A 54353-nucleotide genomic window follows, 5' to 3' on the forward strand; every position below is an offset into this window, starting at 1 on the left:
CATGAGCGCCGTTCTGGACGCCCTGTCGCGTCGCGCCCGCACCACGCCCGATGATGTGGTGATCGAGTGGGCCGAAGGTTCGCTGACGGCGGCCGACTTGCTGGCGCAGGTCGGTCAGCTGGCGACCGCCCTGGCCGACGACCGATCTCCGGTCGGGGTCCTGCTCGACAACGGGCCAGCCTGGGTCGTCGTCGATCTGGCGCTGATCCTCGCCCAGCGGCCGAGCGTGCCGATCCCGCCCTTCTTCACGGCCGCTCAACGCGATCATGCCCTGACCGACGCCGGCGCGGGGGTGCTGATCACGCCGGGCGCTCCGGGCGAGCTGACCGTGGGCGGCGCGCCCATCCGGCTGACGCCGACGGGGCTGCCGGTGCGGGATCTGCATCGCGGCACGGCCAAGATCACCTACACCTCCGGCTCGACCGGTGCGCCCAAAGGCGTCTGCCTGTCTCAGGATCAGATGGAGGCGGTCGCCGCCTCTCTGGTTGAGGTCCTGGGCCGCGACCGCGCCGGGCTGCATCTGCCGGTGCTGCCGCTGGCGGTGCTGCTTGAGAATGTCGCCGGCCTCTATGCGACGCTTCTGGCCGGCGGCCGCTATCACGCCGCGAGCCTGGCCGAGGCCGGGATGGGCGAGGCCTTCCGCCCCGATTTTGCGCGCCTGCTGTCCACCGTCGTCCAGACCGGCGCCACGACCCTGATCCTGGTTCCCGAACTGCTGCGCGGCCTGATCGCCGCCCAAGGCGCGATGCGGCTGGATCATCGGCTGGAGATGATCGCGGTCGGCGGCGCACGGGTGTCCCCGGCCCTGCTGGAGGCCGCCGCCAACGCCGGCCTGCCCGTGGTCGAGGGCTATGGCCTCAGCGAATGCGCCTCGGTCGTGGCGCTCAACAGCCCGGACGACGCCCGCCCCGGCACGGTCGGCCGGCCTCTGCCTCACCTTGCGGTCCATCTGGCTGACGACGGCGAAATCCTGGTCTCGCCCCATCCTTTCCTCGGCTACGTCGGCCAGGCGCCCGCGCCGGAGCGTCTGCACACAGGCGACATCGGCCGCTTCGACACCGACGGACGGCTCAGCATCGAAGGCCGCAAGGCCAACACCCTGATCACCGCCTTCGGGCGCAACGTCGCGCCCGAATGGGTCGAGAGCGAGCTTCTGGCCGAACCCCAGATCCTTCAGGCCATGGCGATGGGCGAGGCGCAGGCGGCGTTGTCGGCCCTGATCGTGGCGATGCCCGGCGCCGAACCGGCCCAGGTCGAAGCCGCCGTCGGGCGCGCCAACGCCCGCCTGCCCGACTACGCCCGCATCGGCGACTGGCGTCTGGTCCCGCCCTTCGATCCCGCCGCCGGTCAGGTCACGGCCAACGGTCGTCCGCGTCGCGAGACCCTGCTGCGCACCTACGCCCCCTCCCCCTCGCAAGCCGCCTGAGAGTTCGCATGTCGTTTTTTGAAACCCTGGTCGCCGCGACCGCAACCGAGCGGGCCGCCTTCGCCGCCATCCCCCAGATCAGGGACGGTCTGGCCGGCCGTATCAGCCGCGAAACCTACGTCGCCTATCTGGCCCAGGCCTATCACCACGTCCGCCACACCGTGCCGTTGATGCAGGCCGCCCGCGCGCGGCTGAACGATGATCACGCAGTGTTCAAGGCCGCGCTCGACGACTACATCGCCGAGGAAACCGGCCACGAGCAGTGGATCCTGAACGACATCCGCGCCGCCGGCGGCGACCCCGATCAGACCGTGCAGCACGGCCCGAACGTCGCGACCGAACTGATGGTGGCCTATGCCTATGACACCATCCAGCGCATCAACCCGATGGCCTTCTTCGGCATGGTCTATGTGCTGGAGGGCACCAGCATTCAGCTGGCCAGCGTCGGCGCCGAGGCCGTGCAGCAGAGCCTCGGCCTCCCGCCCGCCGCCTTCACCTATCTGATTTCCCACGGGGCTCTGGATCAGGATCACATCCTGTTCCTCAAGCAACTGCTGGACGGAGTGTCGGACGCCGACGACCGCGCCGCCATCGTCCACATGGCCAAGGTGATGTTCGGCCTGTTCGGCGGAGTCTTCGCCTCCATCCCCCACATCGCAGCGCGGGAGACGGCCGATGCAGTTTGAGGATCGCAACATCCTGATCACCGGCGGCTCCGGGGCCTTGGGACGTCGTGTGGTCGAGCGGATCGAGCGCGAGGGCGGTCGGGTCACGATCGTCGCCCGCGCGCCGGTGGCGGGCCATCACACCCTGGTTGGCGACCTGTCCACTCCGCAGGGCCTCGACAGCGTCGCCGAACAGGCCGGCGGCCGCGCCTGGGATACTCTGATCAATATCGCCGGAATCCAGCATTTCGGCCCGCTGGAGCAGCAGACGCCCGAGCACCTGCTGGCGACCTATATGGTCAATCTGGTCGCGCCGGCGCGTCTGGCCCAGGCCGTCCTGCCCGGCATGAAGGCGCGCAAGCATGGCCAGATCGCCAATGTCGGCTCCATTTTCGGCTCGATCAACTTCGCCCACTTCGCCAGCTATTCCAGCGCCAAGGCCGGGATGCGGGCGCTCAGCCAATCGCTGCGCCGCGAACTGGCCGGCACTGGCGTCGGCGTCACCTATGTCGCGCCCCGCGCAGTGGCCACGCCGTTCAACTCCGCCAAGGTCGACGAATATGCGCGTCTGACCGGCATGGCCGTGGACGATCCGGACCCGATCGCCGACCGCATCGTCGCCGCCATCCGCTCAGATCGCCGCGACGTCTATCTCGGCTTCCCCGAAAGCCTGTTCGTCCGCCTCAACGCCCTGGCGCCCGGCCTAATCGACGGCGCCCTGAAATCCAACGACCTGAAGGCCCGCGCCCTGTTCGCCGGCTGAACCACAGAACAAAAGGAGAGACACGCCATGAAGACCGCCCTGTTCGCCCTGGCCCTGATGGCCGCCCCCCTGACGGGTGCCTCCGTCGCCCACGCCGACGCCTGCGACGACCGCGCGCGCGGTCTCCAGCAGTCGTGGGACCACGTGAATTTCGAGGTCCCGCAAGGCGTTCGAATGGCGGAAATGGCGCGGCTGAACACCCAGGCCGACGCTGTCGTCGCCCAATGCCCCAACCGCGCCGAACCTCTGGTCTGGGACGCCATCATCACCGCTTCGGAAGCGGGATTGAAGGGCGGGATCGGCGCCCTGGGCCTCGTGCGTGAGGCGCGCACCGAACTGGAACAGGCCGAGCGGATCAACCCGCGCGCGCTGAACGGCTCGGTCTATGTCAGCCTCGGTTCGCTCTACGCCCAGGTGCCGGGCGCCCCGATCGGTTTCGGCAACCGCCAGCGCGCCCGCGACTACCTCCAGCGCGGTCTGGCCATGGCGCCCAACGACGTCGACGCCAACTTCTTCATGGGCGATCTGCTGGTGCGCGAACACGACTGGAACGGCGCCGCCCGTTATCTGCAAAAGGCCATCGACGCCCCTGCCCGCCCAGGCCGCGCCGTCGCCGACCGTGGTCGCAAGGCTGAGGCCCGCGCCCTGCTTGTTCGCGCCCAGCAGCATCACTGAACAGATCCATCATGAGCCCTGTTCCCCCTGCCCTGTCGCTAGACGTCGTTCAGCGCCGTCGCAAATGGTTCGCCGGCCTGGTTCTGCTGGTCCTCATCGTCCTGACCGCCAGCGTGCGCTCGGTCGCCGCCCTCGACGGCGAATGGCATGAAGGCGTCGAAGGCCTGGGCCTGGCCGCCATCATCGTCGCCATCGTCGGCCGCGCCTGGTGCTCGCTCTATATCGGCGGACGCAAGAAGGCAGAGATCGTCGATCGCGGCCCCTTTTCCATCACGCGCAACCCGCTCTATGTCTTCAGCTTCATCGGCGCCTTCGGCGGCGGCGCCCAGACCGGCAGCGTGACGATCGGCGCGATCTTCGCCGTGGCGACCTTTCTGGTCTTCCTACGCACGGTCGGTCGCGAAGAGGCCTGGCTGGCCGAACATTTCGGCGCGCCCTATGCCGCCTACTGTGCCCGCACGCCGCGCTTCCTGCCCAATCCTGCCCGCTGGCGCGACGCCGAGGAACTGATTGTCCGTCCCGCCTTCTTCGTCCGCACCCTGCGCGACGGCCTGGTCTTCCTCGCCGCCATCCCCGTCATGGAAGGCATCGAGCACCTGCAGTCGTCAGGGTTGATCGGCTTCCCGGTCAGTCTGTTCTAGACCTAACCGTCGCGCCATTCGCTGAGCATCTGGCCGTCGGCGTCTTCGAAGGCGACGCGGTCGAGTTGCACCGCGCCGATACAAACCGGCCTTTGATCGGCGGCTGCCGCCCGACAGTGGATGGCGCGGCCGTCGGCGAAGGCGGTCATCCGGCCTTCGAGGACGAGACGGTATCCTTGCGCCGACGGCACGGGGGGTTGGCCGTCCTCGCCCCGCAGGGTGAACTCATAGGCGCGGCCGTTTCGGCGCCCTGTCCGCGCGCCGTTCGCCTTGAACACGGCGGCCAGCCCCGCCGTCTGAGGCGAGGCCTGGCTTGAAGCCGAAGCTGTGGGCGCCATCGCCGGGCAGGCCTCGGTGAGCAGCCACGGCCGGGCAAGCCAGAATCCCTCGACAGCTTCCAGCCCGCTGTCGTCGCGTCCGACCACACCGGACTGCAGCCAATCCGCCGGCGCCAAACTGAACTTCAGCCTTTGGCGATCCTTCGCCCAGGCGACCGTCGCCAGCCCATCAGCCGCAGCCTCGACAGCGTCGCTCGGCGCCCCGCAGCCAAAGGCCTGACGGACGACGAAGCGTCGCCCGGCCAGAGACGCGCCCCCGACCTCTCGCCCTGCGGCGAAGGCCGAGGCGGCGATGTCCATCGCTTCAAGCAGGCCGGCGCGATCCAGCACCGGCGCAGGCGCGACGGTCACTACCGGCGGCGTTTCGGTTTTCTCAGCCGGAGCGGGTGCGGGCTGCGGCTCACGCTGGCAGGCGGCGAGCACCAGCAGGGACGCTGCAAGCGCGACTATCGAAGACCGAGGCGACGCAATCTTTTCGAGCATGGAACCACCCTAACACGCGAACCGCTGATGGGGATGCGCTCATCCGAAAAAGGTTGACGCGAACGATGGGGGACGGTCTGCACAGCATCATGACTTTCGACCAGATCGCCGCCCTCGCTGTGCTCGTCGCCGTCGTGGGCGTCCTGATCCATGGCAAGATGCGGGCCGATGTCGTCGCCTTGACGGGCGCCGCCGTCCTCCTGCTGCTGGGCGTGGTGCGGCCGATCGAGGTGCAGGGTGCCTTCGCCAGTCCCGCCGTCATCGCTTTGGCCGGCCTGTTCGTCATCGCCTACGCCATCGAACTGTCCGGTCTCTTGGGCTGGTTGATCCGACAGGCGACGCAGCTTTCCGCCCGGATCGGCGCCCGAGGCATCTGGATCGTCATCGGCCTGTGCGGTTCGGTCGGCGGCTTCCTGAACAACACCCCTGTGGTGGTTCTGGCCGCGCCGGTGATCCGCGACGTGGCCCAGTCGCTGCGCCTGTCGCCCAAACGCTTTCTGATGCCGCTCAGCCACGTCACGGTCATGGGCGGTCTGCTGACGCTGATCGGGACATCGACCAATCTGCTGGTCAACGACATGGCCCGCAACGCAGGCCAGCCGGTCTTCGGCCTGTTCGAGATCACGCCCGTGGGTTTGGCCATCGCGGTCGTTGGCGGCCTGTGGCTCTATTTCGTGGGCGCGCGCCAACTGGGTCGATCGGTCGCCATGGACGAGGCGGAAGCCGCACGTCTGGCGGAACTGGAAGAGGCGCGTCGTCGCGCAGAGGCCGAAGCCATCAATCGCCGCAAGCGCCTGCTGCCGTTCGGCCTGCCGCGCTTGGGCGGATCGCGAAATCAGGTCGATGGGTCGGGCGATGCGCATCTCGGCGACGTTGAACTGTATGGCGCCGCTGATCGTCCGCTACGGCTGAAGCCGGCTGCGATCTCGCTGGGCGTGTTTGTGCTGGTGATCCTGTCGGCGGCGCTGGGGTGGGCGCCGATCGCCGCCTCGGCCTTCGCCGGCGCCGTCGGACTGATCCTGCTGCGCGTCATCACGCCCGAGGAGGCCTATGCCGGACTGCGCCCCGAAATCCTGCTGCTGATCGCCGGCATGGTCGTGGTCGGCACGGCCATCGAGGTGACGGGGCTGGCGTCCGCCGGCGCAGATCGTCTGATCGGCGTGATCCGGCCGCTGGGGCCGCTGGGCGCCTTGATCGTGCTTTACGGCGTGACGCTTTTCGCCACCGAACTGCTGTCCAATGCCACCGTTGCGGTGCTGATCACCCCCATCGCCGTAGCCCTGGCCGAAAGCTTGGGCGTCGATCCCCGACCCTTCCTGGTGTGCGTCATGATGGCGGCCTCTGCCGCCTTCGCCACCCCGTTCGGCTATCAGACCAATGTGCTGGTCTTCAACATGGGCGGCTACAGCTACATGGACTTCGTCCGCGTCGGCCTGCCCCTGAATCTGATCACCTGGATCGCCGCCATGGTCGCCATCCCGATCTTCTTCCCGTTCTGATCGCTGGGTTGTCGAAGTGGTGCGGGCGGCCGGGATCGAACCGGCAAGGACTTTCGTCCGGCAGATTTTAAGTCTGCTGCGTCTACCAGTTTCGCCACGCCCGCAGCCCGGTCTGGCCCGGTCCGGCTCCTATAGACGGAACCAGGCCGGGTCTCCAAGTCGTCAGCGTGCCGGGGTCGACGGCGTGGTCGCGGGCCTCATCGCCCGGAAGTCCACGTCCGAATCGGCGATCAGCCACAGGAGGCCCGCCCAGGCGGCGACGTTCTGGTTCAGTTGCGCCGGGTCGATCTTGTCCAGGGTGTCGTTGGCGGTGTGGTGCAGATCGAAATAGCGGGTTCCGTCCTGGGCCAGGCCGAAGAAGGGTACGCCCAGCGGGCCCATCGGTCCGACATCGACGCCGCCTTCGGTCTCGACGCGATCGGAGGCCAGGACGCCGATCGGATAGAGGACACGGGTCGCGGCCTTCTGGAAGTCCGAGCCTTGCGCGCCGGCGGGCAGGCGCAGGGCATAGACGCGGTCGGCGCCGAAATCGCTCTCGCCGGCGATGATGTGCTTGTCCAGCGCCGCGCCCTGGCCGCGCGCATAGACGCCGCCGCCGTTGCCGGTCTGGGCGGTCGGCTGGGCCACTTCTTCCGAACCGTAGAAGATGACGCGCAGGGTGCGGGCCGGGCGGCGGCCGCTGTCGGCGATGGCTTTGGCGGCGGCGACGGTGATGGCGCCCCCTGCCCCGTCATCGATGGCGCCGGTGCCCAGGTCCCAGCTGTCCATGTGGGAGCCCAGGACGATGATCTCGTCGGGGCGCGTGGCGCCGGGCAGATCGCCGATCACGTTCTGGCTGGTGGTGCGATAGGTGCGGGCGGTCGAGGTCAGGCGCATGCGCACCGGCTGGCCCAGGGCGACCAGGCGGCTGACCTGATCGGCGTCGGGCGCAGCCAGGGCGAAGGCGGGAATGGTCGGCTTGCCGTCGACATAGCGGGTCGTGCCGGTGTGCGGCATCCGGTCTTCGTCAGAGCCCACCGAACGCATGACGAAGGCCGCCGCGCCCTTGGCCGCCGCCACGCCGGGGCCGGCGCCGCGCACGCGGGTCTGGGGACCATAGCCGGAGCCGTCCTGCATCGGGTGCATCTGGCCCAGGTCGACATAGACGATCTTGCCGCGGACGGCGGCCTCGGGCGCGGCCTGCAGGTCCTCGAAGGTGGAGAAGCGCACGACCTCCGCCTCGACGCCGCCCCTCGGCGTGGCCGGCGAGTGGCCCAGGGCGGCGGCGACCAAGGCCTGGGCGTTGTCGCCGACGATGGCGGCCGAGCTTTCGCCCCGCTCCCAGCCGACCAGCGGGAACTCTTCGATGCGGACGTTCTGGAAGCCGTTGGCGCGCAGATAGTCGGCGGCCCAGTCGGCGGCCTGCTGTTCGGAACGCGAACCCGCCGGGCGCGCGCCGAACCGCGTCGTCAGCTGGGTTACATAGTCCATGGCGATATTCGAGCGCATCGCGGCGTCGCGCACGACGATCGCCTGCTGCACCGTCGCCGCATCCTGAGCATGGGCCGCCGGTATAAACGCGACAAGACCCAGGGCGACGGCGCTGGCGGTCAGCAGACGGATGGACATAGGCAGGCTCCGGACTCAGATGAGAGCCGGACCCTAGGTAGGTTCAGTCGTTCTGGAAATAGGGTTCGACCGGACCCTGCAGTTTCACGGTCAGGGCCTTGCCCTTGCGATCCACGCGGTTGCCGAGCGCCAGACGGACCCAACCTTCGGAGACGCAATATTCCTCGACATTGGTCTTCTCTTCGCCCTTGAAGCGAATGCCGACGCCGCGTTGCAGGACTTCGGCGTCGTGATGCGGGCTGGACGGGTCGACCGAAAGGCGATCGGGGGGCGTGTCGGACATGGCGTTGGTCGGGCTCAGATCTCGGGAAGGCGCGGTGATAGACGCGCTGGCGCGCCCTGCCAATCCGAAACCGGGTTCGAAGATATTAGGGCAGCAGGTGATAGTGCTGGGCGACGGCGGCCATCATCACGGTTCCGACCGCCGGAACGGCGAGTATGATGGCCCGGCGCATGCGGTGCGCGACGTAAAGCAGCTCGCCGATCATGGCGTGGATCCTCGATGTCATCGCTCTCTGACGGAGCGTTCGAAGATCATTGGTCGAACAGCGCGCGCTGTCGAGACGAAACGTCAGCGCCGAGATCACACTTAAGGTTACTGCACAGTTTGACGCGGCTGGGCGTTGGGGGCGGCTGACGGCTGATAGGCCTGCGGGCCGGCCGCAGCGGGAGCCGCCGCAGGCGTGGCGGCGGGACGGCGCGCCGGGGTCGCGGTCGGGCGAGCCGCCGGTCGCGCAGCGGGACGGTTCGCGGCCGGGCGCGGCGTCGGACGGGTCGTCGGGGCGGCGGCGGGCTGAGCCGTCGGTGTCGCGGGCGGGGTCGTGGCGGCGGGCGCAGCAGCTGTGGGCGGGGCTGCCGGAGGCGTCGCAGCCTCGGCGGCGGCGGCGCGGGCGGCCATCTGCTGGGCCTGGAAGCGGGCGGCCAGCTTCTCGGTCAGCTCCTTGGCCTGCGGCGCACTCATCTGGGCCATGATGGCGGCTAGGGTGCGCGGACGCATGGCGGCGGCGACCGGCAGGCGCACTCGGTCCTCCAGCGCAGCCATGACCGGGGCGGCCTCCTTGGGACGCATGGCGGAATAGACCTGAACCAGACGATCGATCTCGGCCTTCTCGCGCTCGTCGACCTGGCCGAGCATCTGCTTCATCTCGGCCTTCAGGGCTTCCAGCGCCTTGACCTTGGCGTCCAGCTTCTGCTCGGCGGCGACCATCAGCGGCAGGGTGGTGGCGAAGTCCTGATCCCGCGCATCCAGCGCCGCGCGACGCTGCGACAACGACTGGATGATCTTCAGCTCGGCCGGCGAAATCCCCGCCTGCTGGGCCAGTTGTTCGGGAGACAGGGCGGAACAGGTTCCGGGCAGAGCCGGCTTGGGCGGCGCGCCGGCCGCAGAGGGAACCGCCTCCTCGGCCCAGGCCTTGGCCCCGTCGAACAGGCCAGGCGCGACGCCGACGGCGCGCACGGCGACGACCCCGCCGATGGCGATGGCGATCAGGGGCAGGATGCGGGGAAGGCGGGCCATGAAATGGGGTTCCGAACTCAGGCGGCGAACAGGTCGTCGTCGAGATTACGACGCGCGGCGTTGAGGCTTTGTTTGGCGGAATGGTTAGCGGAGCGTCCGGCCGTCAGGGCCTGAACGATAGCGGCGACATTGTCGCGCCCGGCGGGGGCGACGGCTTCATTGCGACGGCTCGAAGCGGGACTGGCCAGTCCCTGGATTCGTTGCGCCAGGGCCGCCATACGCTCGGCCCGCGCCTCGTCTTCGGTCGCGGCCGGCGCCGGAGCCAGGGCGGCCGGCGTCGCGCGATGAACGGGCTCGTCCTCGACGATCCGCGCCGGCGCCATGGCCGGCGCGCGGGCGATGAGGGTCTCCAACTGGGCCTTGACCTCTCGCGCCTTGATGATCCGATCATGAAGCAGGTCCGTTTCCTGACCCGAGGCGCGAAGGGTGGCCAGGGCGTTTTCGGCGCGGCCTGCGGCGGCGTTCAGTTCGGTGACGGCCTGGGCGAAGGCCAGCTGTCCGGCGCGCAGGGTGGCTAGCTTGCGTTCCAGCTTGATGCCGTAACCGACCGCCGCGATCAGCAGCACCATCAGCACGCCGTCCATGATCATTCCGGCCATCAGACGTTCACTCCCAGGCGGGCGGCGACTTCCGGATTGACCGGCCCTTCGACGCGTATGGCGATGTGCTGGCCCTTGCGCCCCATGCGGCCGGTGGTCAGCGGAATGGAGCCGGCGCGGATCGAGACCTCGGAATCCGGCGTGGCGTTCAGCATCATCGTGTCGCCGACCTTGAGGTTCAGCACGCTGGACAGAGGCATCTGCTGTTCGTCCAGGACCGCGCGGACTTCGGTTTCGGTCGTCCAGATCTCGGTGGCCAAGTGGCCTTCCCAAATGTTGTCGCGGCCGAACTTCTCGCCCATGAACTGCTGCAGCAGCATCTTCCGGATCGGCTCCAGCGTCGCATAGGGCAGCAGCAGTTCGATGCGGCCGCCGCGATCCTCCATGTCGATCCGCAGCTTGATCAGGATGGCGGCGTTGGCGGGACGCGCGATGGCGGCGAAGCGCGGGTTGGTCTCCAGCCGGTCCAGGTTGAAGTGAACCGGGGTCAGCGGCTCGAACGCCTGGCGCGCGTCGTTCAACACGACCTCGACCATCCGCTGCACCAGCACCCGCTCGATGGTGGTGTAGGGCCGGCCTTCGATGCGCAGCGCCGCCGTGCCGCGACGACCGCCCAACAGCACGTCGACGATCGAATAGATCAGGTTGGAATCGACGGTCAGCAGACCGTAGTTGTCCAGCTCCTCGGCGCGAAACACCGCCAGGATGGCCGGCAGCGGGATCGAGTTCAGATAGTCGCCGAACCGGATCGACGAGATGTTGTCCAGGCTGACTTCGACGTTGTCGGAGGTGAAGTTGCGCAACGATGTCGTCATCAACCGCACCAGGCGGTCGAACACGATCTCCAGCATCGGCAGACGCTCGTAACTGACGAGCGCGGAGTTGATGATGGCGCGGATGCCCGAGCGTTCCGAGCCGTCGTCGTCGCCCAGATCGAAGCCCAGCAGGCTGTCGATCTCATCCTGGTTCAGGACGCGTTCGGACAGGGCGTCGCCAGGATCGCCCAGACCGCCGAACGGATCGAGTTGCGCCGCGTCCGTCATGCCTATTGCACCAGCATTTCTTCGATCAGTACGGCGTCGACCTTGCCCGGAGCGGCGATCAGATTGACGCGGCGCAGAATCTCAGCGCGCAGCTGATAGGTGCCGGCCGAGCCGCTGAGGTCCTCAGGGCGCAGTTCGCGCACGAAGCCGGTGAACATGTCCTGCAGACGCGGCATCTCTTCCTGCAGATGGGTCGCCACCTCGGCGTCCTGCATTTCCAGCGTCAGCTTCAGCTTCAAGAAGGTCGGACGGCCGTCGGGCGACTGAATGTTCATGACCATGTCGGGCAGGGTGTAGAAGGTGACGCCATCCGGCCCTTCAGAAATAACGCCCAGCGCAGGATCGGCCTCGCCTTCCTTGCCGCCGCCGTGACCGCCGCCTTCCTTCTTCTCTTCCTTTTTTTCGGCCTTATCAGCCTTCTCTTCTCCGTGGCCGGCTTCGGCCTCGGCGCCGTGCGCTTCGGCGGGCTTGGGCTTCAGCATGAAGAAGGCGGCCGCCCCCCCGCCGCCCAGCACCAACAGGGCGACCGGCGCGATGATGAACAACAGCGGGATTTTCTTCTTCTTGGGCGCGGCGGCGTCGCCCTCGGCGGCCTCGCCTTCGGTCACAGCCGGCAGATCGGCGTCGGCGTCGGCCGCAGGCGCACCCTTCTTCTTGCCGAACTTGAACATGCGCGCGCCCCAGAGACTCTCTCATGACGAGGATCGTCCGGTTTGGTTAACGCGACGTTTACAATGGGCAGGATTTGCCGGGTCAAAAGCGGCCCGATCCCGCTCAAACCCGCACTCCGCCTGAATTAACACTGTTGGCACGGCCGTTGCGAGAGGCTGAGGCGAAGGAGCACGCCTCTCGTGGAAAACGCCGCCTATATCGGACTGTCACGCCAGATGACGCTGCGTCGCGAACTGGACATCGTGGCCAACAACGTCGCCAACGCCAACACCACCGGCTTCAAGGTCGAGCAGCTGATGCTGAGCGCCGAGATCGGCCAGCGGGCGCGCAACGACTCGATCCGCCCGTCTGCCAGCTTCGTGCTGGACAATGGCGTCGGTCGCGACTTCGGCCAGGGCTCGATGCAGCAGACGGGCCGCTCGCTGGACTTCGCCATTTCCGGCGAGGGCGCCTTCTTCACCGTGCGGGACGGCGCCAACGGCGAGGCCTACACCCGCGACGGCGCCTTCACCCTGGACCCGGAGGGGCGTTTGACCACCAAACAGGGTCAGGCCGTCCTTGGCGGCGGCGCGGAGATCGTGCTGGACCCGGCGCTCGGCGCGCCCAGCGTCGGCGCCGACGGCACGATCACCCAGAACGGACAGGTCACCGGCCGGCTGTCGGTCGTGCGTTTCGATACGCTGGGCGTGCTCGAAAAGGGCGGCGACAGCCTCTACCGCAATAAGTCCAACGCCCAGCCGATCGAGGCCGCCGACGCCCAGGTTCATCAGGGCTCGCTGGAATCCTCCAACGTCAATCCGTTGATCGAAATCACCAATCTCGTCGAGATCAGCCGCGCCTACGAGAGCGTATCGCGCATGATCGACAACACCAACGACCTGAGCCGTCGCGCCGTCGAGCGCCTCGGCAAGGCCGCTTAAGGGAGCCCCTCAAGATGCGCGCACTTCGCACTGCAGCCTCGGGCATGGCCGCCCAACAGCTGAACGTGGAGGTCATCTCCAACAACATCGCCAACATGAACACGGTGGGCTTCAAGAAGCAGCGCGCCGAGTTCCAGGACCTGCTGTACCAGAACGTTGAACGCATGGGGGCTCAGTCCTCGGCCGCCGGCACCGTGGTTCCAACCGGCATCCAGATCGGCGCAGGCGTCAAGGCGGGGGCCGTCTACCGCGTCACCGAACAGGGCACGCCGCAGATGACCGGCAACCCCTATGACATGGCCATCGACGGCAAGGGCTATTTCCAGATCAGCCTGCCGTCTGGCGAAAAGGCCTACACCCGCGCCGGCAATCTGCAGGTCAATCCGGAAGGCCAGATGGTGACCGACGACGGCTATCCGCTGGAGCCGGCGATCACCATCCCGCAGGACGCGACCAAGGTGTCCATCTCCAAGACCGGCCTGGTGCAGGTGACCCAGGCCGGACAGCCCGCCCCGACCACGGTCGGGCAGATCGAACTGGCCAGCTTCTTCAACGAGGCCGGACTGGAAGCCATCGGCGACAACCTGCTGCTGGAGACCGCCGCGTCCGGCCCGGCGATCGTCGGCACGCCCGGCGACGCCGGTTATGGCCAGATCATGCAGAACTACACCGAGGCGTCGAACGTCGATGCGGTGGCGGAAATCAGCGCCCTGATCGTGGCCCAGCGCGCCTATGAAATGAACTCCAAGGTCATCAGCACCGCCGACCAGATGCTGTCCGTCGCCTCGCAAGTGAAGGGCTAGGGCCATGACCATGATCCGTTCACTGCTGCTCGCCGCCGCCGTCAGCGCCTTCGCCGGCGCCGCCCTCGCAAACCCGGTCGTGTTGCGCGCCAACCCCGTGGACGACGACGGCCGCGTCACCCTGGGCGACATTTTCGAGGGCGCGGGCGCTGCGGCCAATGTCGCCGTCGCCGAACGCGTCGGTCCCTCGGTCGTGCTGGACGCCGGTCAACTTCAGGCCCAAGCGCGTCAGGCGGGCTTGGACTGGAGCAATCCGAACGGGCTGCGCCGCGTCGCCGTGCGCCGTTCGGCCGGACCCGTTCAGACCGTGGCCGAAGCCGCGCCAACAGACGCCATCCAGACTGCACAACCTATCGCCCGCGCCGCCTATCGCCCCGGCGCCGCGCCGCAGGTCATCGCCCGCAACGATATGGTGCGCGTCACCTATCAGGTCGGCGGCGTGAACCTGGCCGTCATGGGCAAGGCCATGCGCAGCGCCGGTCTGGGCGAGCCGGTCGCCATCATGAACACCGCCTCCAACCGCGTCATCGATGCGGTCGCCTCCGGTCCCGGCCAGGCCATCGCCGGCCCCGGCGCCGACATGGCCCGCGCCAATCCCCAACAGTTCGCCGCCCGCTAGGGAATCCCAGTCATGCGTAAAGCCGTCCTGATCCTCGCCGCCCTCGCCCCGCTCGCTGCCTGCTCGACCGTCGCCGAAACGGTGCGCGGCCCGGAACTGGCCCCCATCGGCTATCCCGCCGCCCTGATCCCGGCGCAGCAAGCCTATCTGCCCGCGCGCGAGACCACGCCGGCCAGCGCCAACAGCCTGTGGCGCACGGGCGCCCGCACCTTTTTCGGCGACCAGCGCGCGCGTCATATCGGCGACATCCTGACGGTCAAGATCGACATTGACGATCGCGCCCAGACCCAGAACTCGACCCAGCGCTCCCGCTCCAACGAGATCAACGCCGGCGTCAGCAACCTGTTCGGCCTGGAAAGCAGCCTGGGCCGCGCCTTCCCCGGCGGCTTCGATCCGTCGAAGATGGTCGGCATGGAAGGCGATCTGAAGTCGTCAGGCAATGGTTCGGTCACCCGCGCCGAGAAGGTGTCGCTGACCATCGCCGCCGTCGTCACCGACGTCCTGGCCAACGGCAACCTGGTGATCCAGGGTCGGCAGGAAGTGCGCACCAACCGCGAGGTCCGCGAACTGACCGTCGCCGGCATCGTCCGCCCCGAGGACATCTCGTCCGCCAACGCCATCAACCACACCCAGATCGCCGAGGCGCGCATCTCCTACGGCGGTCGTGGCGACGTCAGCCGCGTCCAGGCCCCGCCCGTCGGTCAGGCGCTGGCTGAACGCTTCAGCCCGTTCTGACGCGCGCTGACCCTGCGAGTTGAACTGCTGACGAATAACCGCGTTCAAGGGAAATGCGGTCGTCCGATCTCTTGCGGTCACAGCCGCGTCTGACGACATTGAAGGCGACGCGACGCTGCGCGTCGTCGGCGGGGGCTGACACATGATGCTGATACTCTCCGCCCTGATGGCGGCCGCGATACAGACTGCGCCCGCCGCAGGCTGGACCTGGAGCCTGTACGAAGGCGAAGGACCGATGGTGCTGGCCAACGACATCCCCGACACCGCCAGCCTGCGCGCCACGCTGCAATGCCTGCCGGGTTCGGGCGCGGTCTCGGTCGCGGTCTATGGCGAGGATGCGTCCGCCGGCTTTGCCCGCATCACCTCGGGCGGGTCGACGGCCACCAGCGAGGCCCGCGTCGGGCGTGGCGGCAAGCTGGAGACGGCGATCCCCGTCGAACACCCCGCCTTTTCCGCCTTCGTGGCGAACGGCCGGATGACGATCGCCGTCGGCGACGACGCCAGCACGATCACCGTCGAACGTCCGCACATGGCCAAGCTGCGTCGCTTCGCCGATCGCTGCGCCGGTTGAGGAACCCACGCATGCGTCTTCGATTGATATCAGCCTTGATCGCCGTCTCGGCCCTTGCGGCTTGCGCGACCCAGGCCCCGACGCCCGCAGCCGGCTCTGCGGCGACTGCATCGGCGCCGGCTCCGACGCCAGGTTACGACTGGTTCCTGAACACCGATGGACAGGAGGCCATGCTGGCCTACGGCGTCGCCAACAGCGACGAGGTCAAACTGCGGCTCGCCTGCCAGATGGGGTCGAGCGCCCTGGAACTAACGGCCTCCAGCGACAAGCCGGGCCGCGAAATCTACCTGGAATCCGGCGGCGACACCGAGCGCTATCGCGCCGCATCTGAGCCGGCCGTCGTGCATGATGGCGAACTGCTGACGGCGCAGGCCAAGACCAAGGATCCGGTCTTCCAGCGCTTCCGCCGTCTGGGCTGGATCGCCGCCTGGGCTGAAGACGAACGTCACGTCTACGCCGCCCATCCCGCCGCAAAGGTGCAAATCGAGCGGTTCTTCACCGTCTGCGGTTGACGCATCGGCTCTGCTCGGCTTGCGTGCCTCTCCTGACAGGAGGGGGCGTCATGAAGATTTCTTATCTGGCCATCGCGGCCATGCTTGCGGCCGGATCGCAGATCGCGGCCGTTGCGCAAACCCCGCCCGTCGCCGTCGCCGCCTCGCCGGCCGACGCCGCGCTGAACGCCGTCATCGCCGACTACGAGACCTATCTGAAGTCCGTCGATCCGATCTCGGCCGGCGGAGAGGGCGATTTGGAGGCGATGGGCCGCGTGCCTGACCTGTCGCGCGAGTTCGAACTGGCCCAGCGCGCGTCGCTGGAAGGGTTCGTGCGGCGATTGACGGCCATCGACCCGGCAAGTCTTTCCCACGCCGGCGGCATCAACCACGCCTTCCTGCTCTATACGCTCAGCCGCAGTCTCGAAGGGTTGGACTACGACACCAGCCGCCTGGCGTTCGACTCCGAAGGCGGCCCCGGAACCTGGGCGCTCTACGTCGGCGGCAGCACGCGACTGAACTCGGTCGCGGAGGCCGAGGCCTATATCAAGCGTGTGCGGGGCTTCGGCCAAATCTACGCCCAGACGACCGCCAACGCCCGGCGCGGCCTGGACACCGGCCTGGTCCAGGCCCGATCGGTGACAGAAAGCGCCCTGACGCTGGCGCAAAACGATGTGGCGATCAAGCCGGACGCCGAGCCGCTGCTGAAGCCCCTGTCGACCCTGCCCTCGACCGTGTCTCAAGCGGACAAGGATCGCCTGACTGCAGAGGCGACGGCGGCGGTTTCGGAAACGATCGTTCCGGCGCGCCGGGCCTGGCTGACCTTCCTGGAAACCGAATACCTGCCCAAGGCGCCGGTCCAGCCCGGCATCGGCAATCGGCCCGGCGGCAAGGAACTGTACGCCTATCTGATGCGCGGCCACACCACGACCGACCTGACGCCGGACCAGATCCACCAGATCGGGCTGGACGAGGTCGCGCGCATCCGCGCCCGCATGGATGTGGAGATGAAGGCGTCGGGCTGGACCGGCGACTTCGCCGGCTTCCTGAACTTCCTGCGCACCGACCCTCAGTTCTACGCGACCAGCCGCGAGGCCCTGTTGCAGCAGGCGTCGGAGATGGCCAAGCGCGCGGACGGCGGCCTGCCGCCCCTGTTCGCCACCCTGCCCCGCCTGACCTACGACGTGCAGCCGGTGCCGCCGCAGATCGAGGAAAACTACACCACCGGCCGCTACAATGGCGGTTCGATGCAGAACGGCGTTTCGGCCCATTACATCGTCAACACGTCCAAGCTGGATCAGCGGCCGCTGTACGAACTGCCCGCCCTGACCCTGCATGAGGCCGTTCCGGGCCATCACCTCCAGATCGCCTTGCAGCAGGAGGCGCCCGGCCAACCCTATTTCCGCCGCCAGGCCAACGTCAGCGCCTACACCGAGGGCTGGGGCCTGTATGCCGAATATCTGGGCGAGGAGATGGGCTTCTACCGCACGCCTTACGAACGCTTCGGCCGCCTATCCTATGAGATGTGGCGCGCCTGCCGACTGGTCGCGGACACCGGCCTGCACTGGATGGGCTGGACCGAAGAACAGGCCCGCGCCTGTTTCCGCGATAACTCGGCGCTCGCGTCCCACAACATCGAAACCGAACTTCAGCGCTATATCGGCTGGCCCGGCCAGGCCACGGCCTACAAGATCGGCGAAATCCGCCTGCGCGAGATTCGCGCGCGGGCCGAGCGAGAGTTGGGGCCGAAATTCAACGTCCGCACCTTCCACGACGCCCTGCTGGTCGAAGGCCCGCTGCCGCTGGCGCTGCTGGACCAGCGGATAGACGCCTGGATCGCGGAGCAGAAGGCGAAGTGACTTAACCGTGGTCTCCTCCCCGCTTTGCGGGGAGGTGGCGCGGCGCTTCTTCGGCGCCGTGACGGAGGAGTTCTTGACAGCATCACGTGTGTCTTTGGGTCTTGAAGAGCCCCTCCACCGCTTCGCGGTCCCCCTCCCCACAAGTGGGGAGGAGACGTGCGTTTACGCCCAGTCCGGCTCCGGCAAGCCTTTCGACCGCAGGAATTCCGGGTTGAACAGCTTGGACGCATAGCGCGAGCCGGGATCGCACAGGCAGGTGACGATGGTCTTGCCCGGCCCAAGCTCGCGCGCCAACCGCACCGCGCCGGCGATGTTCACCCCCGCCGATCCCCCCAGCGACAGACCTTCGTACTTCACCAGGTCGAACAGGATCGGCAGGAACTCCGCGTCCTCGATCCGATAGGCGTAATCGGACTTGAAGCCCTCCAGATTGCCGGTGATGCGGGCCACGCCGATCCCCTCGGTGATCGACGATCCCTCGCCCGTCATCTCGCCCTTGGTGAACCAGTTAAACATGGCCGCGCCCGCTGGATCGGCCAGGGCGATGGTCACATCTGGCTTTAGTTCGCGCAGATAGGCGCCGACGCCGGCGATGGTCCCGCCTGAGCCGACGGCCGAGACGAAGGCGTCGACCTGACCGTTCGTCTGCGTCCAGATTTCGGGGCCGGTCGTGTTGTAGTGGGCTTCGCGGTTGGCGGTGTTGTCGAACTGATTGGCCCAGATGGCGCCGGCCTCTTCGCTGTCGTTCAACTCGGCGGCCAGACGCCCGGAATAGTGGACGAAATGGTTCGGGCTGGAAAAGGGCGCGGCGTCTACCTCGACCAGCCGCGCGCCCAGCGAACGGATGGCGGATTTCTTCTCTTCCGACTGGGTGCGGGGAATTACGATGACGACCGGATGACCCAAGGCGGCCCCGACCAGGGCCAGGCCGATGCCGGTGTTGCCGGCCGTGCCCTCGACGATCGTCCCGCCGGGTTTCAGCGCGCCGGACGCCCGTGCGGCCTGCACGATCGACAGGGCCGCGCGATCCTTGATCGAGCCGCCGGGATTCAGAAACTCGGCCTTGCCCAGGATTTCGCAGCCCGTCGCGTCGGACAGGCGGTTCAGGCGCACCAGCGGCGTATTGCCGATCAGGTCGATGACGGATGACGTAGCGGACAAGGTTAGGCTTTCAGGCGAAGGTCAAAACAAGGCGGATCAGGCGGCGGCCTGGCGTTGCCCTAAGTGGATGCCGCACTCGACCTTGTCCATGCCCGACCAACGTCCGGCGCGGGCGTCTTCGCCGTCTTGGACCGCGCGGGTGCAGGGCCAGCAGCCGATGGAGGCATAGCCCTGCTCGACCAGCGGATGGCGCGGCAGTTCGTTCTCCTCCAGCCAGGCCTCCACGTCGTCGGCGTCCCAGTTCGCCAGGGGATTGATCCGCAGCACCCCGTCCAGCACCTCGAACGGCTTCAGCTTCGCCCGTGTGGCGGATTGATAGCGTTTCCGCCCGGTGATCAGGGCGTTGAACTCCGCTGTCGCCCGCGCCAGCGGCCCCACTTTTCGCAGGTCGCAGCAGGCGTCGGCGTCGGTCTTCCACAGGTCGTCGCGCGCATCCAACGTCGCCTTCTCGCCCGCATCCGGCGTGACCAGCCGCACGTCGGTCAGGCCCAGCGCCTTGGTCAGCTGGGTGCGATAGGACAGGGTCTGGAGGAAATGCTGCCCCGTCTCCAGAAAGACCACCGGCACGGTCTTGTCCTCACCGGCGATGATGTCCAGCAAGGCGGCGGACTCGGCCCCGAACGACGAGATGGCGCCGACCCGCAAACCCAGCGCCGGGTCCAACGCCGCCTTCACGATCTCGGACGCGTCCTTGCCCGCCGTCTCGCGGTTCAGCCGATCGGCCAGGGCGTCCAGATCGCGGTCGTTGGACACCGCACGCCGACGCTGCCAGATCGTCGGCGCAGGATCGGCCGCCGGCTGATAGGCGCCGCTGAACGCCCGGTCCATCCGGTCCCAGGCCGCCTTGTCCGCGCCCTCGGCCAGTTCCACCGCATCGAAGCCCGAACGCCGCAGGTGTCGCGCCTGATCCGGCAGGACCTTGCCCGCCGCGATCAGCCGCCCGGCGTAACCCCGCTCTCGCAACACCGCCGCCAGCGAGAAGCCGCGCCCGTCGCGGAAGGCGCCGAACTCCAGCACCAGCGTGTCTTCGCTCGCGGCGGCCGTCTCAACCTCCTCCAGCGGGGTCGTCACCGACAGGCGCAACCCGTTTTGTATGCCCTCAAACCGTTGCATCGAGCGTCTCATAGATGGCGTCGCGGAAGGGATCGGGTCCGACGCGGCGCACCGTGTCGATGAACCGCTCGCCGTCCGTGCGGATTTGCAGATAGCGGTCCAGAGTCCGCTGGATGGCGGGCGCGACCTCGTCTGCCGGCAGGCTCTTGCCGACAATATCGCCCAGCGCCGCCTGTTCGTCGGGCGAACCGCCAACGGTGATCTGATAGTATTCCTCGCCCTTTCGATCGACGCCCAGGACGCCGATGTGGCCGACGTGGTGGTGGCCGCAGGCGTTGATGCAGCCGCTCATGTTGATGCGGACCGGCCCCAGCGTCTCCTGATAGTCCATGTCCGCCACACGCTTGGACAGAGCCTGCGCCACCGGGATCGAGCGGGCGTTGGCCAGGCTGCAATAATCCAGGCCCGGGCAGGCGATCACGTCGGTCGCCAGATCGGCGTTGGCCGTCGCCAGCCCCGCCTCTCGCAGAGCTCGCCACAGAGTCGGCACGTCGTCCAGCTTCACATGGGGCAGGACCAGGTTTTGCTCATAGGCGGCGCGCAGTTCGTCGAACGAATAACGCAAGGCCAGATCCGCCACCGCGTCCATCTGGTCCGCCGTGATGTCGCCGGGCACGCCGCCGACCGGCTTTAGCGACACCACCACCGAGGCATAGCCCGGCTGACGGTGGCGGCGGACGTTGTTACGCGCGAACTGGGCGAAATCGGGATCGGCCAGCAGGGCGCGCTCGAACGGGGCGCTGGTCTTGGGCAGGGCTTCGAACGGCGGCGGGGCGAAATAGGCCTGGATGCGTGCGGCCTCGTCCTGCGGGATCTGCAAATCCTCGCGGCGCAGGGTGGCGTAGTGTTTGTCCACCTCCTCGCGGAAGGCGTCGATGCCCAGCGAGGCCACCAGGATCTTGATCCGCGCCTTGTGGATGTTGTCTCGCCGCCCCAGCAGGTTCCAGGCCCGCAGAATGGCGGTCAGATAGGCCAGCAGGTCCGCCGCCGGGACCGCCGCCGCGATCTCCTGACCGATATGGGGCAGACGCCCCTGCCCGCCGCCGACGAAGACGCGGAAAGCCGTGCCGCCGTCCTCGCCCTTCACGATCCGCAGGCCGACATCGTGGGTGCGGATCGCCGCCCGGTCCTTCTCGGCGCCGCTCACCGCGATCTTGAACTTGCGCGGCAGGAAACTGAACTCCGGGTGGATGGTCGACCACTGACGGATGATCTCGCACCAGGGACGCGGGTCCTCGATCTCGTCCTCGGCCGCGCCGGCCAAGACGTCGGTCGTGGTGTTGCGGATGCAGTTGCCCGAGGTCTGGATGGCGTGCATCTCGACATCGGCCAGATCGCTCAGGATCGCCGGCAAGTCGGTCAGGGCCGGCCAGTTGTACTGGATGTTGCACCGCGTGGTGAAGTGACCGTAACCCTTGTCGTAGGTCCGCGCGATATGGCCCAGCCGGCGCATCTGACGACTGCTCATCACGCCATAGGGAATGGCGACGCGCAGCATATAGGCGTGAAGTTGCAGATAGACGCCGTTCATCAGCCGCAGCGGCTTGAACTCATCTTCGGTCAGGGCGCCGGATGCGCGGCGCGTCACCTGGTCCGAAAATTCCTCAACCCGTTCGCGCACCAGGGCATGGTCGAATTCGTCATAGCGATACATCAGCCCACGCCTCCGACGACGTTGTGACCCACGGTCGGCCCGGCCGAGCGGATGCGTTCCTTCAGTCGATCGCGGCCTGACGGCGCGTGGTCCTGAACCTCGAACAGATAGGGGTTCACGAAGACGTCCGGCCGCCCAGCGACATCAGCCAGCACGACCTCGGCCGCCGTATCGTCCAGCACCGAAGCCTTATCGATGTGCTCGACCGGCTGGTTGTCGACGCCTGCATAGATGACGCGGCCGTCCGACAGGCGGTTTGCAGTGACGATCTTCACGCCGCGACCTCCGCTCGAACATCCAGTCGGGCCGCCGAGAAGGCCGCCGTCTCGCCGACGAACAACAGAGCCGGGCCGATCAGGTCGGCGCCGCGCACCAGGGCGCCCAGCCCGTCCAGTCGCCCGGTCAGAACCCGTTCGTCCGGTCGGCTGCCATTCTCGACGACGGCCACGGGGGTCGAGGGTGAGCGACCCGCCGCAATCAGGCGCGCAGCCGTCTCCTCGGCTCGGTCCGTGCCCATATAGATGGCCAGGGTGTGGTTCGTTCCGGCCAGCCGCGTCCAGTCGGCCTCGACGCCGCCCGGCTTGGCCTGGGCCGTCACAAAGGTCACCGCCTGGGCGTGGTCTCGGTGGGTCAGAGGGATGCCCGCCGAGGCCGCGCAGGCCAAGGCCGCCGTCACACCGGGCACCACGAAGACCGGCACGCCGGCCGCCCGCATGGCCTCCATCTCCTCGCCGCCGCGACCGAAGACGAAGGGATCGCCACCCTTCAGTCGCACGACCCGATGACCGGCGCGGGCCTCTTCGATCATCAGGGCCTCGATCTGGTCCTGAGGCACCGAATGCTCGCCACGCGCCTTGCCCACATACAGCCGCTTGGCGTCGCGCCGCGCCCGCTCCAGCACCGCATCCGGCACCAGTCGGTCGTGGATGATGACGTCGGCGTCTTGCAACACGCGCAACGCCTTCAGCGTCAGCAGTTCCGGGTCGCCCGGCCCGGCGCCGACGATATGGACGACGCCCTGTTCCGGCGCGGTGACGTTCAGCAGGCGCAGCATCTCGCGCCGCGCCTCGGCCGTCCGACCTTCCGCCGCCAGGGTCGCGGCCGGACCCCGGAACGCCTTTTCCCAGAACCTGCGGCGCGCCATGAAGTCCGGCACGCTGGCCTTGACCGTATCACGCAACTCGCGCGCCAGCCGCGCCACATTGGCCAGTCCGGCGGGCAGCACGCCCTCGATGGCCGTGCGGATATCCCGCGCCAGAATGGGCGCCGATCCGCCGGTCGCCACGCCGATCACGACCTCGTCGCGGTCGATCAGGGCCGGGGTCTGGAAATCGCTCAGATGCGGCTTGTCCACCACATTGACCTGAGCACCCGCCGCCCGTGCGAGATGGCCCAGCCGCGTCAGCTCGTCGGCATCGTCCAGCGCCATGAACACCAGCCGTGCGCCGGCGAGTTCGTCAGCCTCTGGCGCACGCAGCACCGGTTCCGGCGCCGTCAACGGCGTCTCGATCTTGGGGGGCGCGCCGTCGGGCGCGAACCATATCACCTCAGCGGGCGTATTCAGAAACAGTCGCAGCTTCGCCAGCGCCGGCTCGCCGCCGCCGATGATCACGATCTTTGCGGCCTCCAGCGGAATGGAGGCGAGGAATACACGCATCGTCTTGCTTTCAGGGCCGTCGGGAGAGGAAACAGGGACGACGGCAGGGCGCGAACCTTCGTCTTCCCCGCCCAGAGCCGCAAACCAGATTGCCTTTGTCTCGCTGATAGGATTTCTATCCGCGATGGCCCGTCCCCTGCTCCCGCTCAACGCCCTGCGCGCCTTCGAGGCCGCCGCGCGGCATCTGAACTTCTCGCGCGCCGCCGACGAACTGTCGGTGACGCCCGGCGCCGTCAGCCAGCAGATCCGCCTCTTGGAAGACATTGTCGGCGGACCGCTGTTCGTGCGCGAGGCGCGGGGCCTGCAACTGACCGATCTGGGCCGCTCGTCCGTGCCGCTGCTGCGCGAAGGGTTCGAGCGGCTGATGGACGCCTCGGCCCTGTTGCGCGAACCGCCGCGTCGCAAACAGGTGTCGATCAGCGTGGCGCCCGGCTTCGCCTCCAAATGGCTGATGCCGCGCATGGACGACTTTCACACCGCCCATCCCGAGATCGAACTGTGGATCTCGGCAGACATGGAGCCGGCGGACCTGAGCGAGGGCAAGGTCGATCTGGCCGTCCGTTACGGTCCCGGTGACTATCCCGGCCTGACGGTCGATCGGCTGATGACCGAGACGGTTCTGCCGGTCTGCGCCCCATCGCTGATGGATGGCGACAAGCCGATCCGCAAACCCGCCGACCTGATCGGACACACGCTGCTGCATGACATGTCCAACGACGGCGACCCCAGCCGCCCGGACTGGGCCATGTGGCTGAAGGCGCGCGGTATTCGTCACCCCGACCCGCGTCGCGGCTCGCGTTTCAACCAGTCGGGTCTGTTGATCGAGGCCGCCATATCGGGGCGCGGCGTAGCCCTGGCCAAACGCACCCTGGCCCAGGCGGACCTGGCGTCAGGGCGACTGGTCGCGCCCTTCCCTGACGGATCAGAAGCGGTCGGCTTCGCCTACTACGTCGTTCAGCCCCGCGACCGGCCGCCCTCGCCCAGCGCGACCGCCTTCGTCGGCTGGTTGAAGAAACAGGCCGTGGATCACGACAATACGATGGGCCAGCTCTAGGCCCGAAATTTAGGCTCTGACGGCCTGACTGGCGGACACGCCCAAGGCCTGAAGCGCGGCGGCGGTGATGTGTTCGGCATTCAGGCCGGCCTGGGCGTACATGGCCATCGGCGCATCCTGGTCCTGGAAGACGTCGGGCAGGTTCAGGGTGCGGATCTTCAGCCCGCCGTCCAATGCGCCCTTCTCGGCCAGCAGTTGGAGCACGAAGGCGCCGAAACCGCCCATGGCGCCCTCTTCAACCGTGATCAGAGCTTCATGCTCGCGCGCCAGACGCAGGATCAGATCGGCGTCCAGCGGCTTGGCGAAGCGGGCGTCGGCGACGGTGGCCGACACGCCCTTGGCGGCCAGCATATCCGCCGCCTTCAGCGATTCCTGCAGACGCGTGCCCAGGCTGAGGATGGCGACCGAAGTCCCCTCGCGCACGATCCGGCCCTTGCCGATCTCAAGCGGCGCGGCCAGTTCCGGGATCTCCACGCCCACGCCGTCGCCGCGCGGATAGCGGAAGGCGCTGGGCCGATCGTCGATGGCCAGGCTGGTCGAGATCATCGCCGCCAGTTCGGCCTCGTCGGCGGCGGCCATCAGCACCATGCCGGGCAGCGCGCCCATGAAGCCGATGTCGAACGATCCGGCGTGCGTCGCGCCGTCCGATCCGACAAGACCCGCCCGGTCCATGGCGAAGCGCACCGGCAGCGACTGGATCGCCACGTCGTGGACCACCTGGTCGTAACCGCGCTGAAGGAAGGTCGAATAGATGGCGCAGACTGGCTTCATGCCGTCCGCCGCCAGACCGGCCGCGAAGGTCACCGCGTGCTGCTCGGCGATGCCCACGTCATAGGTCCGCTCAGGGAAGGCCTGACCGAACAGGTCCAGCCCCGTGCCCGACGGCATGGCCGCCGTGATCGCCACGATCGACGGATCGACCTTGGCGTGTTTGATCAGCTCGGTGCCGAACACCTTGGTGTAGCTGGGGGCGTTGGAGATGGCCTTGGCCTGCTTGCCCGAAACCACGTCGAACTTGACGACCGCATGCAGTTTGTCGGCGCTGCTTTCGGCGGGGGCGTAGCCCTTGCCCTTCTGCGTCACGACGTGAACCAACACCGGACGGTCCTCGATGGCGGCCGCCTTCTTCAGGATCGGCACCAGATTGTCCATGTCGTGGCCGTCGATCGGACCGACGTAATAGAAGCCCAACTCTTCGAAGAAGGTGCCGCCGGTGACCATGCCGCGAGCGTATTCCTCGGCCTTCTTGGCCGCCTTGCGGAACGGGCGCGGCAGGTGCTGAGCCACAGTCTTGCCCAGGCGGCGGACGTTCTGATAGGCGCCGCCCGACACCAGGCCGGCGAGATAGGCGCTCATCCCGCCGACCGGCGGCGCGATCGACATATCGTTGTCGTTCAGGATGACCATCAGCTGGCCGCTGGTCGCCTCGGCGGCGTTGTTCATCGCTTCATAGGCCATGCCCGCAGACATGGAGCCGTCGCCGATGACGGCCACCACGCGGTTCTTCTCGCCCTTCTGGTCACGCGCGGCGGCGAAGCCCAGGGCGGCGCTGATGGAGGTCGAAGCGTGCGCCGCGCCAAACGGATCGTATTCGCTCTCGCTGCGCTTGGTGAAGCCCGACAGGCCGCCGCCCTGGCGCAGTGTACGGATGCGGTCGCGCCGCCCGGTCAGGATCTTATGCGGATAGCACTGATGACCGACGTCCCAGATCAGTATGTCCTTGGGCGTCTCAAACACATGGTGCAGCGCAGTGGTCAGCTCGACCACACCCAGACCCGCGCCAAGGTGGCCGCCGGTGACGGACACGGCGTCGATCGTTTCGGCCCGTACCTCCTGTGCCAGCTGTTTCAGCTGGGCGATATCGAAGTCCCGCGTGTCGGCGGGCGTCTTGACGGTGTCGAGTAGCGGGGTGTCGGGCATCAGCCGTAAAACCTTGGAAAGTCTGGTCGATCAACCCGCAGGTCGGTTCAACGTTTCGTATCAGGACCGGCGCTTTAGCACAAAGTCCACGCTGGCCCTGAGGATTTCGGCCTCGTCGCCGAACGGCTCCAGGTGCGACCGGGCCTGGTTTGCGAGATGCGCGACCCTTTGCCGCGCCGCCTCCAGACCCAGCAGGGTGACGAAGTTGGTTTTGCCAAGAGCCGCGTCCTTGCCCCCGGCGGCCTTGCCCATTTCTTCGGCCGAGCCTTCGGCGTCCAGCAGGTCGTCGACGATCTGATAGGCCAGACCGACATCGTGGGCGAAGCTGATCAGGGCGTGCTGCTGCGATGTCGAGGCGTCGGCGATGATCAGGGGAATTTCGAAGGCGTAGGCGAACAGGGCGCCGGTCTTCAGTCGCTGCATCCGCGCGACGCCGCCCAGGTCGTCGCGCACGCCCAGCAGATCGATCATCTGACCGCCCGCCATGCCGCGCGCGCCGGACGCCAGCGACAGCCGCGCCGCCAGTTCGCAGCGCACGGCCGCATCTTCGTGGGTGTCTTCGTGCAGGATGATGTCGAAGGCGGCCGTCTGCAGCGCATCGCCGGCCAGTACCGCCGTCGCCTCGTCATAGGCCCGGTGAACGGTCGGCCGCCCCCGGCGCACGTCGTCGTCGTCCATGCACGGCAGGTCGTCGTGAACCAGGCTGTAGGCGTGCACGCATTCCAGCGCGCAGGCGGCGCGCAATACCGACCGCTCATCGATGTCGAACAGGCGTGCGGCCTCCAACGCGAAGAACGGCCGCAAGCGTTTGCCAGGGCCCAGCGCCGCATAACGCATCGCCTCGGTCAGACGGGATTCGGGGCCCTCGGCGCGTGGCAGCAGTTCATCCAGCGCGACCGTGACCAGATCGGCGACCTCGGCCACGCGATCGATCACCGCCTGTTCCGGCGAGTTCGCGGCGATGACGCGGTTCACGAGAACCGGCTCCAGACCAGGATCGAAAACGATGCAGGGATCATTCGAAGGACGCCGCCTCGACGCCTTTGGCCTGACCGTCAGGGCCGACCACGATCTTTTCAACACGCAGTTGAGCCGCCTTCAGCCGCGCCTCGCAGTGGGCCTTCAGCTTGGCGCCCTCTTCATAGAGGGCGATCGATTCCTCCAGCGGCGCTTGGCCGGATTCCAGGCGAGACACGATGGTCTCCAGGCGCTTCAGGGCGTCTTCGAAGCTGAGATCGGCGGGGATGGCGGCGGCGGTATCGGTCATGGCGCGGACCCTAGAGGCGCGCGCGGGGCGCATCAACGTCAGAAGCGGCTATCGCTTCTCGTAGCGACGCTGCGACCAGTATTTGAAGCCCTGGTTCTGGACCAGTTTCCAGCCGTCGGCCTTCAGCGCGCGGCCGACCATGTGGTTGAAATAGCCGTGGGCGAAAACCAGCACGTCCTGCCCGCTTTCGGCGCGCGCAATCAACTTTTGCGCCGCCTGATCGGCTCGCGCCTCGGCCTGGGCGCGGGTTTCCTGGCCGCCGTGGTGATCGAAAGCGTGCCACCAGAAGCGCGACACCACGCCCCACCATTTGGGCGACAGCTTGATCCATTCCGGAATCGGCGGCGGCGGCAGGGGCGCCTCGATGAACATGACGTCAGCCATGACCTCGCGCCCGGCGGCGACCGCAGCGGCGGTTTCCTGAGCGCGCTGACGGGTCGAGGCGTAAATGGCCCCAGCGCCCTGCGCCGCCGCAACCAGTTCGGGCGGCGGCGTCTGACCGGCCAGCAGGCCGCCGATCTCATACTTCGCCCACCAGTCGCCGTACTGGCGCGCCGAAATCAGGCATTTGCGCGACAGGGCCGGCTCGCCGTGACGCGTCAGGATGATGGCGCCGGGACGAACAGCGACAAGCGCGCCGACAGATGGCGCGGCGTCAGGCGGGGACACGGACAGTTCGGTCGAATCGAGGGACAGGGCGGGGGCTGACATGACAAGCGGACGGGCCTTTGGTTTCAAGGCGTTAAGCGTCCTCAGTCCTCCCCGAGCGCAGCGACGTGGGCGACCGCAGAGCGGCCTAGCCCTTCAAGGTCGTAACCGCCCTCAAGCGCGGACACAACCTTGCCCGAACAGGTCCGACGCGCGACCTCCAGAATCGCGCGCGTCGCCCAGGCGAAATCCTCGGCTTCCAGCGACTGATGCGCCAGTGGATCGCGCCGGTGGGCGTCGAAACCGGCCGAGATCAGGATCAGGTCCGGCCGGAACGATTCCAGCGCCGGCATCAACCCGCCGGCGAAAGTCGCGCGCCAGTTCTCGCGCGCCGCATGGGGCGCCACCGGGGCGTTGACGATATTGCCGACGCCCGTCTCGGACGCCGCGCCCGTGCCGGGATAGAGCGGCATCTGGTGGATGGAGGCCAGGAACAGGCTGTCGTCGTCTTCGAACGCCGCCTGGGTGCCATTACCGTGGTGAACGTCGAAATCGACGACCGCCACCCGCGCCAACCCTTCGGCCTGAGCTGCTCGCGCCGCAACGGCGACGGAGGAGAAGAGGCAAAACCCCATCGCGCGGTCCGGCTCGGCGTGGTGGCCAGGCGGGCGCACGGCGGCGAAGGCGCGATCCATCTCGCCACGCGCCACGGCTCGCACCGCATCGATCGCCGCCCCCGCCGCCAGCCGCGCCGCCGGCACGCTGCCGGGTGACAGGACGGTGTCGGCATCCAGCTGGACCATGCCGGCGACCGGCGAGGCGTCCAGCAGGCGTGCGACATAGGCGGCGGGATGCACTCGCTCCAGATCCGCAACCTCGGCCTGGGTCGCGGCGCGCCGGTCGCGGGCCAAGCCTGCATCTTCCAGCGCGTCCAGCACAGCCTTCAGTCGCTCGGGACTTTCGGGATGGCCCGCGCCCGGGGTGTGGGACAACATGGACGGATGGGTGAAGATCGGCAGAGACATTGAAGCGACGATACGCCGGGCTTTCGGACTTGTCGCCCGTGACGCGCACCAAGGCGCGCGCTAGAGCCAAGGCATGACCGAGACCGTGATCCGCCCTGCCCGCCCCGAAGACGCCGCCGCCCTGGGCGCCCTGGGGCGCCAGACCTTCATCGACACCTTCGTCGAGGGGTTCGGCATCCCCTATCCCGAGGCGGACCTGAACGCGTTTCTGGACGCCAGTTTCGATCTGGAGCCGACGCTGAAGAAGTTGGCAGAGCCCGACTGCGCCTGGTGGGTGGCTGACCGGGACGGCGAACTGCTGGCCTTCGCCAACGCCGGCCCCAACGGCCTGCCCCACCCCGAGGCCCGACCATCGCACATGGAACTGCGCCGGCTCTATGTGTCAAAGGCGGCGCAAGGTCTGGGGCTGGGAACCCGACTGCTGAAGCTGTCTCTGGACTGGATGGAGACCCACACAGACGGACCGCTGTGGATCGGCGTCTGGAGCGGCAACGACAAGGCCCAGCGCCTCTACGCCGCCTACGGCTTCGAGAAGGCGGGCGAATACGACTATCCCGTCGGCGCCTGGCGCGACCACGAGTTCATCTTGCGGCGCGACTGATCCGGGTTCACATCCCTCTCATGCTCCTGCCCTTCTTCACCGCGCTGCGCGACGCCAAGGTTCCGGTGTCGATGAAGGAATGGCTCCATCTGATGGAGGCCATGGATCGCGACGTGGCGGGGCGCGAGATCGAGGCCTTTTATCACCTGTCGCGCGCGGTCCTGGTCAAGGACGAGAAACACTATGATCGGTTCGATCAGGTATTCGGCACGGTATTCAAGGGCGTCGAGTCGGTCGGAACGGGCGAAGACCCGACCACCGACATTCCCGAGGACTGGCTGCGGCTGCTGAACGAAAAATATCTGACCGACGAGGAGAAGGCTCAGATCGAGGCTCTGGGCGGATTCGACAAGCTGATGGAGACGCTGAGGCAGCGTCTGGAAGAGCAGAAGGAGCGTCACTCCGGCGGCTCAAAGTGGATCGGCACGGGCGGGACCAGCCCCTTCGGACACGGCGGCTATAATCCCGAAGGCGTTCGCATCGGCGGTCCGGGCAAGCATGGCCGGGCGGTCAAGGTGTGGGAGAAGCGCGAGTTCAAGAACCTGGACGACACGGTCGAGTTGGGCACCCGCAACATCAAGGTGGCGCTGCGTCGTCTGCGCCGTTTCGCCCGACAGGGCGCGCCGGACGAACTGGATATCGACGGCACCATCGACGGCACCGCGCGTCAGGGCTGGCTGGACATCCAGATGCGGCCCGAGCGACGCAATACGATCAAGGTGCTGCTGTTCCTGGACATTGGCGGTTCGATGGACGGTCATATCAAGCTGGTCGAGGAGTTGTTCTCGGCGGCCAAGACCGAGTTCAAGAACTTGGAGTTCTTCTACTTCCACAACTGCCTGTACGAAGGCGTCTGGAAGGACAATCGTCGTCGGCACACCGAGCGTATCCCGACGTGGGATCTGCTGCACAAATACCCTGGCGACTGGCGCGCCATCTTCGTCGGCGATGCGACGATGAGCCCTTATGAGATCACCATGCCCGGCGGCTCCGTCGAGCACTGGAACGAGGAGGCCGGCGCCGTCTGGATGAAGCGGGCGCGCCAGCAGTGGGAGAAGTCGGTCTGGCTCAACCCCGTTCAGGAGCGGTACTGGGACTACACCGCCTCCGTCGGCCTGTTGCGTGAGGTAATGGAGCAGCGAATGTTCCCGCTGACCCTCGAAGGCCTCGACAAGGCGATGCGCGCCCTGACAAGGTAGAGGACGTTCGGGCGAACCGCCTGAACCTTTACGAAGGGTCCGACCATGATCGCCGCCGCCTTCGCCTTGCTGATCCTCCAACAGACTACGCCGACCGTCGTGTGGAATGCGCCCGCGCCGGAGGCGGTCGTCGAAACGCCAGCGCCGCCGCCCGAGCACGATGTGCCTGCCTGGGGCCTGGCCGATCCCTTCGGCTTCGAGCGCGCACGGTGCAGCCCGCTGGTGCGCGGCCGGAAGTCCATGGCCGAATGCCAGACCGAGGTGCGCGAACAGCTGGCCATCGCCATGGGACCGGACCTGCCGGAAGCTCTACGCCCCAGCGGCATGGCCGGCGACTGCCAGATGATCCGGGCCAGCGCCGCGGGCTCGGACTATGCGGTCCAGTGCGGCCCGCAGTCACGCACGGCGGCCGCGCCCTCGAGCCTGCGCGAAATGGATTGTCGTCCGCGTCCGGTGGAGGGCGGGTTCAGCTCTGAGTGTCGCCCGGTCGATGGCGCCGACAAGAAGGGGCTGTCGCTGACCCTGTGGGGCGACAAGGATTGATCGAAACAGAAAAGCGCCGCCCGCTTTCGTGGACGGCGCTTCGCATCTTCGCGCATTTCTAGTGAGGCTTAGGCCTTATCGCGCAGGCTGTCCTTGGCCCCGCCGACGGCATTCTGAACCTTGCCTTCGACCTGATCGGCCTTGCCTTCGGCTTGCAGCTTGGTGTCGCCGGTCAGCTTGCCGACGCCTTCCTTGATCTTGCCGCCGATGTTCTTGGCGGCGCCTTCGATACGGTCATGATCAGCCATGGAAATCTCCTGTTTTCATCGCCGCGACATGGCGTTGCGGTTCGGAAAATAAACGACTTCGCTAATGGCCCGTTCCGTAAGGCTCAGCTTGGACGGCGCAGCCAGACGGCGACAGCCCAGGCGTGGGAATCGTGTCGCAAGCGCGAGATGGCGAAGGTCGGATCAAGCCAGACCAGCGTGTGATCGTCCTCACATTTCGCATCGGGATTTTCCGCCGCCACGGTCGCCGTCCAGAAGCCCCCGACGTTATTCACCGGCTCGCGCGTGGACCGCACGAAATATTGGCTGGCCTCGGCGATGCGGTTCAGCGGCGTGACCGTCAGGCCGGTTTCCTCGATAAATTCGCGGATCAGGGCCTGGACCTCGGTTTCTTCCAAATCCACGCCGCCGCCAGGCAGGTCGAAATAGGGACCTGTCTCGCGCTCGACGCGCACACAGGCGATCAGGCCGTCGCGCTCGACGATGCCGAACGCGGTGGCGCGGTGACGATAATCCGAAGCGGGTTTGCGAACGCCGAACTGCAACATGACGACAACCGACCCTAGAGGTCGAACGACAACCTGGCGCGCACGCCCTTGTGGGCGCCGTCGAACTCGACCGCCGACCGCAGGCCGGACGCCATTGCGGAGATGATCTTGGCGCCCAGACCGGTGCCCTTGGGCGTGCCGTCGCCCATACCGGGACCGTCGTCCTCGACCGTCAGCATCACGCGATGCTCGCTCTCGCGGCGCATATGAATGCGAATCTCGCCCCCCTGCCCGGGGGCATAGGCATATTTGACCGCGTTGGTGACCAGCTCGGTGACGATGACGCCGATCGACACGGCCTGGTCGGTCGTGACCGACAACGGCTCGGCGTCCAGCGTCAGTTTGGGCGATCCTTCGTCCGGTCCGATGGACTTGGACAGTTCGTCCATCAGCCCGACCAGATATTCGTCCATCGCCACGTGGCTCATGTCGCCGGACGTGTAGAGGCGGCGGTGAACATGGGCGACGGCCTCGATCCTCGCCTGCGATTCGCGCAACGCGTCCTTGGCCCCCTGATCGGTGACGTGGCGCATCTGCAAGGACATGAAGCTGGACACCAGTTGCAGCGAGTTGCCGACCCGGTGGTTGACCTCGCGCAGCATCGCCTCGGCCCGATCCCGCGCCAGGCGGATTTCTTCCTGCGCCAGTTGATTCTCGCGCTCTAGTCGACGGCGCGACAGGGCGTCCTCGAGCGCCGAACGCAACAGGGAGGTGAAGTCCTCCGTCACATCCTTGATGACATAGTCCGCCGCGCCCGCGCGAAGGGCCGCGACGGCGATCCGACCATCCTGCGCGCCCGTCACATAGACGACCGGAGGCGGCGTGGTCAGGGCCAGGATATCCGGCAGGACGTCCAGCCCATCTCGCGTCGGCATGTAATGATCCAGCGCACAGATGTCGTACTCGCTCTGCTGCAACAGCTCCAGACCCGCATCGCCGTCTGGCGCGCAGGTGACGGCGTAGCCGTGACGCCCCAGCTCCTTTTCGACCAGCCGGGACAGACCCCGATCGTCGTCGATGTAGAGCAGGCGGATGGGCTGGGACGCGTCGATCGTCAGATCTCCGGCGCCTGGATCACCGACAGGAACAGGCCCAGCTGACGGATGGCGCCGGCGAAGGATTCATAGTCCACCGGCTTGGTGATGTAGACGTTGCACCCTAGGTCATAGCAGCGCTGGATTTCGACCTTGTCGTCGGTCGTCGTCAGCACCACCACCGGCGCGCGGCGAAGGCGCTCGTTGGCCTTCACCTTTTCCAGAATGTCCGTGCCCGACATATCCGGCAGGTTGAGGTCCAGCAGGATCAGCAGCGGACCATTGGTCAGGATTTCATCGCTGAACAAATAATCGAGCGCCGAACCGCCGTCATCGAAATGCTTGATCTCGTTGTTGATGTTGGCCCGGCGGATGTTCTTTTCGATCAGTTTGGCGTGGCCGTGGTCGTCTTCGACCATGATGATTTTGACGGGTTGCGTCACAGCGCGCCTCCGGGTTCAGACAGGATCAGTCGTTTGGGGAATTTGAGCAGGAAAGTCGAGCCTTTACCCAGCTCGGACTCCACGTCGATCGTGCCGCCTAGGCGGCGCACGCTGTTTCTGACGAACGCCAGCCCCAAACCTTCGCCCGAACGGTCCTGTTTTCCGGAACGACGGAACAGTTCGAAGATCCGCTCGTGGTCGCGCGGCGCGATGCCCCGACCGTTGTCCACGATCCGGTAGACTACCCAGCCGCCCGGCACGTCCTCGCCCGATACGACGATCTCGCCCGGTCGGTCGTGATCCAGATATTTGACGGCGTTGTCGATCAGATTGCCGACGATCTGCTCCATCGAAATCCGGTCGCTCTCGATCTCCGGCAGCGACTGCACCTCGATGCGCGCGCCAGAGGCTTCGGTCTGGTGGTGAACGCTGTTGGCGATGTTCTGGGCCATCGTCGTCATATCCAGCGGCTCTGGAAGCAGGTTGCGACGACCTTCGCGCGACAGCTTCAGGATGGCGTTAATCAGCCGGTCCATCTTCTCGGTCGAGGCGCGGATGAAGCCGATGGCTTCGGGCATTTCCTCGCGCACGGCGGTGACGATCTCGGGATCGACCACGCGCGTCTTTTCCGCCTCATAGATCGCCTTGTCGACGATCTTGCCCGCCTGCTCCAGTTCGGAGGTGTAGCCCATCACGTTGACCAGCGGCGCGCGCAGGTCGTGGCTGACGATATAGGCGAAGCGCTGGATTTCCTCGTTCGCGCGCATCAGGTCGCCGGTGCGTTCGCGAACCTTGTCCTCCAGGCTGGCGTTGGCGGCGTCGAGCGTCGCGCGAGCCGCCTGAATCTCGGCCACGTAACGCCGCACAAGCCAAGCCGACAGCAAGGCCAGAACGATGACCAGAAGCCCCGCGATGGCGTTCATGACCACCGTCAAAACACCAGACCGTTCCGACGCGATGCGTCGGTCTTCGATCCGCTTGGATTTCAGGGCGTCGAACGTGTCCACAGCCGCGCGCAGTTCGTCCATGTAGCGCTTGCCCTCGCCCGAGCGCACGGCCTGGATCGACTGACCGATCCGTCCCTGCTGAGCCAGCGACACGGTGCGCTCCATCTCCGCCCATTTGCGATCGGCGAGGCGATGAATGGGGTCGACGGTCGACTTCAGGGTCGGGTCGAGCGCCGCCCCCTCATCCAGGAAGGCCAACGCCGGCGCCATGTCCGCCCGCGCGCTTCGATAGGGTTCGAGAAAGTCGCTGCGTCCGGTCAGCAGAAAACCCCGCTGGGCCGTCTCGGCGTTCAGCATGGCGATCAAGGTGGTGCGCGCCGCCCGGCGCATCTGCTGAGCGTGTTCGATGCTCTGATTCACTGACGCCGTGCGCTGGATCATCACGAACGTCGTCGCATTGACCAGGATCAGCAGCCCGAACACCAGGACCAGCATCGCCGACATGGACCGGGCCAACGACGGCGTACGCATGAAGTCGCGCAGGCGCGACCATTGGGATCGGAGGTTCGGACTCATGACGGCGGAGCTTTAGCGGGGCGCGTCGTCGCGTCAAACGCCAAACTGCCAAGTCGGCGGGATCAGACCTGACCCAGGGTCCGCAGCCGGGCCTTGGGATGGATCTCGTTCTGGCTCATCACGACGGTCTGGCCGCGGAAACGTTCGATGATCGATCGCACATAGGGCCGCGTCATCGGGCCGGTCAGCAGCACTGGATTCTCACCCGTCATGGCGATCCGCTCGAAGGTGTCGCGCACGGCGCGGATGAAGTCCTGGAGGCGGGACGGCGCCATGGCCAGCTGCTTGTCCTCGCCATTGCCGATCAAGCTTTCGGCGAAGGCGTTTTCCCATTCCGGCGACAGGGTGACGATAGGCAGGGCCCCTTCGGCGTCCTTATTCTGCCAGCACAGTTGCCGGCCCAGGCGCGCACGAACGTGTTCGACCAGGGTCGTGACGCTGGAGCTGTGCGGCGCAGCCTCGGCCAGGCCTTCCAGGATCGCCGGCAGGTCGCGGATCGACACCTTCTCGCGCAGGAGAGACTGCAACACCCGTTGCAGCGTCGTGACGGTGACCACGCTGGGCACCAGTTCCTCGACCAGCTTCTTCTCTTCGGCGCCCAGTTCCTTCAGCAGCTTCTGCACCTCTGCGTAGGATAGCAGATCGGCCATATTGTCTTTCAGGATCTCGGTTAGATGGGTCGTCAGCACCGTCGACGGATCGACCAGCGTATAGCCCCGGAACGTCGCCTCCTCGCGCAGACCTTCCTCGATCCAGGTCGCTGGCAGGCCGAAGGCGGGCTCGCGCATATGCTCGCCCGGAAGCTCGACCTGACGACCGGCCGGATCCATCGCCATCAGGTGGCCCAGCCGCACCTCGCCCGCGCCCGTCTCCATCTCCTTGATGCGGATGGCGTAGCCCTGGGTCGGCAGGCGCATGTTGTCGAGGATGCGCACCTGGGGAATGACGAAGCCGTATTCCTGGGCCAGCGATCGGCGCAGGGCGCGGATTTGGTCGGTTAGGCGCCGTCCCTCAAGATCGTTGATCAAGCTGAGCAGCGAATAGCCGAGTTCGATCTTCACCTCGTCGATGGTGAGGACGTTGGCGATCGGCTCTTCGACGTCTTCCTTGGGTTTTGCGGCTGCGGCCGCCGCCGCGATCTCCGCCTCTGTCGGCTGAGGCTTCAGGCGATTGCGACCCAGCCGCCAGGCCATGAAGCCCGATCCGATGGCCAGCGCCGCGAACGGGATCAGCGGCATGCCGGGGATCAGACCGATCAGACCGGCGGCGCCCGAGACCACGCCCAGCGACACGGGATTGGTCGCCAGCTGGGTGACCATCGCCTTGTCCGCCGTGCCTTCGACGCCCGCCTTGGACACCAGGAAGCCGGCGGCGATCGAGATGATGATGGCCGGCACCTGCGTCACCAGACCGTCGCCGATGGTCAGTTGGACATAGGTGTTGGCGGCCTCCATCGCCGGCATGCCGTGTTGCAGCGTGCCGATCAGTATGCCGCCGATGGCGTTGATGAAGGTGATGATCAGCCCGGCGACGGCGTCGCCGCGCACGAACTTGGAGGCGCCGTCCATGGCGCCGAAGAAGGTCGATTCCTGCTCCAGTTCCTTGCGACGCAGCTTGGCCTGGTCTTCGGTGATCAGGCCCGATGACAGATCGGCGTCGATGGCCATCTGCTTGCCCGGCATGGAGTCCAGGGTGAAGCGGGCGGACACTTCGGCAATCCGGGTCGAACCCTTGGTGATGACGACGAAGTTCACCACCAGAATGATCGCAAAGATGATCACCCCGATGATGAAGTTGCCGCCCATCATCAGCTGGCCGAAGGCGTTGATGACCTGACCGGCCGCCTCGTGACCTTCCTGGCCGTGGGTCAGGATCAGGCGCGTGGAGGCCAGGTTCAGGCCCAGCCGGAACAAGGTCGAGACCAGCAACACCGTGGGGAAGATGGCGAAGTCCAGCGGCCGCTTCATCATCACGGCGGTCATCAGGATCAGCACGCTGGACACCAGCGAGAAGGCCAGCAGCAGATCCAGCAGGAACTTGGGCACCGGCAGGATCAGCAGCATGATCACGCCGATCACGCCCACCGCCATCAGGACTTCGCCGCGGTTCAGCCAGCCGATCACGTCGCGGCCCGTCGGGCGCGCCATGCCGTCCTTCATCAGGATCGGCGCATCAGCCACGACCCAAGACCTTCAGTGCGCGACGAGTCGCCTCGGCGATCACGGCCGCGTTCGCGTCGTCCGACGTCGCCCCGGTCGCATGGTAATAGGCGGCGACGATCACGGGCTGACCGTTCGGCGGATACAATAGGCCGATGTCATTGGTCGGCCCATAGCCCCCCGTCCCCGTCTTGTGCGCGACCCGCCACTCCGCAGGCGTCCCAGCCCTAAGACGATTCTGACCCGTGGGCGTATCGGTCATCCACTGCAGCAACAGGGCGCGTGACGCTGCGGTCAGGGGCGAGGCGGAATTCAGAAAAAGACGCCGGAGATTGGCGACCGACTGGTTGGGAAGGATTGTATCCTTGTCGCCGTCCAGACGATTCATCTCCGGCTCGAAACGGTCCGAGCGAGTGCTGTCGTCGCCGATGCCGCGATAGAAGGTCTGCATCGCCGACGGCCCGCCCATGGCCTTCAGCAACAGATTGGCGGCGGGGTTGTCGCTGACCTCCACCGCGCCCTTCAGCAACTGCTCGACCGTCAGGCTGGCGCCGACGGCGGGCTCGGTCACCGGAGCGTGGTTGATCATGTCCGCCGTCGTGATCGGAATGCGGCGATCCAAGCGCTCCTGCCCGGCCTGAACTCGCAACAGGGTCGCGGCGGCCAGATACATCTTGAAGGTCGAGCAATAGACGAAGCGTTCGTCGCCGCGCCAAACCAGCTTTCGCCCTGTCGCCGCGTCCTGAACGACGAAGCCGAGACGGCCGCCATTGCGCGTTTCCAGGTCGGACAGGTCAATGACCTCGTCTGACGCAGGGGCGGACGCCGCAGGGCGTGATTCCGCACCCGGAGAACAGCCGACCGCGCTCAAGGCGGCCAGCCCCGTCAGGACGCATCGGCGCTCCACGGGTGCGCGCATGGGTTCAGGCCGCGTAGCCCGAGGCGGAAACGCCGCTCATCGGCGCCGGAATGGCCGTGCCCTCATCCGCGTATTCGTTCAGCTTGTTGCGCAGGGTGCGGATCGAGATGCCCAGGATGTTGGCCGCGTGGGTGCGGTTGCCCAGGCAGTGGGTCAGGGTGTCCAGGATCAGCGTCTTTTCCATTGCCGCCACGGTCTGACCCACGAAGCTGCGGGTCACGGCGTCGGCCGCCTGGGCGGCGCGGGCGGCCACCCCGGCTTGCGGCGCCTCATAGGCCTGTCCCGCCATCATACCCGCGCCCATGCCGCCCAGCGGCTGACCATCCGGCAAACGGATGGCGTCGATGTCGATCTCGGGGCCGGTGGCCAGCAGCACCGCGCGGTGCATCGCGTTTTCCAGCTCGCGGACGTTGCCTGGCCAGCGATGGGCCGAAATGGCCTGACGCGCGGCGGCCGAGATCGGACGCACCGGCACGCCGTTGGCGGCGGCGTACTTCTTGATGAAGTGGTCGGCCAGAACCACGATGTCGCCGGGCCGCTCGCGCAGGGACGGCAGGCGCAGGTTCACCACGTTCAGGCGATACAGCAGGTCTTCGCGGAAGGTGCCTTCCGCCACGGCCTTGGCCAGATCGCGGTTCGAGGTGGCGATGATGCGGATGTTGACCGAAACCGGCTTGGAGCCGCCCACGCGGTCGATGACACGCTCCTGGATGGCGCGCAGCAGCTTGGCCTGAAGCCGGGCGTCCATCTCGGAGATTTCGTCCAGCAGCAGCGTGCCGCCGTCGGCCTCCTCGAACTTGCCGATGCGGCGCGCGACCGCGCCGGTGAAGGCGCCCTTCTCGTGACCGAACAGTTCGGATTCCAGCAGATTGTCGGGAATGGCGGCGCAGTTGACGCTGATGAAGGGGCGCTCGGACCGGCGCGAATGCTCGTGCAGATACCGCGCCATCACCTCCTTGCCGACGCCGCTTTCGCCGGTGATCAGGATCGAGGCTTCCGAGCGCGCGACCTGATCGGCCAGTTGCAGCACCGCCTTCATCGACGGGTCGGCCGAGATCATCGGCTTTTCGTCGTCGGCGACGGCCGACAGGACAGCGGCGATCAGTTCGGCGTCGGGCGGAAGCGGGATGAACTCCTTGGCCCCGGCCTTGATCGCGGCGGCGGCCTCTCGCGCATCGGCGTCGACGCCGAAGGCCACGACCGGAATGGTGATCCGCTCGGCCTCGTTGGCGGCGATTAGGGCGGCGATGTCCAGCTGATAGTCGACCATCAGCAGGTCGGCCCCCTGCCCCCGTCGCAGTTGCTCGGTCGCCTGGTCGGCGCGCTCGACGTGATTGACCTTGGCGCCGTGCGCCATGGCCATCTTCACTGCCGAAGCGAGCTGGCCGCTCAGTCTGCCTACCACCAGAAGACGCATCGTTCTTCTCCTCTAATCTCTAAAACCGGTCGCCAATCAGGCGCCCGAATCCTCGGTCTTGATGATTTCCGTCATGGTCACGCCCAGCCGGTCGTCGACGACGACGACCTCGCCGCGCGCGATCAGGCGGTTGTTGACGAAGATGTCGATCGCCTCGCCGACCTTGCGATCCAGCTCCAGCACCGAGCCCTTGTTCAGCTTCAGCAGCTGGGCCACCGACATGTGGGACTTGCCCAGAACCGCCGAGATGTTGACCGGCACGTCGAAGACGGTAGCCAGGTCGGCGGCGCTCTTCTCGCCGCCGTCGTCCAAGGGCGGCAGGCCCGAAAGGCCGGAGAATTCCTCCAGCGCCAGGTCGTCGGATGCCATCAGAACATGCTCCTTTCGACGGGAAGGGTTTCGGCGTGTCCGGCCTCGGCGGCCAGGGCGGCGGTCAGGGCCTCGGCGACACGCTCGGCCGAACCTTGCGGATCGTGATCGGCGCGCCCGTCGGCCCATTCCAACTGGAAGGCGGCCTGAGCCATGCCCGGTTCATCGCGGAAGGCGACCACGCCGGTAAAGCCGCTGTCGGCGCAGGCGCGCTCGATCAGGCCGCGCGCCTCGTCATCCAGGCCGGAGGCGCGAACGACCAGACGCGGCGAGGCGTCGATCTCCTGCGCCAACAGTTCCAAAGCAGCTTTCAGCGGCGCATGCGGAAACCGGTCTAGAGCGGCCCCGGCGATGGTGCGCGCAGCAGCCAGGGCCAGGTCAGCGGCCTGTTCGCGGTGCGCCTGGGCCACAGCTTTCAGGGTCGGGATGGCCGAGGCGACAGCCTGGGCGATGTTGCTCAGGGCCATGGCGCGGATGTTTTCGACCTCGCTGAGCGCCTGTTCGCGCGCTTCCAGACGCCCTTGCGCGACCAGGGCCTCGACCTCGGCCGGCAGATAGGAGCGTTTGGCCGGCGTCCAGGCGCCGGGACGCACGACCGTGCCGTCCGCGTCGAACTCTGTGTCGAAGGCGAAGAGGCGCCGGATTTCAGGAGACTGGGTCATGTCAGTAGATCAACTCGTCGTCGGCGCCCTGACCGGCCAGCATGATGTCGCCTTTGGCGGCCAGATCCTTGGCGACCTGGACCATGGCCATCTGGGCGGCGTCCACGTCCTTCAGACGCACCGGCCCCATCGACTCCATGTCCTCGCGCATGATCTTGGACGCGCGTTCGGACATGTTGGAGAAGAACATCTCGCGCAGACCTTCGGATGCGCCCTTCATCGCCAGGCCCAGCGAATCCTTGTCCACGGCGCGCAGCAGGGTCTGCACCCCGCCCGGATCCAGCTTGGACAGGTCTTCGAAGACGAACATCAGGGCGCGGATGCGTTCGGCCGATTCACGATTGCGCTCTTCCAGGGCGCCGATGAAGCGGGCCTCAGTCTGGCGGTCGAAGCTGTTGAAGATGTCCGCCATCATCTCGTGGCTGTCGCGCTTGGAGGTCCGCGCCAGGTTGGACATGAACTCGGTGCGCAGCGTGGCCTCAATCTTGTCCAGGATCTCGCGCTGCACGGGCTCCATGCGCAGCATCCGCTGAACGCATTCCAGGGCGAAGTCTTCCGGTAGGCTGGTCAGGACGCGGGCGGCGTGGTCCGAGCGCACCTTGGACAGGATCACGGCGACGGTCTGGGGGTATTCGTTCTTCAGATAGTTGGCGAGAACGGCCTCGTTCACATTGCCCAGCTTGTCCCACATGGTGCGACCGGCCGGACCCCGGATTTCCTCCATCAGGCCGTCGACGCGATCCTTGGGCAGGAAGGCGGCCAGCAGCTTTTGCGTCTGCTCGTAGCTGCCCATGACCGAGCCCGAACCGGACAGGCCCGAGACGAACTCGATCATCAGGGCCTCGACGGCCTCGGCGCTGACGTTGCCCAGGGTCGCCATGGCCTGGGAGATTTCCTTGACCTCGTCGTCGTCCAGCCGCTCCCACAGGGCGGTATGTTCTTCGCCCAGCGCCAGCAGGATGACGGCGGCCTTCTCCGGTCCCGACAGCTTGTTGGGATCGTCGATCGAGGCCTTCTTGTTGACCAGCTTCGCCATCAGCCTTCGGCCACCCAGGATCGCAGAATGCCGGCCGCGTCATCGGGATGCGACTGAACGAAGTCGGCGACCTTCTTGACCGACGACGCCTTCACCTGACCCTCGATGCGGGCGATGTCGATCTTCTGTTCCATCTCGCTGGGCGCCGGCAGCTGAACCAGCTGAGGCTGGCCGTCCGGGCCGATCACCGTGGTCGCCACGGTCGTGACCGGCACGCCGTTGGCGCCCGCCAGCGCCGGCAGATTGCCCCCGCCGCCCGCCGCCGTCTTCAGCAGAGGACGCAGCACGAAGAAGATCAGCAGCAGGGCGACGACCGTCAGAATGCCCAGCTCGACGAAACGCATGATGTCGTTCTTGGAGAAGTCCAGCAGCGACGACTTGCCGTCCAGACCGCCCTCGATGCCGGTGTCGTGGTTGAAGCGGACGTTGATGACCTCGATCTTGTCGCCGCGTGCCTCGTCGATGCCGGCGGCGGCCGCGACCAGCGACTTGATCTGGGCGATCTCCTCGGCCGTGCGCGGCGCATAGGTCGGCTCGCCCTTGCCGTCCTTGGCCGGCGTCCATTTGCCGTCGACCGCGACGGCGACGGCCAGTTTCTTCACCTCGCCCGGCTCCTTGGTCGTGGTCGTGGTGGTCTTGGAGATTTCGTAGTTGGTCGTCTCGGCGTTTTCCGAGTTAGTCGAACCAGCCGGCGTCGCGCCGGGCGCAGCCCCGCCAGGAATGTTGTTCATCGCGGTCACGCCGCCGTCGGGCTGGGCGCTGTTGTCTGCGGATTGCGAGCCGTTGGTCGTGGTCGAGCGAACGACCTGACCATCGGGATCGAACTTTTCTTCCTGGGTCGTGGCGCGGCTCTGGTCGATGTCGGCCGTCACCTGGACACGGGCGGCGCCGGCGCCGACGACGCCTTCGACGATGTCCTTGATGCGGGCCTGAAGCTGGCTCTCGGTATTGCCCTTGGCCTCGGCGGCGGAGGCCGAGGTGAAGGTTCCGTCGTCGCTGCCGGCCGCCAGGGTGCGGTTCGTCTGGTCCGCCACGGTGACGCGGTCGGGCTTCAGGTTCGGCACGGACGAGGCCACCAGGTTGCGGATCGCCCGCACCTGATCGCTCGTCAGGTCACGCCCGCCCAGGCCCACCAGAACGGCGGCGGTCGGTTCGCCGGCGGCCGAGGTGAACATCTCGCGGCGCGGCATGGTGATGTGGACGCGGGCGGCCGTGATGCCGCGCATGGACATGATGGTGCGCGACAGTTCGCCCTGCAGGGCGCGCTGTTCGTTCAACTGCTGCTGGAACTCGGTCTGACCCAGGACCGACTGGCTGTCGAACAGCTCGTAACCGACCGATCCGGACGTGACCAAACCCTTGCCCGCGACCAGCATCCGCGCCGTGCCGACCTCGTCGCGGTTGACCATGATGGTCGAGCCATCGCCCTTGGAGGAATATTTGATGCCGGCCTGGTCCAGGGCGGCGGTGATCTCGCTGGCTTCGCGCAGATCCAGGTTGGAATAGAGCAGCGCGTCGGGCGCCTGGCCCATGCGCAGCATGATGGCGACCAGCACGGCGGCCACGCCTGCGGCGACGCCGAGGACCGCAGCCAGACGGCCGATCCCGAACTTCTGCAACGCCGCTGTGAAGCCGCCCACGCGTCCCCGCCCCCTACTCGCGGGAGACACGAACGCCCCGCTAGGCAGAAAATGCCGCCTGGATGGTAAACGTCGCGTTAAGACCCGCTTAAGGGCGCGCCCTGCCCGCCTGAAGCTGCGGCAAGACCGCCGGCGCACGGGACGGCAAGGGAGCTTTCGGGTCTCTCAACCACGAGACGACGTCGCGATAGACGATCTCGGCGTCCAGATCGCGGTTCAGCAGATGCCAGCCGTTCGGATACCAGGCGGTCCGCAGCGTTCCGCCCTCCCGCTCGGCCCGCTCAAGCGCCGCCTTCATCGGCCCTTTCTTCACCACCTCGTCGTGGGCGCCGTACATCAGGATGGCGTCGCCCCTAATGCGGCCCAGGCTGCGCGATGAGGCCTCCATCAGATCGACCAGCCCATAGACGGTGTCGAACCGCGTCGCGAGGATGCTCATCGGATCGCGCCCGTTGCGGATCAGCTCCAGCGTATTGGATGAGGCGTGGATGTCGCGCGTGATGAACTCCGGCGGTTCCAGCGCCACGTCGCCCAGCGCCCGCGCCGCAATGTTCAGCGCCGTGCTGTTCAACGGTCCTTGCGTCGACCAGCCCCACACGCCGGGCGCCAGCAGCACGATCCGGTCCGCATCCGGCGGATTGTCGGAGCCGAAAGCCGCCGCCGTCACCGACCCGCCCATGCTCTCGCCCACCACGGCGATGACGGCATTGGGATAGCGGGCGCGCGCCATCGCGGTGATCTCGCGCAGGTCGTCGGTCATCCGCTGCTGCCCGGCCCATTCGCCCCGCCCCGGCGCCCCGCCGAAGCCACGCTGATCGTAAGACCAAGTCTCGATCCCCTGCTCGGCCCACCAGGGTCCGGCCAGACGGAAGCTGGCGTCGTGATCGTTCATGCCGTGCAGGGCCACGATCACCGCCCAAGGCTCCCCATCCTTTGGACCCCAATGCAGATACGGCAGGCGCGCGCCATCCGACATGACCAGCGTCCGATCCTCGACATGGGCGCCGGCAAAACCCGGCGGCGGCGTCAACGGCGGCTGAATATGGGGTGCGGCGCAGGCTGATAGAACGAGCGCGGCGGCCAGCGGCGTAAGTCTGGAGGCGATCAAGGCCATGTGTCCCAAGCGGCGCTCACGATACCACCGGCAAGTCCGTCTCGCAGGAGCGAATGGCCGCCGGATTTGCAGAAGTCAGAATGCGCCGAACGCGTTCCCGCAGATAGGGAAGCACCTCCGTCTCGAACCAGGGATTCTTTTTCAGCCAAGCCGTATTGCGCCACGACGGATGCGGCAGCACCAGCAGATCCGGCGCATACTCACGCCACGCCCGCACGGTGTCGGTCATGGTCCGCTTGGCCCTGTCGCCCAGAGCCCACGTCTGGGCATAGCCGCCGACCAGCAAGGTCAACTCCATCTGCGGCAGGGCGCCCAGCAACTGCGATCGCCACAGTTCCGCACAGCGTGTCGGCGGCGGATAGTCGCCGCCTTTCGGCGCGGTTCCCGGATAGCAGAAGGCCTGGGCCGCGACCCCGATGCGCGGGTCGGCGTAGAAGGTCTCGTAGTCCACGCCCATCCAGTCACGAAGACGATCGCCTGAAGGATCCGTGAACGGCAGGCCGCTCTCATGGACGCGTCGCCCCGGCGCCTGGCCGCAGATCAGCAGCCGCGTCTCGGGAAAGACCCACACCACCGGGCGCGGGGTGTGCGGCAGGACGCCCGCGCAGGCGCGACAGGCGCGGATGTCGTTCAGGATATCCTGAAGATCAGTCGTCATCGCCCTCGACGACCGGCGGACGGCGGCTCAACGCCAGAGCCGTTTCTTCCTCGGTCGCCTGACGCAGGCGTGTGACGCCACGGAAATTGTCCGGATCGACCGCCTTGCCCTTCTTGGTGATCGTCAGCTTGCCCTGGCGCATCAGGCCCAGAGCGGTCGCGCGAACCTTGGGCAGCATGCGCTGCCACTGCTCAGGCTGTAGCTCTTTGGCCACTTCCGCCGGCTCAATGCTCTTGCCGGGCTCAAGCGCGGCGATTTTGTTCAGGATTGCGGTTTCGATCGGGTCGCTCATTGCGCCTATATGCTGCAACGCACGCCCAGAAGTAAGGCCGAGTCTGCATGCCCAAGAAAATCACCATCACCGAAGGCGAGTTCGCCGGCTGGCAGACCTATGATCTGCACGACACCTTCGACACAGTGGTCGGTCCTTTCTACGGCAAGCCAGACCCCGACGGGCACATGCGCTGCGCCTTCCGCGCCGAGCAGAAGCATATGAACGCAGGCGGGCGGATGCACGGCGGCTGCCTGATGACCTTCGCCGACATCGCCATGTTCCAGATCGCCTACCAGGAGATGGAAGGCGCCTCGGGCGTAACGGTCCAGCTGGACTCCACCTTCATCGACGGGGGCTATGTCGACGAACTGATCGAGGCCACCGGTCAGGTCACCAAGGCGGGCAAGAGCCTGATCTTCGTGCGCGGCCAGATCAACACCGGCGAGCGCCTGCTGATGACCTTCTCCGGCGTCATCCGCAAATTCACGCCGCGGTGAGCGTGTCCTAGCCGAAGACGACGCTGGGCATCGCGCCGACGATGGCCGCAGTCATCAGTGTGGCCAGGAAACCGGCGAACAGGCCCTTCCAGACCATGCCCAGCACCTCCTCGCGGCGTTCGGGCATCAGGACCGACAGGCCGGTGACGGTGATGCCGACCGAACCGATATTGGCGAAGCCGCACAGGGCGTAGGTCATCAGCATGCGCGTGCGCTCGGTCATGTCTGCGGCCGGCACCTTGCCCAGGTCGATGAAGGCGACGAACTCGGTCAGGGTCAGTTTGACGCCCAGCAGCCAGCCGGCGACGTCGGCGTCCTTCCACTCGACCCCGATCAGCCAGGCGATCGGCGCGAAGATCCAGCCCAGCATCCGCTCGACGGTCAGGGGTGCGTCGAACACCACAAACCCGCCCAGCATCACGTTGACTAGGGCGACCAGGGCCACGAACACGATCAGCACCGCCGAGATGTTCAGCACGACCATCAGGCCGTCGGACGTGCCTTTGACGATGGCGTCGATGGCGCTGTCGTATTTCAGGGCCGAGTCATAATCTGCGACCGCGCCGCCCATACCCTCTTTCTCGGGGATGATGATCCGCGCCAGCAGCACGCCGGCCGGTGCCGACACGATCGAGGCCACCAGCACGTGGCCCGCCGCATTGGGCAGCACCGGCGACAGGATGGTCGCATAGGCCACCATGGTCGAACCGGCGACCGTCGCCAGGCCCACCACCATCATCAGGAAGATCTCGGACCGCGTCAGCTTGTCCAGATAGGCGCGGATCACGATCGGGCTTTCGATCATGCCCAGGAAGATGTTGGCCGCGACCGCCAGGGCCGAGGCGCCGCCCAGACCCATCGTCTTCTGGAACAGGAAGCCGAAGCCCAGGGTGATCCACTTCAGGATCTTCCAGTGCCACAGCAGGGCCGACAGGGCGGAAATCACCAGGATCAGCGGCAGGACCTGGAACGCGAAGGTGAACAGCGCGCCCTGGTTCGAGACCGTATAGGGTTGGTCCCCGCCGGCCAGATAGCCGAAGACAAACTTCGTTCCCTCGGTCGTCGCCACCGCCAGACCATCCACCGCGCCCGTCACCGCCGCCAGCACCGCCTGCGAGCCCGGAATGGCGAACAGGGCCAACACCAGCCCGGCCTGCACCAGGATCGCGCCGATGGTCAGCCGCCAGGGGAAGGCCTTGCGGTTTTCCGAAATCGCCCAGCAGACCGCGACGATTACGACCAGACCCAGTAGGCTCTGGAGGTTCAGGAGGCTGAACATGGAAAACAATCCCCGCACCCGGCGCGCCTGCCGGCTTTTATTCGCTTCAAGGACAAAGTGACGCGGCTGGCAAGCGAAACGAAAAAGGGCGGCCCCTTAAGGGACCGCCCTCATCCTGTCGTCGCGCCTCGGCTTACAGCTGGCCGCGCACCAGCTTGCCGTAGTGATCCATCAGGTCCAACGACAGGGCGCCGGGAGTGAATCGATATTCGCCCACCTCGGCGACCGGGGTAACCTCGACGGCCGTGCCGGTCAGGAAGCATTCGGTGAAGTCCGACAGCTCTTCCGGCTTGATCTCGCGCACCACGACCTCGATGCCTTTCTCGCGGGCGATCTCGATCACGGTCTGGCGGGTGATGCCGTCTAGGATGTGCTCGACGTTCGGCGTGTGGATGACGCCGTCCTTGACGAAGAAGACGTTGGCGCCGGTCGCCTCGGCGACATAGCCGCGCCAGTCCAGCATCAGGGCGTCGGCGAAACCGCGGCGCTCAGCGGCGTTCTTGGACATGGTGCAGATCATGTACAGCCCCGCCGCCTTGGCCGTCGTCGGCGCCGTCGCCGGATCGGGACGACGCCACTTGGACCATTCCAGACGCAGGCCGCGCGCCTTGACCTCGGGGTCGAAATAGCTGGGCCAGTCCCACACGGCGATCGCCAGGTGGACCTTGTTGTTCAGGGCCGAAACGCTGGTCTGTTCCGGGCCGAGGTAGGCGACGGGACGCACATAGCAGTCCGTCAGACCGTTCTTGGCGCAGGTTTCCTTACAGAAGGCGTCGATTTCAGCGACGCTGTAGGGTATCTCGAAATCGAGCAGGTTGGCGGACCGCTTCAGGCGCTCGGAATGTTGCGTCAGCTTGAAGATTTCGCCGCCGTACATACGCTCACCCTCAAAGACCGACGAGCCATAGTGAAGGGCATGGGTCAGAACGTGCGTTTTCGCTTCCCTCCAGGGGACGAAATCGCCATTCACCCAGATGAAGCCGTCACGATCGTCGAAAGGAACGAAGGCCATTGAAATACGTCTCCCGCGAAACTGACGGTCTTAGAGCCGCACGAATCGCTCAGGTCAACGCCGCAAGCGGGGGAAACGTCGCATGAGCATGACGGAATCGCGTTCGCATGGCCGCTCAGGCCCCATCGCCGGCCCCGGCGTCGGCCGCCATCTGCTGATCGTCGACGACGACGATCGCATCCGCGAACTGCTGAAGGAATTCCTGGCGCGCGAGGGCTATCGCGTGACCGGCGCCGCCCACGCCGCCGCCGCCAAGCGGATGATGGAGTTGATCGAGTTCGATCTGGTCGTGCTGGACGTCATGATGCCGGGAGAAAGCGGCCTGGACCTGACCAGCTGGGTCCGCAACAAGGCCGAATTGTCCAAGACGCCTGTGCTTCTGCTGACCGCGCGCGGAGACGCCGAGGACCGGATCGAGGGTCTGTCGCGTGGCGCCGACGACTATATGTCCAAGCCCTTCGAGCCGCGCGAACTGGTGCTGCGGATCGACGCCATCCTGCGTCGCACCGGCGGCAAGCCGATCGGTCCCAAGGAGATCAAGTTGGGGACCGCCGTCTTCGACATGGAACGGCTGGAGCTGAGCCGTGACGGCGCGCCCCAGCGTCTGACCGAGGCCGAAGCCCAGTTGCTCAAGACCCTGGCGCTCCACGCCCATGCCCCGGTCGAGCGGATGAGCCTGTCGCCCGACACCGCCGACATCACCGGCCGCGCCGTGGACGTGCAGGTGACGCGCCTGCGCCGCAAGCTGGAGGTCGATCCCAAAAACCCGCGCTATCTCCAGACGGTGCGCGGCGTCGGCTATATGCTGGCTCCCGACTGAGCCGATGCGGCTTCTGCCCGCCTATCTGTGGCCGCGTTTCCTGAAGCGGCGCCTGCCGACCTCGCTGTGGGGCCGGTCGCTGCTGATCATCGTCCTGCCTGTGCTGGTCATGCAGATGGCGGTGACCTGGGTCTTCTTCGACGCCCACTGGCAGACCGTGACCGCGCGCCTGTCCGAAGGCCTGGCCGGCGACATCGCCTGGGCCGTCGAAAGCTATGAGGACGACCCCAGCCCGGCGAACCTGGACAAGCTGGCCAATCGCGCCGAGCGGTCGATGTCCCTGTCCATCGTGCTTCAGGATGGGCGCACCCTTCCGACCGAAGAACGTCGCGGCGCCATCGGCGTGGTGGACCGGGTGCTGGACAAGGCCCTGGATGCCCGTCTAGACCGCCCCTACTGGTTCGACACCACCCGCTATCCCGCCTACGTCGACATCCAGGTGCAGGAGCCGCAAGGGGTCCTGCGCATCATCGCCCCACGCGAGCGCGCGGTGGCGACCCAGGCCCATATCTTCGTCCTGTGGTTGGCGGTGGCGACCGTCCTGTTGATGGGCGTCGCCATCCTGTTCATCCGCAATCAAGTCCGCGCCATCGAGCGTCTGGCCGACGCGGCAGAGGCCTTCGGGCGCGGCGAAACCGTGCCCCGGTTCAAGCCGCATGGCGCGCGCGAGGTCCGCGCCGCCGCCGTGGCCTTCATGGCCATGCGCGACCGCATTCAGCGCCACATCGATCAGCGCACCGCCCTGCTCGCCTCGGTCAGCCACGACCTGCGCACCCCCCTGACCCGTCTGCGCCTCGAACTGGCCCTGGCTCCACCCTTCAAGCGCCAGTCGGCCATGCGTGGCGACCTGGACGAGATGGAGCATATGATCGACGAATACCTCGACTTCGCCCGCGGCGAAGCTGGAGAGCCGCCCAAGCCGGTGTCGATTTCCGACCTACTGAACGCCGCCGGCGAGGATGCGAAACGCGCCGGCGCCGAGGTCGAGGTGGTGGTTGCAGAGGGACTGACCGCCTCGGTCCGCCCCCTCGCCTTCAAGCGCGCCATGGTGAACCTGGCCGGCAATGCCGCATCCCACGGCGACCACGTGCGCCTGTCGGCCCGCGCCCTGGCGTCCGGCGGGCTGGAGATCATCGTCGAGGACGACGGGCCCGGCATTCCCGAAGCCATGTATGATGAGGCCTTCCGGCCCTTCTCGCGCCTGGACGAGTCCCGCAATCAGAACCGCAAGGGCGTCGGTCTGGGCCTCGCCATCGCGCGCGATGTGGCGCGCGGCCACGGCGGCGACGTCACCCTGGATCGCAGCGAACTGGGCGGGTTGAAAGCGACGATCCGCATCCCCGGCGCGGTCACCGTCGCCGAGTCCGCTTAAGGCTTGAAAGCTTTCGTCGGCAGGGTCTGGCGGAACGGCGCTGCAAGGGTCATCTTGAGGGCGACAGGGCTTGGAGATGATTTCGATGCGTAAACTCGCCTTCTTTGCACCCCTGGCCGCGACCCTTGCCGTCGCCGCCATGGCTCAGGCTCAGGCTCAGGCTCAGGCTCAGGCGCCGACGGTAAACGTCACGGTCGGGCCGCAGCTTCAGCGCGAGGTCGAAAAGCTCGGTGACCGCGAGGTCAACGAACAGATCGCCGGCCTTCAGGCCGAGGTCGGCAAGGCCTTGGCCCAGCGTTATCCAGGCGCGACCGCCAATCTGGTCCTGGTCGATCTGAAGCCGAACCGGCCGACCTTCGAACAGGTCCGTCAGACGCCGGGCCTCGACCCGATCCGCAGCGTGTCCGTCGGCGGCGCGGCCATCAAGGGCGAGATCGTGATGGCGGACGGCGTGACGCGGCCCGTGGACTATTCCTACTTCACGCCCAGCATCAACGACGTCTGGGGCTACAGCGTCTGGCGTGACGCCAACCGAGCGTTCGAGCGCTTCGGCGATCAGATCGAGCGCGGACGCTTCTAAGCGCCCATCTCGCGGTTGCGTCTGACCGCCGCCGCGACCGTCTCGTCCAGCATCGTCGTCAGGCGGCCGTCCTTCGCCATGGCGTCAAGCCCGGCGCGGGTCGAGCCGCCCGGTGAAGCGATGCGCCCGATCAGGGTGTCCAGCGCATCGTCGCCCATGGAGTCGGCTGCGGACCTCAACGTCGCGCGCGCCAGCACGTCCGCCGTCGCCGCATCCAGACCCGCCGCCTCCCCGGCCCGGGCCAGCGCTTCGGTGAAGGCGTAGAAATAGGCTGCGCCCGAGCCGGCCACCGCCGTCGCCGCATCCATCAGCGCCTCGTCGGCCAGCACGACCGTCTCGGCCATCGGCTCGAACAACGCCCGCCCGATGCCCTCAGCGCGCCGGTCCGCCGACCAGACAGAGGCCACGCCGCGCCCGCGCGACACGCCGGTCGTCGGCATCACTCGCACGATCGGCCAGCCTCCCAGGCCTTCCGCCAGGGTCGGCTCCGTCACGCCCGCCATGACCGACAGGATGACGGCCCGGTCGTTCAGGAACGGCGCCAGCGGAGCCATGACCTCGCGCCACAGCGCCGGCTTCACCGCCAGCACAATGGCCGCCGCCTGGGTCAGAGCCTCCAGCGGCGGATTGATCCGCGCGCCCTTGGCCCGCGCCACTTCGGCCGCCGGCTTTTCAGAGGGGGTGAGAATAATCAGGTCAGACGCCGCCACCGTCCCGGTTAGCAGCCAGCCTTCCAGAATGGCGGAGCCCAGTCGGCCGCAGCCGACCAGGACGACGGCACCCGGCACAGATGCCGCGCTTGGCATCAAGCGGTGCCGACGGTCTCGAACAGGCAGGCATCGATCGCCTCCTGCGGCTTCTTGTTCCCGCGCACCATGAAGTCGAAGGCGGGGTAGTAGCGATCCGAAGCCTCGATGGCCGCGTCGATCATCGACGCCGCCTGGGCCAGGGTCGGGCGCTCGCCCATCGGCAAGGCCAGCGAATGGCGGAAGACGATCTCGCCATCCTCGGCCCAGACCTCGAAATGGCCCATCCAGGTGCGCTGGTTGATCAGGCCGACCAGTTCATAGGCGGCCGTCTTGCGGCTCTTGGCCACCTTCAGATCCAGCGCGCAGCACAGCTGAAGACAGTCGCCCTCGGGACGCCAGGCGAACCACAGCTCATAGTCCTTCCAGTCGCCGGCCAGCGCAAAGGCGAGGTCGCCGTCGTCGGTGCGGTCAAAGGGAAGGTTCTCGGCCGTGAGCACATGCTCGACGACCTCAAGCGGGTCGAAGGGCACGTCCACTTCCTCGGGCCGGGCGATGTCCATCAAGTGTCTTTCACGCTGCGTCCGCGAGAATCGCGGGCGTTAACAGAACGGTAAGCCTGTTCGCAGATTCGGCTCAACCGGCTGCGTCCCCGGGTTGAGTCCCATCTGTGGACGTTCCCTTCACGGGCTTTGCAGCCGGCTTTTGAACGGCCTTCAGCTCTGCGAGCTCGGCGCGCAGAGCGGCGATCTCGTCCTTCAGAACATCGAACTCGTCGCGACGGACCAGGTCCATTTCGGCGGCGATCCGGTCGGCCTGGGCGCGCCAGGCGGTCTTGGCCTCTTCGCCTGCGGCCTGGGCCAGGCCCATGGCGCCGGTCGTCAGCTTGGCGAACTCGTCCAGAATGGGATTGCGGGTCTGCATGGCGGCTCCGACCTCAACGTCGTTAACGAAGGTTCACCGACTATGGTGAACGAAACCTTTCTTTCTGCTGCTTCGCGGGCGCCATCAAGGCGTCGTGATGCGTCTTCACAGGCGACGACGGCGGCGACGCTTGCTAAACCGCTGTCAAAGACAGTCCCGCACAGGAACGCCCCTTGCCCTTTCCCGAATTCGATCCGGTCCTGATCCACCTCGGACCGCTTCCGATCCGATGGTACGCCCTGGCCTATGTCGCCGGCATCGTGCTGGGCTGGTGGTACGCCGCGCGTCTGGCCAAGACCCAGCGCCTGTGGGCGCCGGGCAAGCCGCCCGTCACCACGACGCAACTGGACGACCTGGTGCTGTGGATCGTGCTGGGCATCATCCTCGGCGGGCGCCTCGGCTACGCCCTCTTCTACAAGCCGGCCATGTACGGCCAGCTGTTCACCGGCCAGACGCTGGGCGAGCGGTTCGAACTGTTCCAGCTGTGGACCGGCGGCATGAGCTTCCACGGCGGTTTCCTGGGCGTCTGCCTGGCCATCGTCCTCTATGCCCGGTCGCAGAAGATCGACATGCTGCGCCTTGGTGATCTGGTGGCGCCCGTCGTGCCCATCGGCCTGATGTTCGGCCGCCTGGCCAACTTCATCAATGGCGAGCTGTGGGGCCGCGAGACGACCGTTCCCTGGGCCGTGCGCTTCTGCAACGCCCGCATCGAACAGATGTACGGCTTCTGCCCCGCCGGCGATGCGCCCCGCCACCCCAGCCAGCTCTATGAGGCGGGTCTTGAGGGGATCGTCCTCTTCTCCGTCCTTTCCATTGCGATCTGGAAGTTCGGCCTGCTGAAGAAGCCCGGCTATATCACCGGCCTGTTCCTGGTCGGCTATGGCGTCTGCCGCGCGGCGCTGGAGAATGTGCGCGAGCCGGATATCGGCATGCCGGATTTCCCGTTCGGCCTGACCATGGGAATGATGCTGTCGATCCCGATGATCCTGGTCGGCGCCTGGCTGATCTGGCGCGCGTGGAAGCGTCCGCCGGTCTCCGCTGAGGCATGAGCCAGGCTGAAAGCTTAAAGGCCCGTCTGGCGCGCGAGATCGCCCTGACGGGCCCGATGACGGTCGCCGACTATGTGACCCGTTGCCTGCACGATCCCAAGGGCGGCTACTATGCGTCGCGTCCGGATCTGGGCGCGCGCGGCGACTTCATCACCGCCCCCCTGGTCAGCCAGATGTTTGGCGAACTGATCGGCCTGTGGGCGATCGAAACCTGGAACCGGCTGGGCGCGCCCGAGCGGTTCCGGCTGGTCGAGGTCGGCCCCGGCGACGGCACATTGATGAG

At 66.9% G+C, this 54353-nt stretch carries 63 protein-coding genes and 1 tRNA gene (2 of these 64 only partly in view); 25 read left to right on the forward strand and 39 right to left on the reverse strand.

The genetic code is table 11. The annotated features are described in order from the left end of the window. The 6 genes in view from VH88_RS05695 to VH88_RS05720 are tightly spaced (at most 27 nt apart) and all read left to right on the forward strand, a layout consistent with a single transcriptional unit that may run on beyond the window. Positions 1-5, forward strand: the end of a protein-coding gene (locus VH88_RS05695) for a thermostable hemolysin (protein ID WP_045810371.1). Its footprint begins 682 nt before the window's first position; the window shows 5 of its 687 coding nt (coding positions 683-687); the start codon falls outside the window, past its left edge; its stop codon occupies positions 3-5. Next, positions 2-1426, forward strand: coding sequence for an AMP-binding protein (locus tag VH88_RS05700; RefSeq protein ID WP_045810372.1), 1425 nt, complete (start codon positions 2-4; stop codon positions 1424-1426). The genes VH88_RS05695 and VH88_RS05700 overlap by 4 nt, the downstream gene beginning before the upstream one ends. 8 nt (positions 1427-1434) lie before the next feature. After that, on the forward strand, positions 1435-2112 hold the full coding sequence (locus VH88_RS05705; RefSeq protein WP_045810373.1) for a TenA family transcriptional regulator: 678 nt from the start codon (positions 1435-1437) through the stop codon (positions 2110-2112). Then, positions 2102-2854, forward strand: a complete 753-nt coding sequence (locus tag VH88_RS05710) for an SDR family NAD(P)-dependent oxidoreductase (RefSeq protein ID WP_045810374.1) — start codon at positions 2102-2104, stop codon at positions 2852-2854. The genes VH88_RS05705 and VH88_RS05710 overlap by 11 nt, the downstream gene beginning before the upstream one ends. 27 nt (positions 2855-2881) lie before the next feature. Beyond that, complete coding sequence (locus VH88_RS05715; protein ID WP_052689501.1) at positions 2882-3529, forward strand: lipopolysaccharide assembly protein LapB; 648 nt, start codon at positions 2882-2884, stop codon at positions 3527-3529. 11 nt (positions 3530-3540) lie between these two features. Further along, positions 3541-4170, forward strand: a complete 630-nt coding sequence (locus tag VH88_RS05720) for an isoprenylcysteine carboxylmethyltransferase family protein (RefSeq protein ID WP_045810375.1) — start codon at positions 3541-3543, stop codon at positions 4168-4170. A gap of 2 nt (positions 4171-4172) precedes the next feature. On the opposite strand, the gene VH88_RS05725 is transcribed toward VH88_RS05720, so the two are convergent. After that, positions 4173-4991, reverse strand: coding sequence for a hypothetical protein (locus VH88_RS05725; protein WP_045810376.1), 819 nt, complete (start codon positions 4989-4991; stop codon positions 4173-4175). An 89-nt stretch (positions 4992-5080) separates the two neighbouring features. Here VH88_RS05725 and VH88_RS05730 point away from each other — a divergent pair, with 89 nt between their 5' ends. Continuing rightward, positions 5081-6490, forward strand: coding sequence for an SLC13 family permease (locus tag VH88_RS05730; protein ID WP_045810519.1), 1410 nt, complete (start codon positions 5081-5083; stop codon positions 6488-6490). 17 nt (positions 6491-6507) lie between these two features. Here the strand turns inward: VH88_RS05730 and VH88_RS05735 are convergent. From VH88_RS05735 to VH88_RS05765, 8 genes are all read right to left on the reverse strand, one after another. Beyond that, a tRNA-Leu gene (locus VH88_RS05735) sits at positions 6508-6594 on the reverse strand. A gap of 58 nt (positions 6595-6652) precedes the next feature. After that, positions 6653-8098, reverse strand: coding sequence for a M20/M25/M40 family metallo-hydrolase (locus VH88_RS05740; RefSeq protein ID WP_052689502.1), 1446 nt, complete (start codon positions 8096-8098; stop codon positions 6653-6655). A 43-nt stretch (positions 8099-8141) separates the two neighbouring features. After that, complete coding sequence (locus VH88_RS05745; protein WP_045810378.1) at positions 8142-8381, reverse strand: DUF3297 family protein; 240 nt, start codon at positions 8379-8381, stop codon at positions 8142-8144. Between the two features lie 85 nt (positions 8382-8466). Further along, positions 8467-8607, reverse strand: a complete 141-nt coding sequence (locus tag VH88_RS15960; RefSeq protein ID WP_156146762.1) for a hypothetical protein — start codon at positions 8605-8607, stop codon at positions 8467-8469. Between the two features lie 86 nt (positions 8608-8693). Next, positions 8694-9614, reverse strand: a complete 921-nt coding sequence (locus VH88_RS05750; RefSeq protein ID WP_045810379.1) for a MotE family protein — start codon at positions 9612-9614, stop codon at positions 8694-8696. 17 nt (positions 9615-9631) lie between these two features. After that, positions 9632-10213 carry a DUF6468 domain-containing protein gene (locus VH88_RS05755; RefSeq protein ID WP_045810380.1) on the reverse strand — a complete coding sequence of 194 codons (582 nt, stop codon included), beginning with the start codon at positions 10211-10213 and terminating at the stop codon, positions 9632-9634. Next, a complete protein-coding gene (gene fliM / locus VH88_RS05760; protein ID WP_017504455.1) occupies positions 10213-11256 on the reverse strand; it encodes a flagellar motor switch protein FliM in 1044 nt (347 codons plus the stop codon). The genes VH88_RS05755 and fliM overlap by 1 nt, the downstream gene beginning before the upstream one ends. A gap of 2 nt (positions 11257-11258) precedes the next feature. Continuing rightward, positions 11259-11927, reverse strand: a complete 669-nt coding sequence (locus tag VH88_RS05765; RefSeq protein ID WP_045810381.1) for a flagellar basal body-associated FliL family protein — start codon at positions 11925-11927, stop codon at positions 11259-11261. Between the two features lie 180 nt (positions 11928-12107). Here VH88_RS05765 and flgF point away from each other — a divergent pair, with 180 nt between their 5' ends. The 7 genes from flgF (at position 12108) to VH88_RS05800 (ending at position 17926) form a co-directional block, all read left to right on the forward strand. Continuing rightward, positions 12108-12848, forward strand: coding sequence for a flagellar basal-body rod protein FlgF (gene flgF, locus VH88_RS05770; protein ID WP_045810382.1), 741 nt, complete (start codon positions 12108-12110; stop codon positions 12846-12848). Between the two features lie 14 nt (positions 12849-12862). Then, entirely contained in the window at positions 12863-13651 is a 789-nt protein-coding gene (flgG, locus tag VH88_RS05775) for a flagellar basal-body rod protein FlgG (protein ID WP_045810383.1), read from the forward strand. A gap of 10 nt (positions 13652-13661) precedes the next feature. Continuing rightward, positions 13662-14270, forward strand: a complete 609-nt coding sequence (locus tag VH88_RS05780) for a flagella basal body P-ring formation protein FlgA (protein WP_369796263.1) — start codon at positions 13662-13664, stop codon at positions 14268-14270. A 12-nt stretch (positions 14271-14282) separates the two neighbouring features. Continuing rightward, entirely contained in the window at positions 14283-15005 is a 723-nt protein-coding gene (flgH, locus tag VH88_RS05785) for a flagellar basal body L-ring protein FlgH (protein WP_045810385.1), read from the forward strand. Between the two features lie 142 nt (positions 15006-15147). After that, positions 15148-15576 carry a hypothetical protein gene (locus VH88_RS05790; protein WP_045810386.1) on the forward strand — a complete coding sequence of 143 codons (429 nt, stop codon included), beginning with the start codon at positions 15148-15150 and terminating at the stop codon, positions 15574-15576. 11 nt (positions 15577-15587) lie between these two features. Beyond that, the gene (locus tag VH88_RS05795) at positions 15588-16088 is read left to right on the forward strand and encodes a hypothetical protein (protein WP_045810387.1); all 501 of its coding nucleotides are present in this window, start codon (positions 15588-15590) and stop codon (positions 16086-16088) included. 50 nt (positions 16089-16138) lie between these two features. After that, positions 16139-17926 carry a DUF885 family protein gene (locus tag VH88_RS05800; RefSeq protein WP_045810388.1) on the forward strand — a complete coding sequence of 596 codons (1788 nt, stop codon included), beginning with the start codon at positions 16139-16141 and terminating at the stop codon, positions 17924-17926. A gap of 162 nt (positions 17927-18088) precedes the next feature. On the opposite strand, the gene VH88_RS05805 is transcribed toward VH88_RS05800, so the two are convergent. The 5 genes from VH88_RS05805 to cysG are packed head-to-tail and all read right to left on the reverse strand — an operon-like array spanning position 18089 to position 23511. Continuing rightward, positions 18089-19087 (reverse strand): cysteine synthase A, encoded by a 999-nt coding sequence (locus VH88_RS05805; protein WP_045810389.1) that lies wholly within the window; start codon positions 19085-19087, stop codon positions 18089-18091. A 36-nt stretch (positions 19088-19123) separates the two neighbouring features. Then, on the reverse strand, positions 19124-20200 hold the full coding sequence (locus VH88_RS05810) for a phosphoadenylyl-sulfate reductase (protein ID WP_052689503.1): 1077 nt from the start codon (positions 20198-20200) through the stop codon (positions 19124-19126). After that, entirely contained in the window at positions 20187-21854 is a 1668-nt protein-coding gene (locus VH88_RS05815) for a nitrite/sulfite reductase (protein ID WP_045810390.1), read from the reverse strand. The genes VH88_RS05810 and VH88_RS05815 overlap by 14 nt, the downstream gene beginning before the upstream one ends. Next, positions 21854-22129 carry a DUF2849 domain-containing protein gene (locus tag VH88_RS05820; RefSeq protein WP_045810391.1) on the reverse strand — a complete coding sequence of 92 codons (276 nt, stop codon included), beginning with the start codon at positions 22127-22129 and terminating at the stop codon, positions 21854-21856. The genes VH88_RS05815 and VH88_RS05820 overlap by 1 nt, the downstream gene beginning before the upstream one ends. Continuing rightward, positions 22126-23511, reverse strand: coding sequence for a siroheme synthase CysG (gene cysG, locus VH88_RS05825; protein WP_045810392.1), 1386 nt, complete (start codon positions 23509-23511; stop codon positions 22126-22128). The genes VH88_RS05820 and cysG overlap by 4 nt, the downstream gene beginning before the upstream one ends. Positions 23512-23635: 124 nt before the next feature. Here cysG and gcvA point away from each other — a divergent pair, with 124 nt between their 5' ends. Continuing rightward, entirely contained in the window at positions 23636-24565 is a 930-nt protein-coding gene (gcvA, locus tag VH88_RS05830; protein ID WP_017504469.1) for a transcriptional regulator GcvA, read from the forward strand. Between the two features lie 9 nt (positions 24566-24574). Here the strand turns inward: gcvA and dxs are convergent, their stop codons facing one another. From dxs to VH88_RS05855, 5 genes are all read right to left on the reverse strand, one after another. Beyond that, entirely contained in the window at positions 24575-26488 is a 1914-nt protein-coding gene (dxs, locus tag VH88_RS05835; RefSeq protein ID WP_156146763.1) for a 1-deoxy-D-xylulose-5-phosphate synthase, read from the reverse strand. A 57-nt stretch (positions 26489-26545) separates the two neighbouring features. After that, a complete protein-coding gene (locus VH88_RS05840; RefSeq protein ID WP_039247080.1) occupies positions 26546-27421 on the reverse strand; it encodes a polyprenyl synthetase family protein in 876 nt (291 codons plus the stop codon). 79 nt (positions 27422-27500) lie between these two features. Then, positions 27501-27752 carry an exodeoxyribonuclease VII small subunit gene (locus VH88_RS05845; protein WP_017504472.1) on the reverse strand — a complete coding sequence of 84 codons (252 nt, stop codon included), beginning with the start codon at positions 27750-27752 and terminating at the stop codon, positions 27501-27503. A gap of 48 nt (positions 27753-27800) precedes the next feature. Then, positions 27801-28463 carry a histidine phosphatase family protein gene (locus tag VH88_RS05850; RefSeq protein WP_052689504.1) on the reverse strand — a complete coding sequence of 221 codons (663 nt, stop codon included), beginning with the start codon at positions 28461-28463 and terminating at the stop codon, positions 27801-27803. Between the two features lie 41 nt (positions 28464-28504). Beyond that, entirely contained in the window at positions 28505-29425 is a 921-nt protein-coding gene (locus VH88_RS05855) for a histone deacetylase family protein (RefSeq protein ID WP_045810394.1), read from the reverse strand. Positions 29426-29498: 73 nt separating this feature from the next. Here VH88_RS05855 and VH88_RS05860 point away from each other — a divergent pair, with 73 nt between their 5' ends. The 3 genes from VH88_RS05860 to VH88_RS05870 are packed head-to-tail and all read left to right on the forward strand — an operon-like array spanning position 29499 to position 31768. Then, entirely contained in the window at positions 29499-30026 is a 528-nt protein-coding gene (locus VH88_RS05860; protein ID WP_039246930.1) for a GNAT family N-acetyltransferase, read from the forward strand. A 20-nt stretch (positions 30027-30046) separates the two neighbouring features. After that, a complete protein-coding gene (locus tag VH88_RS05865) occupies positions 30047-31225 on the forward strand; it encodes a VWA domain-containing protein (protein ID WP_039246928.1) in 1179 nt (392 codons plus the stop codon). Positions 31226-31270: 45 nt separating this feature from the next. After that, a complete protein-coding gene (locus tag VH88_RS05870) occupies positions 31271-31768 on the forward strand; it encodes a hypothetical protein (protein WP_039246927.1) in 498 nt (165 codons plus the stop codon). Between the two features lie 68 nt (positions 31769-31836). On the opposite strand, the gene VH88_RS05875 is transcribed toward VH88_RS05870, so the two are convergent. The 3 genes from VH88_RS05875 to VH88_RS05885 form a co-directional block, all read right to left on the reverse strand. Continuing rightward, positions 31837-32016, reverse strand: a complete 180-nt coding sequence (locus tag VH88_RS05875) for a CsbD family protein (RefSeq protein WP_039246925.1) — start codon at positions 32014-32016, stop codon at positions 31837-31839. Positions 32017-32099: 83 nt separating this feature from the next. Further along, entirely contained in the window at positions 32100-32543 is a 444-nt protein-coding gene (locus VH88_RS05880; RefSeq protein WP_039246924.1) for an NUDIX domain-containing protein, read from the reverse strand. A gap of 14 nt (positions 32544-32557) precedes the next feature. Next, complete coding sequence (locus VH88_RS05885; protein ID WP_231576603.1) at positions 32558-33520, reverse strand: histidine kinase dimerization/phosphoacceptor domain -containing protein; 963 nt, start codon at positions 33518-33520, stop codon at positions 32558-32560. Here VH88_RS05885 and VH88_RS16430 point away from each other — a divergent pair. Further along, positions 33422-33643: a hypothetical protein gene (locus tag VH88_RS16430; RefSeq protein WP_231576584.1), complete on the forward strand. Its 222-nt coding sequence runs from the start codon at positions 33422-33424 to the stop codon at positions 33641-33643. The genes VH88_RS05885 and VH88_RS16430 overlap by 99 nt on opposite strands. On the opposite strand, the gene VH88_RS05890 is transcribed toward VH88_RS16430, so the two are convergent. From VH88_RS05890 to VH88_RS05945, 12 genes are all read right to left on the reverse strand, one after another. Beyond that, positions 33598-34020, reverse strand: coding sequence for a response regulator (locus VH88_RS05890; RefSeq protein WP_231576585.1), 423 nt, complete (start codon positions 34018-34020; stop codon positions 33598-33600). The two genes, VH88_RS16430 and VH88_RS05890, sit on opposite strands and share 46 nt — an antisense overlap. Next, positions 34017-35543, reverse strand: a complete 1527-nt coding sequence (locus VH88_RS05895) for a CHASE3 domain-containing protein (RefSeq protein ID WP_052689506.1) — start codon at positions 35541-35543, stop codon at positions 34017-34019. The genes VH88_RS05890 and VH88_RS05895 overlap by 4 nt, the downstream gene beginning before the upstream one ends. A gap of 62 nt (positions 35544-35605) precedes the next feature. Then, positions 35606-37702 carry a flagellar biosynthesis protein FlhA gene (gene flhA / locus VH88_RS05900; protein ID WP_156146773.1) on the reverse strand — a complete coding sequence of 699 codons (2097 nt, stop codon included), beginning with the start codon at positions 37700-37702 and terminating at the stop codon, positions 35606-35608. Between the two features lie 13 nt (positions 37703-37715). After that, positions 37716-38621: a class A beta-lactamase gene (gene bla, locus VH88_RS05905; RefSeq protein ID WP_045810397.1), complete on the reverse strand. Its 906-nt coding sequence runs from the start codon at positions 38619-38621 to the stop codon at positions 37716-37718. A 4-nt stretch (positions 38622-38625) separates the two neighbouring features. Continuing rightward, on the reverse strand, positions 38626-40038 hold the full coding sequence (locus VH88_RS05910) for a sigma-54-dependent Fis family transcriptional regulator (protein WP_039246917.1): 1413 nt from the start codon (positions 40036-40038) through the stop codon (positions 38626-38628). Between the two features lie 36 nt (positions 40039-40074). Further along, entirely contained in the window at positions 40075-40407 is a 333-nt protein-coding gene (gene fliN / locus VH88_RS05915; protein WP_045810398.1) for a flagellar motor switch protein FliN, read from the reverse strand. After that, entirely contained in the window at positions 40407-41069 is a 663-nt protein-coding gene (locus VH88_RS05920) for a flagellar assembly protein FlbE (RefSeq protein WP_045810399.1), read from the reverse strand. The genes fliN and VH88_RS05920 overlap by 1 nt, the downstream gene beginning before the upstream one ends. 1 nt (position 41070) lies before the next feature. Then, the gene (gene fliG, locus VH88_RS05925) at positions 41071-42105 is read right to left on the reverse strand and encodes a flagellar motor switch protein FliG (RefSeq protein ID WP_039246914.1); all 1035 of its coding nucleotides are present in this window, start codon (positions 42103-42105) and stop codon (positions 41071-41073) included. After that, the gene (fliF, locus tag VH88_RS05930; protein WP_045810400.1) at positions 42105-43745 is read right to left on the reverse strand and encodes a flagellar basal-body MS-ring/collar protein FliF; all 1641 of its coding nucleotides are present in this window, start codon (positions 43743-43745) and stop codon (positions 42105-42107) included. The genes fliG and fliF overlap by 1 nt, the downstream gene beginning before the upstream one ends. An 88-nt stretch (positions 43746-43833) precedes the next feature. Then, on the reverse strand, positions 43834-44853 hold the full coding sequence (locus VH88_RS05935; protein WP_231576586.1) for an alpha/beta fold hydrolase: 1020 nt from the start codon (positions 44851-44853) through the stop codon (positions 43834-43836). A gap of 22 nt (positions 44854-44875) precedes the next feature. Beyond that, positions 44876-45517, reverse strand: coding sequence for a uracil-DNA glycosylase family protein (locus tag VH88_RS05940; protein ID WP_045810402.1), 642 nt, complete (start codon positions 45515-45517; stop codon positions 44876-44878). Beyond that, a complete protein-coding gene (locus tag VH88_RS05945; RefSeq protein ID WP_017504494.1) occupies positions 45507-45809 on the reverse strand; it encodes a DUF3253 domain-containing protein in 303 nt (100 codons plus the stop codon). The genes VH88_RS05940 and VH88_RS05945 overlap by 11 nt, the downstream gene beginning before the upstream one ends. 47 nt (positions 45810-45856) lie before the next feature. Between VH88_RS05945 and VH88_RS05950 the strand changes: the two genes are divergently transcribed. Further along, positions 45857-46288, forward strand: a complete 432-nt coding sequence (locus VH88_RS05950; protein ID WP_045810403.1) for a PaaI family thioesterase — start codon at positions 45857-45859, stop codon at positions 46286-46288. Between the two features lie 7 nt (positions 46289-46295). On the opposite strand, the gene VH88_RS05955 is transcribed toward VH88_RS05950, so the two are convergent. Continuing rightward, entirely contained in the window at positions 46296-47567 is a 1272-nt protein-coding gene (locus tag VH88_RS05955; RefSeq protein ID WP_045810404.1) for a NupC/NupG family nucleoside CNT transporter, read from the reverse strand. A 133-nt stretch (positions 47568-47700) separates the two neighbouring features. After that, complete coding sequence (locus tag VH88_RS05960) at positions 47701-48579, reverse strand: branched-chain amino acid aminotransferase (protein WP_045810405.1); 879 nt, start codon at positions 48577-48579, stop codon at positions 47701-47703. A gap of 88 nt (positions 48580-48667) precedes the next feature. On the opposite strand from VH88_RS05960, the gene VH88_RS05965 reads away from it, so the two are divergent. The 3 genes from VH88_RS05965 (at position 48668) to VH88_RS05975 (ending at position 51351) form a co-directional block, all read left to right on the forward strand. Then, the gene (locus VH88_RS05965; protein WP_369796268.1) at positions 48668-49399 is read left to right on the forward strand and encodes a response regulator; all 732 of its coding nucleotides are present in this window, start codon (positions 48668-48670) and stop codon (positions 49397-49399) included. A gap of 4 nt (positions 49400-49403) precedes the next feature. Continuing rightward, positions 49404-50771 (forward strand): ATP-binding protein, encoded by a 1368-nt coding sequence (locus VH88_RS05970; protein WP_045810406.1) that lies wholly within the window; start codon positions 49404-49406, stop codon positions 50769-50771. Between the two features lie 85 nt (positions 50772-50856). Beyond that, entirely contained in the window at positions 50857-51351 is a 495-nt protein-coding gene (locus VH88_RS05975) for a hypothetical protein (RefSeq protein WP_045810523.1), read from the forward strand. Here VH88_RS05975 and VH88_RS05980 read toward each other — a convergent pair. The 3 genes from VH88_RS05980 to VH88_RS05990 form a co-directional block, all read right to left on the reverse strand. Then, positions 51348-52139: a pyrroline-5-carboxylate reductase gene (locus VH88_RS05980; RefSeq protein ID WP_231576587.1), complete on the reverse strand. Its 792-nt coding sequence runs from the start codon at positions 52137-52139 to the stop codon at positions 51348-51350. The two genes, VH88_RS05975 and VH88_RS05980, sit on opposite strands and share 4 nt — an antisense overlap. Before the next feature lie 17 nt (positions 52140-52156). Beyond that, positions 52157-52660, reverse strand: a complete 504-nt coding sequence (locus VH88_RS05985) for a YbjN domain-containing protein (RefSeq protein ID WP_017504503.1) — start codon at positions 52658-52660, stop codon at positions 52157-52159. A 73-nt stretch (positions 52661-52733) separates the two neighbouring features. Further along, the gene (locus VH88_RS05990) at positions 52734-53021 is read right to left on the reverse strand and encodes an accessory factor UbiK family protein (RefSeq protein ID WP_045810408.1); all 288 of its coding nucleotides are present in this window, start codon (positions 53019-53021) and stop codon (positions 52734-52736) included. A 173-nt stretch (positions 53022-53194) separates the two neighbouring features. Between VH88_RS05990 and lgt the strand changes: the two genes are divergently transcribed. Both lgt and VH88_RS06000 read left to right on the forward strand, forming a co-directional pair. Next, entirely contained in the window at positions 53195-54070 is an 876-nt protein-coding gene (lgt, locus tag VH88_RS05995; protein ID WP_045810409.1) for a prolipoprotein diacylglyceryl transferase, read from the forward strand. After that, positions 54067-54353, forward strand: partial view of a class I SAM-dependent methyltransferase gene (locus VH88_RS06000; protein ID WP_045810410.1) — the 5' portion only. It continues 799 nt past the right edge of the window; the window shows 287 of its 1086 coding nt (coding positions 1-287); the start codon lies at positions 54067-54069; the stop codon falls past the right edge of the window. The genes lgt and VH88_RS06000 overlap by 4 nt, the downstream gene beginning before the upstream one ends.

The sequence above is a fragment of the Brevundimonas sp. KM4 genome (assembly GCF_000964075.1).
Lineage (GTDB): Bacteria > Pseudomonadota > Alphaproteobacteria > Caulobacterales > Caulobacteraceae > Brevundimonas > Brevundimonas huaxiensis.

Coding starts and splice junctions, on each gene's coding strand:
- VH88_RS05700 (WP_045810372.1), top strand. CDS start 2: ATGAGCGCCGTTCTGGACGCCCTGTCGCGTCGCGCCCGCACCACGCCC.
- VH88_RS05705 (WP_045810373.1), top strand. CDS start 1,435: ATGTCGTTTTTTGAAACCCTGGTCGCCGCGACCGCAACCGAGCGGGCC.
- VH88_RS05710 (WP_045810374.1), top strand. CDS start 2,102: ATGCAGTTTGAGGATCGCAACATCCTGATCACCGGCGGCTCCGGGGCC.
- VH88_RS05715 (WP_052689501.1), top strand. CDS start 2,882: ATGAAGACCGCCCTGTTCGCCCTGGCCCTGATGGCCGCCCCCCTGACG.
- VH88_RS05720 (WP_045810375.1), top strand. CDS start 3,541: ATGAGCCCTGTTCCCCCTGCCCTGTCGCTAGACGTCGTTCAGCGCCGT.
- VH88_RS05725 (WP_045810376.1), bottom strand. CDS start 4,991: ATGCTCGAAAAGATTGCGTCGCCTCGGTCTTCGATAGTCGCGCTTGCA.
- VH88_RS05730 (WP_045810519.1), top strand. CDS start 5,081: ATGACTTTCGACCAGATCGCCGCCCTCGCTGTGCTCGTCGCCGTCGTG.
- VH88_RS05740 (WP_052689502.1), bottom strand. CDS start 8,098: ATGTCCATCCGTCTGCTGACCGCCAGCGCCGTCGCCCTGGGTCTTGTC.
- VH88_RS05745 (WP_045810378.1), bottom strand. CDS start 8,381: ATGTCCGACACGCCCCCCGATCGCCTTTCGGTCGACCCGTCCAGCCCG.
- VH88_RS15960 (WP_156146762.1), bottom strand. CDS start 8,607: ATGACATCGAGGATCCACGCCATGATCGGCGAGCTGCTTTACGTCGCG.
- VH88_RS05750 (WP_045810379.1), bottom strand. CDS start 9,614: ATGGCCCGCCTTCCCCGCATCCTGCCCCTGATCGCCATCGCCATCGGC.
- VH88_RS05755 (WP_045810380.1), bottom strand. CDS start 10,213: ATGGCCGGAATGATCATGGACGGCGTGCTGATGGTGCTGCTGATCGCG.
- fliM (WP_017504455.1), bottom strand. CDS start 11,256: ATGACGGACGCGGCGCAACTCGATCCGTTCGGCGGTCTGGGCGATCCT.
- VH88_RS05765 (WP_045810381.1), bottom strand. CDS start 11,927: ATGTTCAAGTTCGGCAAGAAGAAGGGTGCGCCTGCGGCCGACGCCGAC.
- flgG (WP_045810383.1), top strand. CDS start 12,863: ATGCGCGCACTTCGCACTGCAGCCTCGGGCATGGCCGCCCAACAGCTG.
- VH88_RS05780 (WP_369796263.1), top strand. CDS start 13,662: ATGATCCGTTCACTGCTGCTCGCCGCCGCCGTCAGCGCCTTCGCCGGC.
- flgH (WP_045810385.1), top strand. CDS start 14,283: ATGCGTAAAGCCGTCCTGATCCTCGCCGCCCTCGCCCCGCTCGCTGCC.
- VH88_RS05790 (WP_045810386.1), top strand. CDS start 15,148: ATGATGCTGATACTCTCCGCCCTGATGGCGGCCGCGATACAGACTGCG.
- VH88_RS05795 (WP_045810387.1), top strand. CDS start 15,588: ATGCGTCTTCGATTGATATCAGCCTTGATCGCCGTCTCGGCCCTTGCG.
- VH88_RS05800 (WP_045810388.1), top strand. CDS start 16,139: ATGAAGATTTCTTATCTGGCCATCGCGGCCATGCTTGCGGCCGGATCG.
- VH88_RS05810 (WP_052689503.1), bottom strand. CDS start 20,200: ATGCAACGGTTTGAGGGCATACAAAACGGGTTGCGCCTGTCGGTGACG.
- VH88_RS05815 (WP_045810390.1), bottom strand. CDS start 21,854: ATGTATCGCTATGACGAATTCGACCATGCCCTGGTGCGCGAACGGGTT.
- cysG (WP_045810392.1), bottom strand. CDS start 23,511: ATGCGTGTATTCCTCGCCTCCATTCCGCTGGAGGCCGCAAAGATCGTG.
- gcvA (WP_017504469.1), top strand. CDS start 23,636: ATGGCCCGTCCCCTGCTCCCGCTCAACGCCCTGCGCGCCTTCGAGGCC.
- VH88_RS05845 (WP_017504472.1), bottom strand. CDS start 27,752: ATGACCGATACCGCCGCCGCCATCCCCGCCGATCTCAGCTTCGAAGAC.
- VH88_RS05850 (WP_052689504.1), bottom strand. CDS start 28,463: ATGTCAGCCCCCGCCCTGTCCCTCGATTCGACCGAACTGTCCGTGTCC.
- VH88_RS05855 (WP_045810394.1), bottom strand. CDS start 29,425: ATGTCTCTGCCGATCTTCACCCATCCGTCCATGTTGTCCCACACCCCG.
- VH88_RS05860 (WP_039246930.1), top strand. CDS start 29,499: ATGACCGAGACCGTGATCCGCCCTGCCCGCCCCGAAGACGCCGCCGCC.
- VH88_RS05865 (WP_039246928.1), top strand. CDS start 30,047: ATGCTCCTGCCCTTCTTCACCGCGCTGCGCGACGCCAAGGTTCCGGTG.
- VH88_RS05870 (WP_039246927.1), top strand. CDS start 31,271: ATGATCGCCGCCGCCTTCGCCTTGCTGATCCTCCAACAGACTACGCCG.
- VH88_RS05875 (WP_039246925.1), bottom strand. CDS start 32,016: ATGGCTGATCATGACCGTATCGAAGGCGCCGCCAAGAACATCGGCGGC.
- VH88_RS05880 (WP_039246924.1), bottom strand. CDS start 32,543: ATGTTGCAGTTCGGCGTTCGCAAACCCGCTTCGGATTATCGTCACCGC.
- VH88_RS16430 (WP_231576584.1), top strand. CDS start 33,422: ATGATCCAGCGCACAGATGTCGTACTCGCTCTGCTGCAACAGCTCCAG.
- VH88_RS05895 (WP_052689506.1), bottom strand. CDS start 35,543: ATGAGTCCGAACCTCCGATCCCAATGGTCGCGCCTGCGCGACTTCATG.
- flhA (WP_156146773.1), bottom strand. CDS start 37,702: ATGAAGGACGGCATGGCGCGCCCGACGGGCCGCGACGTGATCGGCTGG.
- bla (WP_045810397.1), bottom strand. CDS start 38,621: ATGCGCGCACCCGTGGAGCGCCGATGCGTCCTGACGGGGCTGGCCGCC.
- VH88_RS05910 (WP_039246917.1), bottom strand. CDS start 40,038: ATGCGTCTTCTGGTGGTAGGCAGACTGAGCGGCCAGCTCGCTTCGGCA.
- fliN (WP_045810398.1), bottom strand. CDS start 40,407: ATGGCATCCGACGACCTGGCGCTGGAGGAATTCTCCGGCCTTTCGGGC.
- VH88_RS05920 (WP_045810399.1), bottom strand. CDS start 41,069: ATGACCCAGTCTCCTGAAATCCGGCGCCTCTTCGCCTTCGACACAGAG.
- fliG (WP_039246914.1), bottom strand. CDS start 42,105: ATGGCGAAGCTGGTCAACAAGAAGGCCTCGATCGACGATCCCAACAAG.
- VH88_RS05940 (WP_045810402.1), bottom strand. CDS start 45,517: ATGACGACTGATCTTCAGGATATCCTGAACGACATCCGCGCCTGTCGC.
- VH88_RS05945 (WP_017504494.1), bottom strand. CDS start 45,809: ATGAGCGACCCGATCGAAACCGCAATCCTGAACAAAATCGCCGCGCTT.
- VH88_RS05950 (WP_045810403.1), top strand. CDS start 45,857: ATGCCCAAGAAAATCACCATCACCGAAGGCGAGTTCGCCGGCTGGCAG.
- VH88_RS05955 (WP_045810404.1), bottom strand. CDS start 47,567: ATGTTCAGCCTCCTGAACCTCCAGAGCCTACTGGGTCTGGTCGTAATC.
- VH88_RS05960 (WP_045810405.1), bottom strand. CDS start 48,579: ATGGCCTTCGTTCCTTTCGACGATCGTGACGGCTTCATCTGGGTGAAT.
- VH88_RS05965 (WP_369796268.1), top strand. CDS start 48,668: ATGACGGAATCGCGTTCGCATGGCCGCTCAGGCCCCATCGCCGGCCCC.
- VH88_RS05970 (WP_045810406.1), top strand. CDS start 49,404: ATGCGGCTTCTGCCCGCCTATCTGTGGCCGCGTTTCCTGAAGCGGCGC.
- VH88_RS05975 (WP_045810523.1), top strand. CDS start 50,857: ATGCGTAAACTCGCCTTCTTTGCACCCCTGGCCGCGACCCTTGCCGTC.
- VH88_RS05985 (WP_017504503.1), bottom strand. CDS start 52,660: ATGGACATCGCCCGGCCCGAGGAAGTGGACGTGCCCTTCGACCCGCTT.
- VH88_RS05990 (WP_045810408.1), bottom strand. CDS start 53,021: ATGCAGACCCGCAATCCCATTCTGGACGAGTTCGCCAAGCTGACGACC.